Below are 56,708 nucleotides of genomic sequence, written 5' to 3' on the forward strand. Positions count from 1 at the left end.
AGGGGGTCGGGACGAGGCGCTGCTGGACATCTACCGGCGGCTGCGCCCCGGCGAGCCGCCGACGCTCGACAACGCCCGGACCGTGCTGAACAACATGTTCTTCAACCCGAAGCGGTACGACCTCGCCAAAGTGGGCCGCCACAAGGTGAACAAGAAGCTCGGCGTCGCCGAGACGACCCTCGCCCTGACCGAGGCGGACATCGTCGCCACCGTCGAGTACCTGTGCCGCCTCGACGCGGGCCAGGCCGGCCACGAGACCGACGACATCGACCACTTCGGCAACCGGCGGGTGCGCACCGCGGGTGAGCTCATCCAGAACCAGCTGCGCGTCGGCCTGTCGCGGATGGAGCGGGTGGTCCGCGAGCGCATGACGACGCAGGACGTCGAGGCGATCACGCCGCAGACCCTGATCAACATCCGGCCCGTGGTGGCATCGATCAAGGAGTTCTTCGGCACGTCGCAGCTCTCCCAGTTCATGGATCAGACCAACCCCCTCGCCGGCCTGACCAACCGCCGGCGCCTGAGCGCGCTCGGCCCGGGCGGCCTCACCCGGGAACGCGCCGGCCTCGACGTGCGCGACGTGCACCCGTCGCACTACGGCCGGATGTGTCCGATCGAGACCCCGGAGGGTCCGACCATCGGCCTCCTCGGCACCATGTCGATCTTCGCCCGGGTCAACCCGTTCGGGTTCATCGAGACGCCGTACCGCAAGGTGATCGACGGGAAGGCGACCGACCGGATCGACTACCTGACCGCCGACGAGGAGGACCGGTACGTCATCGCGCAGGCCGCCGAACCGGTGCGGAGCGACGGCCGGCTCGTCAACGACCGGATGATGGCCCGCCGCAACGGCGGCGAGATGGACCTCGTTCCCCGTCAGGCGGTGGAGTACCTGGACATCTCGCCGCGCCAGATGGTGTCGGTGGCCACCGCGATGATCCCGTTCCTGGAGCACAACGACGCCAAGCGGGCGCTCATGGGCGCGAACATGCAGCGTCAGGCGGTGCCGCTGGTGAAGACCGAGGCGCCGCTGGTCGGTACCGGCATGGAGTACCGGGCCGCGGTCGACGGTGGAGACGTGGTGCTGGCCGAGGCCGGCGGCGTGATCGAGGACGTCACCGCCGACTACATCACCGTGCACCAGGACGACGGCCACCGCCGCACGTACCTGCTGCACCGGTTCGACATGTCCAACCAGGGTTCGTGCATCAACCAGAAGCCGGTCGTCGTCGAGGGCGACCGGGTCGAGGCCGGCCAGGTCGTCGCGGACGGCCCGGCCACCGACGGCGGCGAGATGGCACTCGGACGCAACCTGCTCGCGGCGTTCATGCCGTGGGAGGGCCACAACTACGAGGACGCGATCATCCTGTCCGAGCGGCTGGTGCGCGACGACGTCCTCACCTCGATCCACATCAAGGAGTACGAGGTCGACGCCCGCGACACCAAGCTCGGCCCGGAGGAGATCAGCCGCGACCTCCCGAACGTCAACGAACAGTTGCTCGCCGACCTCGACGAGCGCGGCATCGTCCGCATCGGCGCGGAGGTGGTGCAGGGCGACATCCTGGTCGGCAAGGTCACCCCGAAGGGCGAGACGGAGCTGACGCCGGAGGAACGCCTGCTGCGGGCCATCTTCGGCGAGAAGGCGCGCGAGGTCCGCGACACCAGCCTCAAGATGGCCTACGGCGAGAAGGGCACGATCATCAAGGTCCGCGTGTTCTCGCGGGACGACGGCGACGACCTGCCGCCGGGGGTCAACGAGATCGTCCGGGTGTACGTCGCACAGAAGCGGAAGATCCAGGACGGCGACAAGCTCGCCGGCCGGCACGGCAACAAGGGCGTCATCTCGAAGATCCTGCCCGTGGAGGACATGCCGTTCCTCGAGGACGGGACCCCGGTCGACATCGTGCTCAACCCGCTCGGCGTGCCGAACCGGATGAACATCGGCCAGGTCTTCGAGACGCATCTCGGGTGGGTGGCCAAGACCGGCTGCGCGGACTTCCCGCCGGACACGAGGGTGGCCACACCGGTCTTCGACGGCGCCACCGAGGAGCAGATCGTCGACCTGCTCGGTACCACCCTGCCGAACCGGGACGGTCGACAACTGGTCGGCGCGAGCGGCAAGGCCCGGCTGTTCGACGGTCGTTCCGGCGAGCCGTTCCCCGAGCCGGTCGGTGTCGGCTACATCTACATCCTGAAGTTGAACCACCTGGTCGACGACAAGATCCACGCGCGGTCGACCGGCCCGTACTCGATGATCACGCAGCAGCCGCTGGGTGGTAAGGCGCAGTTCGGTGGTCAGCGGTTCGGCGAGATGGAGTGCTGGGCCATGCAGGCCTACGGCGCGGCCTACGCGCTGCAGGAACTGCTGACGATCAAGTCCGACGACGTGCTCGGCCGCGTGAAGGTGTACGAGGCCATCGTCAAGGGCGAGAACATCCCCGAACCGGGCATCCCGGAGTCGTTCAAGGTCCTGCTGAAGGAACTGCAGAGCCTCTGCCTCAACGTGGAGGTTCTGAGCAGCGACGGTGTCGCGCTGGAGATGCGCGAGACCGACGACGAGGTGTTCCGCGCGGCGGAGGAACTTGGTATCGACCTCTCCCGCCGGGAGCCGAGCAGCGTCGAGGAGATCTGACGGTCAGAAGTTGCTGAGGACCGAGATGAAGGCGTCGTTGATGGTCGACGGGTCACGGGCGTCGTAGGCGCTGCCCTTGGCCGCCCGGGCGATCTGGCGCAGCGCGTCCAGGTCGGACCCGTCGCCGAACGCGATGGCGAACATCCGCACCGACAGTTCGAGCCGTTCGGCGTCGACGGCGCGCACCACGTCGGCGAGGTCTCCGCTGCCGGTGTTGTTCCCGTCGGTGAGCAGCACGACGGCGTTGATCCGGTCGACCGTCGTGCCCTCGTACACGAACTTGTGTGCGGCGCGTGTGGTCTTGTAGAGGTCGGTGCCACCACCGGTGTCGAGGTCGTTGATCTTCTTGGTCAACGTCGCCCGGATGTCACCGACCCGGCCGAACCCGACGCGTTGCCGGTACGACGGATCGCTGGAGAACGACCACAGCGCGACCTCGTCGTCGGGGTGCAGCAGCCCGATCCCTTCGATCGCGGCGCGTTTGGCGGCTTCGAGCTTGGTGCGCCCGCCGCCGGCCGACCCGTCCATCGAACCGGACACGTCAATGACGAGCAGGACCCTGGCCTTCTTGCGCAGGTCGTCCCAGCCCGACAGCATCGCGGCGAGCACCGACGGGGACGGCGGGGGCAGCAACGTGAGCTGCTGGTCGGCGCGCATGGGGAGGGTGTCGCTGAGCACCTTCGTGGGTTGGCCGTCGGAGTCGCGGAAGCCCACCTCGGCGAAGCGTTGCCGCTGCTCGGGCAGGCGGAGGTAGGCGAGGAAGTCGGCCGCCGCGGCCCGCTGGTCGGCGCTGGCGCCGGGCAGCACGACGTAGGGGTGGTCGAACATCAGCGTGCCGTCGGCCGGATGCACCGCGACCAGGGGCACGGTGGGCCGCCGGCCGGTGCCGATGCTCTTCGGGTCGGCGTCGGGCGCACCCGAGTTGTACAGGAAGGCGAGCTGCTCCTGCATCACGATCGCGCTCAGGTACGACAACGCCTGGCCGCGCTGGTCGGCGTCGGCGAGGTTGGACAGGTAGCGCACCGCGTCGTCGGAGTAGTGCGCGACGCTCGCCTCGACGCCGCGGACGAAGTCGACCGCCTTCGCCGACCGGACGTCGGCCTCGGACAGGTCGCTGGTCCGACCGGTCGCCGCGTAGTAGGTCGCGACCGTCGCGGCGAGCCCGGACGTGGACCGGTGCGGGTTGTCCCGGCCCAGGGTGAACCCGCCCCACTCGGGATGGCCGTGCGCCGCCCACCCACGCCGATCCGATGACAGGGCGAGAACGTCGGCCCAGCCCAGCGTCTTTTCCGGCCAGCCGAGTGCCTCGGCCATCGGCCGCGGCATCGCGATGGTCAGCGGGCTCGTGGCCAACGACCGTGGGCCGTCCGGCGCGAGGACCGTCCGGCCACCGGTGCGCTCCTCGACGAGGCCGAGCCACAGCGACGACGACGGCGTCCACACCTGCGGCACCGGGGCGCCGTGCCGCCGCGCGTTCCAACCCGCGGTCACCGCGTCGGTCGCCTTGCCGGACGTCGTCTTGTGCACCGACACCGCCGCGCACCGGCCCTCGAAGGTGCGGCCGGCGCGGTTGTACCGGTACGCCAGGTCGAGGAGCAGGTCGCCCTTCTCGGTCGAGGAGTTGACCTCCAGCGGGACGCAGCCGGTGCGGCCGGCGGCGGTGTCCGGCTCCGCGGGCCGGTCCGGCGACGACGGCGACGGCGCGCAGCCCGCGACGAGCAGCGCGAGCGTCACCGCGGCCGTCACCGCGAACGCGACCGCCGGGCGGACAGGTGTGGGAGCCATGCGCCAAACGGTAGGTACCGCCGTCAATGTCTCCGGCGCGCTACCCCAGAGTGTCGAGCCGGACGTCGTCGAACCGGACCTGCGCCGTCGACGCGTACAGGCCGACGCCGCCGCGGGTGAGCAACGGGTCCCGCGCGGTCAGCTGCGGCACGCCGTCGACGAGGAACGTCAGCGTGCCGCGGCGGGCGACCGCGGTGAACGTGTAGGACGTGCCGGTCGAGAACGCGAACGCCTTGTCGGCCAGCACCACGGGGGCGGCCTGCGTGATCAGGCCGCCCATCACCCGCTCGATCCGGAGCCGGCGTTCGCTGCCGGCGTTGTAGGCGACGAAGCGGTACGCGTCGTTGGTGCCGAGCGTCCGCACCGTCAGCCCGGCCCGGGAGCCGGAACCCCACGCGACGACCTTCACCCGCGCCGACGCGGCGACATCGAACAGGTCGTTCTGCCGCCGTGACAGCACGAGCGAGTCGGCGGCGGACGCGTCGTCGGCGAGGAGTTCGCTGTTGTTGATGAGGAAGTAGCCGCGCCCGACCGACCACGTGTCGCCGTCGGCGACCTCGGTCACCAGGAGGTCGTCGAAAGAGGCGTCGCGACGCTGCGTGCCGAGACCGGCCGAGCCGATGAGGATGTCGGTGTCGTACGCGGTCAGCTTCGCCGCGCCGTCGACGAACAGCCGCAACGTGTTGCCGGTCGCCACCGCCTTGAGGGTGTAGGTGGTGTTGTGGTTCATCGTGAACGCCGTCGACGCCAGCACCGTGCTGGTGGGTCCGTCCGGACCGACGAAGTTCTTCACGATCTGGAGCTGGTTCGAGCCGCCGCCGGTGTAGTAGCGGAACTGGTAGTGGTGGTTCGCGTCCTGGTACCGCGCGTACAGGCTCACGCCGGTGGAGCTTCCGTTCGCGGCGACCGTGGTCACCTTCGCCTGCACGAGCAGGTCGGTCCAATGGGACGCGGTGAGTGTGCGGGCGTCGGCCTGCGCCGAGTTGGTCTGGCGGTACGTGCCGCCCTGCACCGTCCAGGTGCCCGCCTCGGGCGCCAGGCCGTCGGACGAGGAGTCGAACGTCCACGTGCGACTGGTCAGCCCTCCGATGTCGAACGCGTCGGTGAGCACGGTGGTGCCGGTGCCGGGCGGCGCCGGCGCGGTGACCGTGACGTGGTCGCCGGTGCGCGTGAACGCGACCGGCGCGCCGTTCAGCGTCACCGCGGTCGCGGCCGGCGCGTAGAGGGTCACGGTGCCGGGCAGCAGGTCGTTCGCGGCCAGCGCGAGCGTCGTCCCCTGGAATGTCACGGACAGATCGGCGACCGGTGCCGACGCCCGGACGAGGTCGACTCCCCCGTCGGTGAGCAGCGATCCGCGCGCGACGTCGACCGAGACGAGCGCGCCCGCGGCGTCTCTCTCCACATAGGACACTTCGCCGTCGAAGCCGAACCCGCCGAACGACCGGGTCGCCGGCGTCGCCTCGTGCGACAGGTAGTAGGTGCCGGTGGTGCCGTCGCCGGGCGCGATCCGCAGCGCGGTCGCGGTGGTGGCCGCGACGCCGGTGGCGATCCGCGTGACGCTGACGTTCCGCGCGACGCCGGCCGGTTCCGGGTACAGCACGGTGTCGAACGACGTCGCGCCGACGGCCGACTTCGAATACGCCACGTACGGCGCCGGCGAGACCTGGTTCGGTTGGGGCGAGTAGTTCCCGTTGCGCACCTGCATCGTGACCGTCGACGGGTCGGCCGGAAGCACCGTCAGGTTCGCCTCGCCGGCGAAGTTGGTGCGGACCCGCTTGGTGGTGGCGTCGGTGGTGAGCGTCGTCGGCGGCACGTGCCAGAGCTGTTCGTAGGCGTTGGTGACGCCGCTGCTGCCACCGGTCATGAGGTCGGAGACGATCCAGAGGCCCGGCTTGACGAACATGACCTTCCGGTCGTGCTGGATCGGCGCGTAGTCGCGGTGCCGGCCGTGGTAGAAGTCGAAGCCGCTGTTGGAACGCCAGCTCACGTGCTTGCGCTCGATGTTCGCCTGCGGGTTGTTGTTCACCTCGACGGTGTTGTGCGCCTCGGTCGTCTCGCGCAGCCACACGCCGGGGCCGGTGGTGGCGTAGTCGTAGACGCCGGGATCGACCAGCAACCGCTTGCCGTAGGCGTACGCGACGAGGCTGAGGTCGTCGGGGTGGTTGTGCGAACCCGCGTACGACGTGTCGGAGTTCTCCACCAGCAGGTAGTTGTCCCCGGGCGACCAGCCGGTGCGCATCGCCGCGTAGCTGTTGGGATGCAGCACCGACGTGGTGGTCGGACGCGTGCCCGACGCGCCCTGCGACGCGATCCACGCGATGTCCGGCCGGTTGTAGTAGCCGGCGTAGTCGAGCAGCAGTTGCCGGTTGTTCGGCGTCACCGTGCTGCTGTCGCCGATCTGCGGCATCTCGAAGTTCGGCAGGCTCATGTAGGCGAGCGTCTCGGCGCCGCGCTCCAACTGCTGCGCGAGCGGCGCGAGCACCTGGTAGCCGTTCATCGCGCCCAGCTTCATCACGTTGTTCGCCAGCGCCAGCGCGTACGCGTGGTAGTTCTCGGTCGTCTCGCCGTTGAAGCCGTCGTTCTTGACGTTCCGGGACATGTACTTGTAGGTCGCGCCCTCGCCGCGCATCCGCCAGTTCGCGGCGTCCTTGAACTCGGGAAAGTAGACGCCCGCGGAGAAGATGGACCGGGCGATGCTCATGTACCAGTTGTTGCCGCTGGTGCCCTCGATCGTCGCGTAGAGCCGGTCGGCCATCTGCCACGCGTACTTCAGCAGCGCGATGTTCGCGTTCGCGTCGTACACCGGGTCGGTGCGGAACGCGGCGAACCCGCTGAGCCAGGCGGTGAGCCGCTTCGCCATGTCGAGCCGGTTGCTGCCGGCGTGGTCCGGCTCCGGGCCGAGTCCGTCGTTGGTGTTGCCCATGTCCCGGATGAACTCGAGGGCGAACTTCAGCCACGTGTCGGCGTACACCGACCGCTTCGGGTCGCCGGCCGGCAGCGCGGTGTACGCCGGCACCAGCGACGAGGTCATGATGAGGTCGATCACGTAGTAGTGCGGGCCGCCGAACTCCGCCGGGTTCGACGGGCTCCAGTGGTAGGACCAGTCGATGTCGCCGACCGGGAACGTGCGGCTCTGGCCGTCGTCCCACCGGAAGACGTAGTTGACGAGTTCGTCGGGTGTCGAGGTGAGCGGCGCGGTGATGGGCACGGTGCCGGACGGGAAGTAGACCGGGGTCGTCCGGGCCCGGTGGTACGCCAGCAGTTCGGTCTTCGCGCCGGCGTAGTCGCCCGCCTGCACCCGCGTGCGCACCGCGCCGAGGCCGGGGTGGTCGAGGTTCAGCTCCGCGAAGAAGGCCGCGTCGGTCATCGCGTTCGGGTCGGCGTAGGCCGCCGCGGGCGGGGACGCGACGGTCACCGCGACCAGCGTGGCCGCAGCGGTCGTCACCGCGGTGATTGCCGCGCGCAGCCGGGACACCGTGACGCGCATGAGAGCCTCCGCGACCACCCAGGGTCCTTTTCGGGCCGGACCGTTAACGCGTCACCTTAATCGACGTCCGTCACTCCCGGCCAGTCCAGATAATCGACGGCGGCGGCTTTTCGCGCGCCGTCGCGGAACCGGGTCTCCGCGCGCACCGCCAGGTCGAGCCATTCGACCAGCACGGACGGGCGGACCCGGACCAGGGCGCGACCGGCCGGCGGCCCGACGGCGACGGCGCGGCGCCCCGACCGGCGGAGGGTGGCCAGCATCTTGTGTGCCCGCTCGTCGAGGCCGCCGAACAGGAGGACGGTTTGGGTCCCGGCCGGAGCGTCGCGCCCGCGGACGAGCACGTCGAACCGGCGCTGGACGTCGTTGGCCAGCAGGCAGGCGCTCACGGCGCGGTCGGGGCACAGGACGTGCGCGGTCACCGGACGGATCGGCGGGTCCGCGCCGATCCGGCTGCGTTCGTCGACGAGGCCGGCGGGCAGCGAGCCGTGCACCTGCGGCCAGCGCAGCAGCATCGTCTCCCGGAAGTTCGGCGGGACGGCGCCGCCGCGGCCGACGGTGGCGGTCAGTTGCCCGAACGTGTACCGGAACAGGCCCTCGCCCAGCCACGCGGCCGCCCGTCGCACCTGGACGTCGGTGAGCCGCGACGCGTGGTCACGCGGTTCGAACACGAACTCCCGCCCGCAGCGGCCGCACCGGTGGCCGGACCGTTCGCGGTGCTTCACCGACGCCGCGCAGTGTGGACAGATCATCCGCCCACCGGCCAGGTGAGGAACCCGGTGCGGCCGGCGTCGAGGTGCCGGCAGCCGAACCGCAGCACGGCCGCCAGCAGGTCGGCGGGGGAATCGTCGGGGGTCCGGTCGGACAGGTCGAGGACCGGCGCGGCGCGCGGCACCTCGTCCCGGGTGGTGACGACCAGTCCGCCGAGCCGGTCGCCGACCTCGTTCGCCCACAGGCAGGCGGCGACGGCGGGGTCCGGGCAGAGCACCGCGAACCGCACCGGGTCCGGCGCCGGCGGCGGCGCCGTCCCGTGCTCGTCGACCAGATCGGTGGTGACGGTGTGGGCGACGGCAGTGAGCGCGGACCGCGTGAGGACGACCTTCCGCCGGTCCGGAACCACCGCCCGCGCCAGCCTCCTCGACAGCCGCAGCACGAACAGCGGAACGACGCGGAAGAGCAGGTACACGAGGAATCCCAGGAACGTGAAGACGGGGACGCAGAACAGCACCAACGCGACCACGCCGCCGATGATGAGTTCCACGGGCAGCGCGTCGCGCCAGACCGCCACGGCCCACCAGTAACCGAGGGCCGTGGCCCCGACCGCCACCACGACCGGCGGGGCGGGCGGATGGGCGAAGTCGAAGTCGTCGTCCCACAACCGGGGTGGACGCTCCAGCGGGTACGGCCGCTTCCGCAGCAGGTCGCGTTGCAGTTGCAGCGACGTCACCCGGAACCCGCCGTCCCGGCCCAGCGCCGCGATCCGCTGGCGCAGGAACTCGGCGGGGAACGCCGTGTAGGCGACGCGCCGGTCGGTGACGAACAACCGCCGGCACTCCGCGCACTGCCCGCCGTGGGGACCGCGCCGGTGCCGGGGACACTCCGCCCGGCAGTGGGGGCACCTCATCCGAAGTCGTCCAGAAGGTCGTCCCGGTGGTCGTCGCCGGCCCGCACCAGATCGTCGGGCGGCTCGCGGTCCTCCCGCTCGCGGTCCTCCGGACGGCGGCGCAGCCGCTCCTCCTCGGTGGGGCTGAGCCACAGCGGCGGCGGACGCCTGGCGCTCAGCAGGGCGTACGACCCCACCCGCACGAGCATCGCCGCCAACCCGGACGGCGAACCGGTGACGTTGAGGGTGCGCCGGCCGTCGTTCCACGCGGTCCACCCGAATCCGATGTCGCGGCCGTACACGACACGGCCGTCCAGGTGGCTCCGCTTCACCAGGCGCTCCCGCAGGGCCTCATCGGTGCCGTGATGCTGGCGGTTGTCGCGCCACCACACCACGCCGTCCGGGTCGCGCCACCGCCACTCCTTGACGCCGTCGGAGTACCGCCGGAACACCCCTCCGCCGGACAGCAGTTCGTCGACGAAGGTGACCTCCGCGTTCCGCGACATCGGCCTTCCCCGGGTGATCGACGCCTGTGCGGCCCATCCTCGCGGTCCATGTCAAGGTCCGCGAGTTCAATAAATTAATAATCTAATGTTGACACGTCGACGTCGGTGACTGCATGCTGGCCGCACGAGCACGCATTCGTCGCCGTCCATGCGTGCTCGAGCCCGCCCCCACCGGAGGTCCCCCGAATGAGAATCCCCCGCCCCGTCCTGGCCGCCGGCGCCGCACTGGTGCTCGTCGGCGCCGGACTGCTCCACACCGCGACGAGCGCGTCGGCGTTCCCCGCCACGCCGAAGTCCACGGTCATCAACTACCTGCGGTCGATCACCGGCACGTCGATCGTCTCGGGCCAGCACAACAAGGAACCGGCCAACCAGCCCGGCCAGTACACCGCGCAGGCGCACGCCGTCACCGGCCAGTGGCCGGGCCTGTGGGGTGGCGACATGATGTTCCGGGCCACCGACATCGCCAACCGGCAGAGCGTCATCAACCAGGCCCGGACGGAGTGGAACAACGGCTCGCTGGTCGCGCTCACCTGGCACGCCTGCTCGCCGACCGTCGGCGCCACGTGCGAGTTCGAGGGCGGCGTGAAGACCAGCATTTCGGACGCGCAGTTCCAGCAGATCGTCACCCCCGGCACCGCGCTGTACACCACCTGGCGCAGCCGGATGGCGGCGGTCGTGCCCTACCTGAGGCAGCTCAACGACGCGGGCGTCCCGGTGCTGTGGCGGCCCTTCCACGAGATGAACGAGACGTGGAACTGGTGGGGCCACCGACCCGGCGCGAACGGCACCGCCAAGCTGTACCAACAGATGCGCGACTACTTCACCGGCCAGGGCCTGAACAACCTGATCTGGGTGTGGAACGTGCAGGACAACCCCGCCGGCGGTTGGGGCGGCTACTACCCCGGCAGCGGCTACGTCGACGTCGTCTCGCTCGACGCCTGGTACAAGAGCTACCCGTCGGCCGCGGACTACCAGCAGCTCCAGTCGATCGCGGCGGGCAAGCCGATCGCCATCGCCGAGATGGGCAAGGTGCCGAACAACAGCCTGCTGACGAGCCAGCCGCGGTGGACGTACTTCATGATCTGGTCCGAGCAGTTGCGCGGCAACAACACGAACGCCGAGATCCAGGCCGCCTACTTCCATCCCCGCGTCCTGAACCAGGGCGAGGTCCACCTCTGATCCGTGCGGGTACGGTAACGGCCTGGGCGGAACCGCCGCTCAGGCCGTTCGGAATCCGGAGACGACACGCTCCATGGCACGTCGAGAAGCGCCCGCGGCCGGGCCGGGAAGCCGCGCCCTGATCGTCGACGTCATCCGGTCCGCCGTGACCATCAGCCGCACCGAACTCGCCGAGCTGACCGGCCTCACCCAGCCGTCGATCTCCAACATCGTCCGCGACCTCATCATCGACGGGATCATCCACGAGATCGGCTCGACCGACTCCGTGCTCGGCCGGCGCCGCAAGCTCATCGCCATCAACCCCGCCAACCGGTTCGGCGTCGGTTTCCACGTCGGGTCGGAGTCGGTCACCTGTGTGGCCGTCGACCTCGCCGGCGGAGTGGTCGGCCGCGAGGCCGTCCCGCGACGGCCGGACGAGGCGTGGGGGGCCGACCGATTGGCCGACCGGCTCGACGACTTCACGGCCGGCCTGGACCTGCCGCGCGACCGCATCGAGGGCCTCGCGATCGTGGCGCCGGCGCTCGTCCCCGGATCGCCGGGCACCGAGCTGATCGGGGTCCGCGCGGAGCTGGTGGACCGGATCGGCGTGCCGGTTCTGGTGGAGAACGACGCGGCGGCCGCGGCGCTCGGGGAGTTCTGGAGCCGCCGGGTGTCGCGCGAACAGGCATTCGGATGCATCTACCTGTCCACCGGGATCGGCGCCGGTTTCGTCTTCGGCGGGGCGTTGTTCCGGGGCGCGAGCTTCGGCGCCGGCGAACTCGGCCACGTGTCCATCGACCACGCCGGACGCCCGTGCGGGTGCGGCAACCGGGGCTGCGTGGAGCAGTACGCGTCGACGCGGGCGACGATCGCCGCGGCCCGGGAGCACCCGGCGCTGCGGGACCGGCTCCCGCTGACCGGCGGGGAGTCCAGCGCCTACGACGCGATCGCCCGGGCCGCGGTCAACGGCGACCCGGCCGCCCACGAGGTGCTCGACCGGGCGGCCGAATGGCTGAGCGTGGCCGCGACGTCGATGGTGAACCTGCTGGACCTCGGCCGCCTCGTGCTCACCGGGCCCGGCGTCGCGGTCGCGGGATCGATCTTCGCCCGCCGGCTGCGCGCCCACCTGGGTCGCACGGCGCACTCGCGGGAGCGGCACAGCGTCTCCGTCGAGCTGTCCGCCCAGCCCCGCGACGCGGCCGGCATCGGCGCCGCGGTGCTGGTGGTGCAGGCGGCCGTCGCACCCGGTCACACCCCGGGGCAGGTGACCCGATGACCCAGCGGGTCGGTCTCGTGCTGGCGCGGGCGTCCCAGGTGCTCGGCGAGGAGCCCTACTACCACGAGTTCATCGAGGGGCTCGAACGCATCCTGACGCCGGCCGGGATCTCCGTGCTGGTCAAGGTCGTCACCGACCGCGCCGCCGAGACCGCCACCTACGAGCGGTGGTCGGCGCAGCAGCGGGTCGGCGGCGTGATCCTGGTCGACCTCAGCCCGGGTGACGACCGGGTCGGGCTGGTGCGCCGGCTCGGCCTGCCGGCCGTGGTGATCGGTGACCCGTCCACCGCCGACGGGCTGCCCACCGTGTGGACCGACGACGCCGGGTTCGCCCGCGAGGCGGTGCGGTTCCTCGCCGGGCGGGGGCACACCGTTCTCGGTCACGTCAGCGGCCCGCTCGCGTTCGCGCACACGCAACTGCGCCGGGGCGGCTTCGACGCCGAGGCCGCCGACCTCGGCCTGACCGTCGTCAACGCCGAGGGCGACTACTCGCAGGAGTCCGGCCGGGCGGCCACCGCGCAGGTGCTCACGGGCCGGCCCACCGCGATCGTCTACGACAGCGACGTCATGGCGCTCGGCGGCCTGGAGACGATCCGGGACGCCGACCTGACGGTGCCCGGCGACGTCTCCGTGGTCGCCTGGGACGACTCCGCGCAGTGCCAGCTCGCGGTGCCGGCGCTGTCGGCGATGAGCCACGACGTCGGCCGGATCGGCGAGATCGCCGCCGACGCCCTCCTCGACGCGATGCGCGCGGACGCCGCCGACGCCGTCTACGAGGCGCCGAAGGCGCACCTGGTCGAGCGCGAGAGCACCCGGTGAATCACAGGAGTTCCGCGAGCAGGTTCGCGGCCCGCGTCGCGCCGTCGGCCGGCACCGGCCGGTAGTCCACCTCCCGGCCGATCTCGGCCGAGATCACCTCCGCCAGCCGGTCCGGGTCGAGGTCGTCGAAGTCCATGCGACGGCCGGCGCCGTGCCGGCGCAGGCGGTGCGCCACATGGAAGTTCTGCTCGAAGTGGTGTCGCAACGGCACGTAGATGAACGGCCGCCGGGTCGCCGTCAGCTCCATCGTCGTGGTGAGTCCACCTTGGACGATCGCCAGGTCGGACGCCGCGAGATGGCGCGGCAGCTGCGGCAGGTACCCGTGGATCGACAGTCCATCGTGGACGGTGAACCGGCCGGGGTCCAGGCGCGGGCCGGCCACCACGACCATGCGCAGGCCCGGAACCCGGCGCGCCGCCGCGGGGAAGGCGTCGACGACCCGGCGGAGCAGGTCGCCGCCGACACCGGAGCCGCCGACCGTCACCACGCACACCCGCTCGTCCTCGCGGTAGCCGAGTTCGCTCCGCAGCGCCGCCCGGTCGGCGTAGGCGGCCGGGTCGAACCCGGTGACGTAGCCGGAGAACGCGTAGTTGGCCTCGGTCCAGTCGCGGATGAACGGCAGGTCGACGCCGAAGCGCTCGTCGACGATGTCGTCGGGATCGCCGACGAACACGGCCCGGTCGCGCAACCGCGGGAACCGGGCGACCTGCGCGATCATCTCGGCGTTGTGGTCGGCGGCCACGAGCGCCTCGCGTTCGCCGCCGTCGGCGAACGGCAGGAAGCCGACGAAGTCGGTGAGCCAGGCGTACGCGAAGCGCTTGAGTTCCGGGTTCTCGAACAGGAAATGGTCGACGTCCCACGCCTCGTCGCCGATCACGAGGTCGTACCGCTGTTCGCTCACGACGTCCCGGAAGACCATGAAGTTGTTGACGAGGATCTCGTCCATGTTCCGCAACGCCTGGAAGCAGTGCAGGTCGTGCTCGCCGGACTCGCTCTCCACGTGCGCCGACTCGTTCGCCAACCAGGCGCAGGCGGGGTGCACCCGCTCCCCCGCGTCCCGCAGCATGCGCGTCACCGGATGCTGGGTGAGCCAGTCGATCTCCACGTCCGGATGCCGCTCGCGCAGTTCCCGCGCGATGGCGAGGTCGCGCCGGGCGTGGCCGAGACCGATCGGCGAGGAGAGGTACAGGACGCGCTTGCGCCGCCGGTCCCATCGCGTCCAGGTGCGGCGCGGGGGGTCCGGGCGGAACCGGGCGGCGAACTCGGCGATGAGCCCGTTCACCTGGACCGGGTCGCGGGCCAGCGGGATGTGCCCGCCGCCGTCGACGACGGCCAGCGCGCCGCGGGTCAGTTCGACCAGCCGCTCGCTGCGGGCCAGCGGCGCGATCGGGTCGTCGGTGCCGTGGATGGCCAGCAACGGGCTCTCCAGGCGCCGGCACCAGTCCTCGATCGTCGCCTGATCCGGCCGCGGCGCCCGGCTCTCCGCGACCAGCACCGCGCCGTTGGTCTCCAGCGCCCAGCCGACACCGTCCTCGATCGCCTTGGTGGAATACGGTTCGGTGAAGCACTGCCCGAGGAAGAACCAGGCGAAGTCCTCCCAGTCGGTGAGCCAGTACTCCCAGTTGTACTTGGCCCAGTGCCGCTGCGGGTCCCGACCGAGCCGGGGCACCGCCGACGGCGGCAGGTCGGGCCGGGGCGCGGCGACGTCGAGGTTGGTGGCGCGGGCGGCGTGCGGCGGCAGGGCGATCGAGGGTCCGATCACGACGGTGCCGTGGACCCGGTCGGCGTGCTCGACGGCGAGTTCGAGGGCCCAGTTCGCCGCCCGGGACAGCCCGACGACGACAGCCTTCTCGGTGTCGGTCGCGTCGAGCACGGCGAGGGCGTAGGCGACCTGTGCTGCCTGGGAGTACGGGTCGCTCGACAGTGGACGGTCGGACCGGCCGTTGCCCGGACCGTCGTAGACGACGACGCGGAAGTGCCGGGCGAGGTAGCCGATCTGCATCTTCCAGACCCGCTTGTGCACGATCGTCCAGGTCGGCAGCAGCAGGATCGTCGGGCCGCCATCCCCGTTGATCTCGCCGTAGACCTCGTAGTGGACCTTCACGCCGCCGCGTTCGGCGAAACCGTCACGGTCGGGCTGTCGTGCTCGCACCGGTCACCTTTCCCTTGAGTCCGGGCACGAACCGCGGCGTGCGGTCGAGGTACCGCTCGTACGGTTCGCCGAGTTCCCGCTTGAGATCGTGCTCCTCCAGCCGGACTCCCACCAGGATGTAGGCGCTCGCGGCGCCGGCGAAGAGGAGACGCCCGACGCTCATGTCCGGCACGGCCCAGAACGCGATGAGGAAGCCGACCATGATCGGGTGCCGGATCACCTTGTACAGCACGGGTTCGCGGAACCGCTGCTCGCCACGGCGGAGGCCGAAGAGGTCGAAGTGCCCGAGGCCGAACGTGCTGAGGACCAGGAACGCCCACCCGAACAGGTACAGCGCCCAGAGTGTCGCGCGGGCCCACTGGGGATCGACGGACCAGACCGGGTCGGGCAGCGGCTTCCACTGCCAGAGCAGCAGGGCGACGGCGGCGCTGGCGGCCAGGACGTAGGTGCTGCGTTCGACGGACGCCGGAACGTAGCGCGTCCACCAGCGCTTGAACGCCGGGCGGGCCATGACGCTGTGCTGGACGGCGAAGAGGCCGAGGAGGGCGACGTCGATCAGGATCGCCTGCCAGGCCGGGAGGACGGTGCCGTCGTCGACGCCCTTCGGGACGACGCTGTTGGCAAGAAAGCCGATGGTGTAGAGGAAGACGCCGAGGAATGCGACGTAGGCGACGATGCTGTAGGCCCTGCGAACCATGGTGGTCCTCCTTGCCGTGCCAGTCGGTCGACCGACCGAACACCCGCAAGCTATCATTCGGTCGACCGACCGACAAGGAGCAGCCGTGAACCCGACATCACTGCGGATCGTCGAGGCCGCCCGCACCTGCCTCCTGACCGACGGCTACGCCGCCCTGTCGACCAGACGCGTGGCCGAGGCCGCCGGCGTTCCCCTGAGCCAGATCCACTACCACTTCCGCAGCAAGCAGGGCGTCATCCTGGCCCTGCTCGATCACGAGAACCGCCAACTCGTGGCCCGCCAGCGCACGATGTACGGTTCCGACACGCCGTTGTGGAAGCGGTACGAACAGGCCTGCGACTTCCTCGACGACGACCTGGACTCCGGCTACGTGCGGGTGCTGCAGGAGATGATCGCCGCCGGCTGGTCCGACCGCGACGTGGCCAGGCGCGTGCTCGAGTTGCTGCAGGCCTGGTTCGAGGTCCTCCGCGAGGTGTCCCGCGAGGCCGAACAGCGGTTCGGCAGCCTGGGCCCCCTGCGGGCCGACGACGTGGCGATGCTGATCGGCCTGTCCTTCCTCGGCGGCGAGGCCGTGATCCTGCTGGGCGGCGAGGACTGGGCGGCCCAGGTCCGGTCGGGGCTGCGCAGTGTGGGGTCACTCATCCGGCGCTTCGAGGAGCCATCCGCCGACCGATGAACGGCCGTGTCTAGGCTCGACCCGGCAGTCGAGCATGGAAGGGCCGCGGATGCCAGGGCACGTCTTCGTGAGCCACAGTCATCGCGACAAGGACTACGTCCGACGGCTCGTCGAGCACCTTCGGGCCGCTGGCCTGCTCGTCTGGGACGACGACGACATCGTCGCCGGCGAGCGGTGGGACCGGCGGGTGCGCGAACGGATAGCGAGCTGCGCCGCGCTCGTCCTCGTCATGACCCACGAAGCGGACGAGTCGGAATGGGTCGCCGAGGAGATCGACCACGCGAGACGCCTTGGCAAACCGATCCTGGCGCTGCTGCTGGCCGGCGACGTCTTCTTCGGGTTGAGCCGGACGCACTACGAGGACGTGACCGGCGGCTCCATGCCGGGCAGCCGGTTCCTGGAACGCCTGCTCGCCGTCACCGATACGCCGCAACCCGCCGCGACGACGCCGCCGCGATCAGCGCACGTCGACGCATTCGCCGGCAGGTCGCGCCTTCTCCCGTTCTACCTGGTGTACGAGACCTCCGCCGCGCTGGCCGGCGCCCCGCTCAGAGCCGTGGCCGAGTCCCTGGCGACCATGGTGGTCGCCGTCGGCAGCAATCCGGTCGTCGCCGACAGCACCGGCGTCTGCGTGATCGGGTTCGCTCACCGCGCGGACGTGCTGCTGCCGCTGTCCGACCTGAGCACGATGCCGACCATTCCTCCCCTGACGGCGGCGGGCAACGCGCTCTACGCACCGGTTTTCACGTTGCTGAGGGACACGATCAGCAGCGATGTCCGCGCCCTCCAGAGCACGCTCGGCCTCAGGGTGCATCGCCCCGTCGTCATCTTCGTCACCGGTTCACGACCCGAGGATTCCGGCCGTTGGCCGCATGCCTATCAACGACTCGTCGACCCCCGTTGGCCTCATCGTCCGAACATCGTGTCCTTCGGCTTCGGCGATGCCGACCCGGTCGACGTGAGATCCATCGGCACGGTCCGGGGATTCATGTCCGACGACCGTCGCCTCGATTCGACCGGGCCGGTTCAAGCCTTCCAGGAGTACATCGGGTCCCTGGTCAGCTCGGTCGTACAGTCCGGTGCGCAAATCGGCGAACACTCGGCGAGGCTGGTGATGCCCGAAGCCGTGCCGGGTTTCAACAGCGCGACGAACCTGTCGTTCGATGAACTCTGAGTCGCACCTACCGCCGGCCGTCGGCCGCGACGAGCTCGCGGTGGACCGGCGTCTCGGTAGCGGTGGCCAGGGAACCGTGTGGTCGCTGTCGGGACGCCACACCGACTTCGTCCTCAAGGAGTACCGCACGCCGCGGACCGACACCGCGTTGGCCGAGGTCGTCGCCTTCCCGGCGATGCTCGCCCCGGAACCGCGATCATGGCTCCTCGATCGCACCGTCTGGCCCTTGTCGCGGGTGATCCGCGACGGCACCACCTGTGGCGTGATCCTTCCGCCGATACCCGAACGATTCTTCGGTACGACCCGAGCCGGACGCCAGGAGCGCCAACTCCAGTACCTCCTCTACCCGCCGAACCCGCTCTGGGGCGACATCGCACCGCTCGATGTCGACGGCCGGATCAGGGTCGCGCAGGAGGCGGCGGCGGTCCTCGCGCTGTTGCACGCCAACGGTCTCGTCGTCGGCGACCTCTCGCAACTGAACGTGCTGTGGACGCCGGCGCCCGTCGGTCTCCTCGTCATGGATTGCGACGACATCCGCCCGCTGGCCCACGCCCGACAGGCCGCGCGCGTCGAGACGCTCGACTGGAACGACCCCGCGATGTCACCGACCGGCGTCGACCCCGACTCCGACAACTACAAGCTCGCATTGCTCGTCGGGCGGGTCCTTGCCCGCTCGCACCGGGTCCGGCCGGGTGACCCGCTGGACCTGTTGCCGGGTGTCGAGCCGCGCTTCGCGGCACAGATCACGGCGACGTTCGCGATGGCCGCCGGCCCGTCGGGCACCCGCCCCACCGCCGCGCGTTGGCTGACCGCCCTCGGCGCCGCACGGCCCTGAGGACCGGGCCGGCGCCGTCCGCCGGCCTCAGCCCGTCGCCCGGGCCCGCGCTCCCCCGGCCACCCTCAGGACGAGCAGGCCCAGTACCCCGCCGGCCGTGTTGGCGATCAGGTCGTTGACGTCGACCGTGCGGTAGTTGCCCAGCGTCACCCACAGCGCCAGTTGTGTCAGCTCGATCGCCGCGCTGGCCGCCAAACACAGCGCCGCTATCGTGCCGATGCGGCCCGCCCGTGGCCAGAGCAGGGGCACCAGCACGCCCACCGGCATGAACATGACGACGTTCAGCGCGAAGCTGACCGGCGGCACCTGGAACGGGACCGCCTCGACGACCCACCACCAGCGTCCATGGTGCCGGCGGTGGGCGCCGGCCGGCACGACCGTGACCACGGCGACAGCGGCGGCGTAGACCCAGGACAGCGCCAGTGTCCAGGCCCGGGCGCGGGTCAACGCGCCTCGATGGTCGAGTCGTAGACCTTGAGCAGCAGGCGGTGCAGGGTGGTGCGCTGGTTCCCGGTGAGGCCGGCGAGCAGGTCGTCGTCGAGGGCGGCGCCGGTGCGGCGGAGTTCGTCGACGGTGGCCCGGCCGGCGGCGGTGATGGTGACGGCGCGACGGCGGCGGTCGGCCCGGTCGCTGGTGCGGGCGATCAGCCGCTGCGCCTCCAGGGTGTCGAAGATCGGCACGGCGTTGCGGGGGTCGACCCCGATCGCCGCGGTGAGCCGCTGCTGGTGGGTCTCGCCGAGCCGGTCGAGGGCCATGAGCACACCGAAATGGTGCGGGCTCAGGCCGCGCTCGGCCAGCAGCCGGGCCCACTGACGGCGCGACTCGGCGCCGAGGCGGGCGAGCAGAAAGCCCGTGCTGGAGGTGAACTCGGCTTGCGCCATCGCGCCATCGTAGCCCACCATCTTCATGGGACATGATGTTCATGATTCATGACTATTGGGAGACGCGTGTGAGCGTTCTGATGGACGGCATCGTGTTCGGCGAGTCGCCGCGCTGGCACGACGGCCGGTTGTGGTTCTCCGACTGGGGTGCGAACCAGGTCATCGTGCTCGACGCCGACGGCGGGCACGAGGTGGTGGCGACCGTCGACTCGTTCCCGATGTGCATCGACTTCCTGCCCGACGGGCGGCTGCTCGTCGTCGACTCGGGGCGGCAACGGCTGCTGCGGCGGGAGCCGGACGGGTCGCTGGTCGAGCATGCCGACCTGTCCCCCACGTCGCGGAAGCCGTGGAACGACATCGTGGTCGACGAGCGCGGCAACGCGTACGTCAACAGCATCGGCTTCGACTTTCCCGGCGGTGAGTTCGCCCCCGGGCTGATCGTCAAGGTGACGCCGGACGGCTCCGTCACCCGGGTCGCCGACGACCTCGCGTTCCCCAACGGCATGGCGATCAGCCCCGACGGCGGCACCCTGGTCGTCGCCGAGTCGTACGCGAACCGGCTCACGGCGTACGACATCGGCACGGGCAACCGGCGCGTCTGGGCGGACACGCCCGGCGACCACCCCGACGGCATCTGCTTCGACGCCGAGGGCGCGATCTGGTACGCCGACGTCGGCAACAAGCACTGCGTCCGGGTCCGCGCGGGCGGCGAGGTGCTGGCCACCGTCGGCCTCGACCGGGGTGCGTTCGCCTGTGCGCTCAGCCGCGGCGACGACCCGCGCCTGTTCGTCGTCGGCCAGAACTGGGGCGGAACCGAATCGGCATCACCCAGCGGTCAGGTCGTGGCCTTCCCGGCCCCCGCGCCCGGAGCCGGAAGGCCCTGAACCGGAAGGCCCTGAACCGGAAGGCCCTGAGCCCGGCGGCCCTGATGCGGGGCGGACCAGGCCGGCCTCGTAGGCGGCGATCACGAGCTGCGCGCGGTCACGGGCGCCGAGCTTCGCCATGGCACGGTTGACGTGGGTCTTGGCCGTGTGCGGGCTGACCACGAGGTGGCCGGCGATGTCGTCGTTGGACATGCCGGTGGCCACCAGCGCGACGACCTCGCGTTCGCGGGCGGTCAGGGCGGCGAGGTCGGTCGTCGGGCGGCGGTGGTCGGGTTGGCTGAGGAAGCGGCCGATCAGGGCGCGGGTGGCGGCCGGCGACAGGAGCTGCTCGCCGCGGTGGACGAGCCGGATCGCGTCGATGAGTTCGTCGGGTTCGGCGTTCTTGCCGAGGAAGCCGCTGGCGCCGGCGCGCAGGGCCTGGAACACGTACTCGTCGACCTCGAACGTGGTGAGGATGAGCACCCGGACGTCGGGCAGCTCGGCGGTCAGGCGGCGGGTGGCCGCCAGGCCGTCCAGGTTCGGCATGCGGATGTCCATGACCACGACGTCCGCGGCCCCCGTGCGGGCCTGTTCGACCGCCTGGAGGCCGTCGGCGGCCTCGCCCACGACGGACATGTCGGCCGCCGCGTTGACGAACACCGCGAACCCGCCCCGCACGAGGGGCTGGTCGTCGGCGAGCACCACCCGGATCACGGTGCGGCGTACGGGAGTCGGGCGGAGATGCGGTACCGGCCGTGCGGCGCCGGACCGGCGGTGAAGGTGCCGCCGAGGGCGCCGATGCGTTCGCGCATCCCGACGTGGCCGTGTCCGGTGCGGCGCGCGGGCTGGCCGGTGGTGTCGTTCTCGACGGACAGCTCCAGCGCGTCGGCGCGGTAGGCCAGATCGACGGTGACCGTGGTCGGCCCGGCGTGCTTGCACACGTTCGTCAGCGACTCCTGCAGGACGCGGTAGGCGGTCAGGTCGACCGGTCCCGGGAGCGGGCGGACCGGCCCCGCCACGGCGACCGCGATGTCGAGCCCGGACCGGCGGTAGGTGGCGAGCAGGTCGTGGACCCGGTCGAGTCCGCACAACGGCGCCGTGGGCGGCGCGGCCGGGTCGTCGGCCTGCCGCAGGAGACCGATGGTGTCGCCGAGGTCGGTCAGCGCGGCCTTGCTCGCGGCGCACACGTGGTCGAGCGCCTGGCCGGCCGGGCCGTCGGCGCCGTCGAGGGCGTGCGCCGCGACGCGGGCCTGGATGTGGATGAGCGCGAGGTGGTGGCCGATGACGTCGTGCAGGTCCCGCGCGATGCGCAGCCGTTCCTCGGTGACCCGGCGCCGGGCCTCGGCGTCGCGGTCGGCCTCGGCCTGGTCGGCCCGCTTCCGGGCCTCGGCCAGGTAGGCGTGACGGTGCCGGGACGCGGTGCCGGCCGCCACGGCGAGCCCGCCGAACGCCGCGAGGGCGAGGTTCTCCGGCCCGAGGATGGCCGGTTTCAACCAGACGTGCGTGACGCCGATCGAGAGCACGACCACCCCGCCGACGAGCACGGCGCGCATCCGGGTCGCCCGCTCGGCCACGGTCGACAGGGCGACCAGCGGGGCGGCGAGGATCACCAGCCCGTTCCGGGCGTGGTTGTGGGCCAGGAACACCTCCGCCGCGAGCGCGGCGACCAGCAGCGTCGCGAACGGGTATCGCCGCCGGAACACCAGCGAGCCGGCGGCCACGCAGGCGCAGGCCGCCCCGAGGCCGGTGAGCGGACGGGCCTGCGGACCGGCGGTCGCCGTCACCAGCGTCACCGCGAGAACGACCACCGCGATGGCCGCGTCGGCCCGGACCGGCCGGGCCACGAACCGGTGCGCCCGGGCCTGTACCCCGGCATGCAGCGTCATCCCTTCACGGTACGGACGGTGCGGACCCCCTGGCGTCCCGCCGCGGCGGTACGGCGCGTACCGCGCCCGCGGTACGCCGAAGATGACGCCGCCGCGTGACGACAGCACCCCGTCGGCTGCGGAATCGTCGGTCGGCGTGCGATACGACGACGAGCCCGGAACCGGCATATCGGTCCGCGGGCTGACCAAGCGCTTCGGTTCCGTCACCGCGGTCCGCGACCTGACGTTCGACGTCCCGGCCGGGCAGGTCACCGGGTTCCTCGGCCCGAACGGCGCCGGCAAGTCCACGACGTTGCGGATGATCCTCGGACTGGTGCGCCCGACGAGCGGCGAGGCCCTGGTCGGCGGTCGCCGCTTCGCCGACCTGCCGCAGCCGCGACGCGCCGTCGGGGCCGTCCTGGAGGCGACCGGGTTCCACCCGGGCCGGCGTGGCCGGGACCATCTCCGGGTCGCCGCCCGCGCCGCCGGGCTGCCCGCCGGGCGGGTCGACGAGGTCCTCGACCGGGTCGGGCTCGCCGACGCCGCCGGCCGGCGGGTCCGCGGCTACTCGCTCGGCATGCGCCAGCGCCTCGGGCTGGCCGCCGCGCTGCTCGGCGACCCGGCGGCGCTGATCCTCGACGAGCCGGCCAACGGTCTCGACCCGGCCGGCATGGCCTGGCTGCGCGGCCTGATCCGGGGGCTCGCCGCGGAGGGACGCACGGTGCTGTTCTCCAGCCACGTCCTGTCCGAGGTCGCGCAGACCGTCGACCACCTCGTCATCGTGCACGAGGGCGCGCTGCGCTACGCCGGCCCGCTCGCCGACCTCGACGGACCCCTGGAGAAAGCGTTTCTGGACCTCGTGGGAGGGGACCGCTGATGCCCGCCGAGATCCTCAGACTGCGGACGATCCGCACGCCGTGGGTGCTGCTCGCCGTCGCCCAGCTCGTCATCGTCGCCGGCGCCACCGGCCCGTTCGCCAACGGCGACCGCACCGACCCGGCCATCGCCCGCGCCGGCGCCGCGCACCTCGGCCTGGCCGCCCTGTTCACGCTGGTGCTCGGCATCATGGCCGTCGCGGGCGAGCACCGGCACCGCACCATCACCGACACCTACCTCACCCAGCCGCACCGCGGCCGGGTCCTCGCCGACAAGCTGATCGTGCACACCGGTGCCGGCGCCCTGTTCGGACTCGTCGGCGCCGTCACCGCGATCGCCGCCACGGCCGTGGCGGCCGCGGCCACCGACGTGACCGTCGACTGGTCCGACTCCCTGCTGTGGCGCACCGTCGCCGGCGGCGTCGCGTGGAACATCGCGTTCGCCGCGCTCGGCGTCGGCATCGGCGCGCTGGTCCCGAACGTCACCGCGGCCGTCACCGGAGCGCTGGCCTGGCTCGCCCTGGTCGAGGGCGTCGTGGCCAGTCTCGTCGGAAGCACCGTCAGCCAGTGGCTGCCGTTCGCGGCCGGCAGCGCGCTCGGCAACCTGCCGACCGGCGCCGACGGCCTCCCGCAGTGGGGCGCCGCCGCGCTGCTCGTCGGCTACGTCGCGCTCGCCGGCGCGGCGGCCACGATCGTCACCGACCGCCGGGACATCACCTGACGTCACCCGCCGACGTGGATGCGGGGGCGCAGGTTCGGGTCGGGCTCGACCTGGCGGATGATCTCGCGGACGACCGGCGCGGTGTCGCCGCGGCCGAAGAGCAGGTAGCGCAGCAGGTGGACGACCGGGTTGCCCTCGGCCCACTCGAAGTGGCAGCGCGGGATGACCGCGGTCGCGTCGCGAAGCGCCAGCAGGATCGCGGCGATGGCGTTCGGCGCAGCCGGGCTCTCCGCCCGCAGGACGCGGTGACCGTCGACCGAGACGCCGCGCACCTGGAGCACCTCGCTGAAGCCGGACGGGTCGATGACGTCGACCTCCAGGAAGAGGACGTCGGCGTTGCCCGGTAACGGGTTCAGGTCGCGCTGTTCGCGTTCCTTGGCGGCGTAGTCGTCGACGGCCTCGGTCGGGTCCTCGCCGGTGTGGCGCCGTTTGGCGATGATGTTGAGCCGGCCGTCGAGGGCGATGGACTCGGTGATGAGCAGCCGCGCGGTGTCGTCGAACTCGATGTGGTCGGCGCGCAGTTCGGTGGTGCGGGCCACGCGCGAGATCAGCGAGACGACGATGACGCCGACGATGAACATGGCCGAGATCGCGATGCCGTCCGGTTTCTCGCGGATGTTCTCGCCGAGGGCGTACAGGAGGACGAGGGTGAGCACCGCGAACCCGACGGTCGCGACCCGTTGCCGGTGCCGGACGGCCGACACCGTCACGGCGAAGGCGCCGGAGACCATCATGGCGAGGATGCCGGTGGCGTAGGCGCCGGCCTGCGCGTTCACGTCGGCTCCGAACGCGATGGTGAGGACGATGCTGATGACGGTGTAGACGAGCACCACCGGCCGCACCGCGCGTCCCCACTCCGGGGCCATGCCGTAGCGGGGCAGGTACCGCGGGACGATGTTGATCAGGCCGGCCATCGCCGAGGCGCCGGCGAACCACAGGATGAGGATCGTCGAGATGTCGTAGCCGGTGCCGAAGATCTCGCCGACCTTCTCGTGCGCCAGGAACGCCAGCGCCCGCCCGTTCGCGTCGCCGCCCTTCTCGAACTCCTCGTGCGGGATCAGCACCGTGGTGACGAAGCTGGTGGCGATCAGGTACACGCTCATGATCAGCGCCGCGGTGGTGAGCAGGCGACGGGTGTTGCGCACCCGGTTGCGCAGGCGCTCCTCGGGGTCGGACCCGTCGGCGGCCACCAGCGGCATCATGCTCACGCCCGTCTCGAAGCCGGAGAGCCCGAGCACGAGCAGCGGGAACGCGAGGACGGCCGGGCCGACGATGTCGCCGAACCCGCTGCCGTCGGCGGTGAGCGCGTCCGTCCACGCCGACAGCGCGCCGGCGGTGCCGAACACGTCGACCAGGCCGACCACCACGACGACCGCGTTCAACGCCAGGAAGACCGCGACCAGCGGGATCGCCACGCTCACGGCCTCGTTGAAGCCCATCAGGAACACGCCGCCGAGCACGAGCAGCAGCACGACGGTGACGGGCACCGCCCAGCCGGCCATCGCGTCCGGCGCGAGCGGGTTCTCCAGGATGTGCACGGTGGCGTCGGCCGCCGACAGGGTGATCGTGACGATCCAGGACGTGGCGACGAAGCCCAGCAGCGCGAGGACGAACAGCTTGCCCCACCAGAACGGCAGCAGGTCCTCCAGCATCGCCACCGACCCCTGCCCGTGCGGGCTCTCCTTGGCCACCCGCCGGTACATCGGCAGCATGCCGAGCAGCGTCAGCGCCACGATGAGCAGCGTCGCCAGCGGTGACAGGGCACCGGCGGCCAGGGCCGCGATCGCCGGCAGGTAGGCCAGGGTCGAGAAGTAGTCGACGCCGGTGAGGCACATGACCTTCCACCACGGGTGGGTGTCGGTGTGGCCCTCACCGCTCGCCGGCCCGACCGGCTGCACCCGGTGCGCCAGCAGCCAGCGGGGCAGCCCGCCGGCGGGCGGCTTCATCCGCGCCCGTTCCGGGTTGTCCACCCGCGAGGGCATCGTCACCTGCGGCGTCTCGGCCATTCCGCGACCCTACGAGAAGCGCGCATGTTTCACGGTCTCGGGCTCGATGTTCATGATTTATAAGATCGACATTGAAAATCTTAATGTCTCTCCCTTGTCGGCTTCAGGAACTCAAGGTAGAAAGGATGCAGACCGAATGTAGGGAGACCCGGGTGGACTGGCAGGAACTCACCGACCTCACGCAGGGTCAGCCGTTCGTCGTCGAGCGGGTGCGCCTGTCCGGGAACGGCGTGGCGATCGAGGGCCAGTTCGAGCCGCCGCAGCTGGCTCAGCTCGGCGTCGACGATCAGGTCTTCGTGGCCGCGTTCGTCCGGGCGCACGGTTCGATCAAGGAGATGGAGCGGATCTTCGGGGTGAGCTACCCGACGATCAAGGCCCGGCTGAACCGGATCGCCGAGCGGCTCGACTTCGCCGAGCATCTCGACGTCGCCGACACCGGCCCGGCACCCGCCGGCGCCGACGTCATCGACCGTCTCCAGCGCGGCGAGATCACCGTCCAGGAGGCACTGGCGGAGCTGGGGAGATCCCGATGATCCCGCAGGTGGTCACCTACTGCCAGCGCCGCGGCGACGGCACCTGGCTGCGGTTGTACGTCCCCGTCGTGCCGGTCCTGCTGATCCTGTCGCCGCTGCTGGTGCTCGGCGTGGTGGCCGGAATCGTCGCCTGCGTCATCTTCGGGATCCGGGTGGTCGACGCGCTGCTCGGCACCGGCCGGCTGCTGTGGTCGCTGCCCGGCACCCAGTTCCACCTCGACGACGGCCAGTTCGCCGTCCACATCGACGTCAGCTGAAGGAGTTTCCATGAACGAGCAGCGCCGCCAGATCCTCGAGATGCTGGCCGAGGGCAAGATCACCGCGGACGAGGCCGAACGTCTCATCGACGCCCTCCCGCCCGAGCGGCCCGAGCCGGCACCGCTGGCCATGTCCGGCACCAAGTCCGCGCCCAGGTACCTGCGCGTGGTGGTGCACGCGGAGGATGCCGGCACCGACGGGCCGAGCCGGATCAACGTCCGGGTACCGCTCCAGTTGCTGCGCGCCGGGGTACGGCTCACGAGCCTCATCCCCCCGCAGGCACTCGTCAAGGTCAACAACGAGCTCGACAAGGCCGGCGTGCCGATCGACCTCACCCAGCTCAAGCCGCAGCAGCTCGAAGAGCTCATCGACCACCTCCACGACCTCACCGTCGACGTCGACGACCCCAACGCCAAGGTCCAGGTGTTCTGCGAGTAGTCCGGCTCGACGGTTGCCACGGTGACCCGCGGAGGTTCGACGGGCTCAGGAAACGACGGACGCGGCGTCGCCGGCGCAACCGGCGGCGGATCGCGGTCGCCGCTCGCCAGGCATCGCGGGAGTCACCGTCGTCCGATCCGGGCGGGCCGAAGAGGCTGAGCTCGGCGATCCGGCACAGGCGCACGGTCGGACCGGTCAGGTCGGGGCAGCGGGCGCGGATCAGGTCGCGGGTCGAGGCGGGCGTGGCGGTCAGCAGGTCGGTCGGCGTCGCGTGACCGGCCGGGCGGTAGGCGAGTTCGTCGAGGACGTCGTGCCAGGCACCGACGCGTCGGCTCCGGACGGTGCCGGTGTGGCGTCGGCGGGCCCGTCGCAGCGCGGGCGTGAGACCGACGGCGAGGACGTAGCCGCCGATCGGTACGGCCAATAGCGTGAACCACCACGGATCCGGCGGTGCGGCGACCGGCCCGGGTCCGGGTGTCCCGGTCGGCGTCGGTCCGCTGTCGACCGGGGGCGGCGGAGGCTGCGCCGGCAGCGCGACGGGATCCGGCCGCCGCAGGTCCTCGGCGGCCGGCGGCACCGGGTGGTAGGCCGTCCAGCCGCGGTCCCGCAGCCGGACGTCGACCCAGACCCGGACGTCGCGGCCGAGGATCCGTTGCACCTCCCCCGCGGCGACCGCGGCCGGTTCGAAGCCGACGACGAGCCGGCTGGGCAGGTGCGCCACCCGGGCGGCGAGGGCGAACGCGGCGGCGAACTCGACCGCGGTGCCGGTCCGGTCGCCGTCGAGGAACCGCAGCATCGCGCCGATGCTCGTCCCAGTCGCCGGGCTGCGCGCCATGGTGCGGCGCCCGTCCCGGAGGCGGGCCGCGACGCCGTCGGCGAAGCCGGTGAACGAGGCGCCGCACTCGACCGGCCCGAGGAGCGTCCGGAGCGGTTCGGCGAGGTCCCCCGGAACCTGGCGGGTGGCGGCGTCGGCCCGCACGTCGGTGGCCGGCACGCACGGTGCGTCCGGCGGGTCGCGCCGGTCGTTCGACCGGACCGTGTAGGCGAGGCCGGTCCGCACCGGTGACCGGGCGAGCAGGACCCCGCTGTCGGGGTCGACGGCGTGGACCGGTGCTCCGATCCGGTCCGGGCGGTCGACGGCCGGCAGGAACGGCCCGTCCAGGCCGTCGACGGTGACGGTCTGGTGAATGGTGCCGGCGCCGGACGGTGGCGACGGCACGCCGCGTCCGGCCCACAGGTAACGCGACGGCGGCTGCCACTGCTCGCCGTCGAAGGAGTCGAGAACGGCGAGCCGCCAGTACCGCACCGGCCGGTCGGTCACCGCCGAGAACAGGACCCGGTCGGGGTCGGTCAGCCAGCCGTCGACCAGGTCGAGCGGGTTGACCGCGGCCCGGGGCAGCAGTGCCCGCGGAACAGCGGCGCGCACGTCGACCGGGGTCTGCCGGGCGTACGGCGCGACGACCGGTGACACCCCGACGGCGACGGCGACGAGCGCGGCGAGCGCCATTCCCGCGCGGATGCGTCGGCCCGACGAGCTCAGCAGACGCATCGCCCCGCACAGCCCCACGACCGCGGCGAACGCGGCGTCGAGCCGGGTGCCCGGCCCCACGAGCGCCGCGCCGGTGAGAGCGAACGCGGCCGGCAGCAGGGCCACCGGGCCGCCGCGCCGCCACCGCAGCAGCGCGATCCCGGTACCGACAGCCGCGCCGAGCCAGGTGACGGCCGCCGGTACGACGAGCAGCTCCGGCCGTGGCGGCGCCGGCAGCGTGACCGCCAGCAGCGCCAACGCGCCACCCCGGACCAGCACGAACAGCGCCGCGGCCGACCCGAGGTGCACCACGGCTCGCACCGCGAACCGGACCCGCTTCCACCGGTCCGCGAGCACCAGCAGGAGGGCGGGCACCGCCGCCGCCGCCGCCACGACCGGGAGGAGCACCGGCAGGTCGAACGCGCGGTCGAAGGAGAGCCCCGCGGCCACCGTCGCGACGACGACCAGGACGACGTCGACACGTGTCATCGGATCACCGTCGTGGCCCAGATCCGGGCGGCGGTGGCGGCGTCCGGTGCCGCCAGGACGACGGTGGCGCCGAACCTGCCGATCCGCTCCGGCGCACCGAGCCGGAGGTGGACGGTCGCGCCGGTGGACGCGGTCGGTGCGGCGGTCGTCACCAGGACCGTGGTCGTCCGGTCGACGCGGGACCGGGCCGCGATCCGGTGCAACGCCGCCCGGCACCGGCCCGGCGCGGACCCGTGGCCGCGGCACCGGCGGACCTCGAGGAGGAGCCGCTCGACGGCGGCGGGCGCGTCCCGTCGGGCGACGACGTCGTTCATCACGGTGCACAGCTCGGTGCGGTGGGCGTCGACGGTGGCGAGGGCGAGCATGAGGGAGTAGGCGACGTCCACGCACGACTCGAAGTGCGCGTCGGCGGCGTCGGGGTCGAGCAGAACGCGGAACGCGGGGCAGCGCGCGGTCAACTGCTGGCGGACCAGCAGCGTGCCGTCCGGCGTTCCGGCGCTCGCCGGCCAGTGGACGAGTCGCACGTCGTCGCCCGGCACGTACTCGCGCAGACCCGCCAGCGCCGCCCCACCGCGCGTCCGGCCGGTGCGGTCCTGGTCGTCGACCCGGGCGGCGAGGTTCGCCGTGGCGAACGGGTGGCGCCGCGGCAGCACGACGGTCCCGGTCGCTGGGCGGCTCCGTTGCCGGAGCCGCGCGAGCCGGAACGGGCCGACGTGTTCGCTCCGGATGACCGCCGACGGGACGACGCCGCGGTGTTCGGCGACGACCCGCCACCGCGCCGGATCGCCGGTGGTGACCGGGATCGTCAAATCGCGTTCGGCGCCGAGAACGACGGCCGCCGCCCGGATCCGGCCGCTGCCCCGCGACGTCGGGCGGGCGGCGGCGCGGACCTCCACCTCGTCCCCGCGCTGGACCCGACCGGGCGTGACGGTGAGTTCGAGGGTGCAGTGACGCGCGCCGACCAGCCGCCACAGCACCGCCACCGCCAGCAACAGAACGGCTGTCACCGCGACCGGGAGGGCGGCCCGGAACCCGAGCCACCACAGCGTCGCGGCACCCGACCCGACCACGAGGACCGTGACGGCGTCAGGCGTCATGACGGTGCTTCGGGGTCGGCACCGAGGCGACCACCTCGGCGACGTAGTCGAGCTGGGCGCGGGTCACGCCGACGACCGGGGCGTCGGCGAGGACGATGCGGTGGGCCAGCACGGGTCCGGCCAGGGCCTGGACATGGTCCGGGTGGACGGACCCGGCTCCCCGGGCCGCGGCGTAGACCCGCGCGGCACGGAGCAACGCGAGCCCGGCACGGGGGCTCGCCCCGAGCAGGACACGCTGCTGGTCCCGGGTCGCCTCGACGATCGCGGCGAGGTAGTCGCGGACCTCGGTGGTGACGGGAACCGTCCGCGCGTGGTCGATCATCTCCAGCAGCCCGGCCGGATCGATGCCGGTGGCGGCGGTCTGCGCGGTCCGCTGGACGGGGACCGGGCGGTCGGCGCCGATCCGGTCGAGGATCGCACGGAACGCGTCGGTGTCCGGGTAACCGAGCTCCAGTCGCATCAGGAAGCGGTCGAGTTGCGCCTCCGGGAGAGAGTACGTTCCGTCCATGTCGATCGGATTCTGAGTCGCGATCACAAAAAACGGATCCGGCAGGCGGGGAGTCTCGTCGAAAATGGTCGCCTGACGTTCCTCCATCGCTTCCAGTAATGCCGACTGGGTGCGTGGCGGAGTGCGATTCACTTCGTCGAACAACAACACGTGGGAGAACACCGGGCCGTATCGGATACGGAATCCGTCCGATCGTCCATTGGTGTTCGCCGCATCGGCGCTGCGGTCGAGAATGAGCGATCCGGTAATGTCCGACGGCAGCAGGTCGGGCGTTCCCTGCACCCGGCGGTAGGTGCCGCCGAATGCCTCGGCAAACGCGCGGGCGAATCGCGTTTTCCCAAGCCCCGGGCGGTCTTCCAGCAGCAGATGGCCGTCGGCGAGCAGGCAGACCACGGCGAGGTCGACCTGCTCGTCCTTGCCGAGAATAGCCGTTCCGACATGCGAACACAGGACTTCGAATCGCCGGATGAACTCGGCGCGATCGATGCGGCTGGGCGCGAAGATAGTGATCTGGCACCACCAAAGATTGAGAACAACGAGGCGTCACCTATTTGGGTGAATGCGATAGGACTAACGCATGGGAAGCTCCACTCCCGCAGTTCCCGATCCTATTACCGGAGAAACCTCAGGGTCATCCACCGATCGGCGACACCGCGTGTTGGCGGCCGGTGTCGCGGCCGCTCTCGTGATCGGCATCGCGGTGGTGTTCCTCCGCCCCGCCGACCATCCCGGTGTCGACGCCGAATCGGCCGTCACCTGGCTGCTGAGCACCGAACGCGGGTCCATCGGTCGCACGAACGCACTGGCCCGCGGTCCGGTCGCCACCACGAGCGTCGTGCCGCTCTCGGCCACCGGCACCGCCACCACGGTCCGGCGCGGTTCGCACGTCGTGGTCGACGACGCCGGGTCGGACCGGGCGACGGTGCTCGACGTCCGCACGCTGCGGGCGGTCCCGATCACGCTCGCGCAGCGACACCTGGACACCGTCGACGGCCAGGCCGTCCTCATCGACCGGGAGCGGAAACTGGTGAGCTGGCTGGACGCGACGGGCGTGCCGACATCCACCGTCCAGCTCCCGGACGCGCCGGCGGAGCGGTGGGTGGTCGCCCGATCGGCGCTGTGGTTGCCGCTGCCGCGCACCGGTGCGGTCGCGCGGGTCGACCGGTCGGGGGTGACCACGATCGGGCGGGCGTTCACGCCCGGCGGCGCGCCGGTGCTCGCGGCACTGCCCGACGGCATCGCCCTGACCGACCCGGCCGCCGGCACCGTCGTGACCCTGCGCGGGGCGGGACCCGACCGGCGGGCCGTTCCGGCCCGGACCTCGGCCGAGGTCTCGTCGCTGCTGGTGCCGCCGGCGGGCGGGTACGCCGTCCTGGTGCACGGCGGCTCGTACACGGTCGTCGGGCTCGACTCCGGACGCCCGGCCGAGGAGCGGCCGCTCGGCCCCGCCGGTCACCGGTTCGGTGCCGCGGTCGTCGCCGGCGACCGGCTGTTCGTCGCCGACGACACCGCCGGCACGGTCGTCGTCGCCCCGGTCGCGTCCGGGGCGCCGGCCGTCGTCGACGTCGCGGGTCGGGGTGCCGCCCTGGAGGTCTTCGCCGTCGGGTCCCGGGTCTGGGTCAACGATCCGGCCGGGCCGGACGCCGTCGTGTTCCACGAGGGTGCCACGCGGCATCTGGTGAAGTACCTGCGGCAGACGTCCGCGCCGCCGCCGTCCCCTCCGCCGTCGACCTCGCCGCCACCGTCGCCGCCACGCTCGGCCTCGCCGCCCACCTCGCCCCCACCGTCGCGGGGACCGACATCGTCGAGGTCGTCGACCACCAGGACGTCCGAGGGCGGAGGCGGCGGCGGCAGGAGAACCCCGCCGCCGCCTACGGCCAGCCCGAAGCGGCGCGAGACCGCGCAGATCACCAGCCCGCGTGCGGGTGCCGGGGTGTCCCGCTGCCAGCCGGCCGGCGGAACGGCCGACATCGCGCCGACCAGCACGCTCCTGCTCGCCCACCGCCGCACCAGCCCGAAGGACAACACCTACTACCTCCACTACGTGGACGGCACGAGAAAGGGCGGGGTGAAGCGGACGTGGAACACCGTCAAGTTCCTCGGCACCGCCGAGGACCAGTACTACGACCTGATCCTGATCATCATCGACGTCGACGTCGCGCGGTCCCTGTTCCGCGGTCGCGAGTGGATCACCGCGACCAGCCTGCCCGGCATCCGCGCGGACACCGTGAAGGTCCATCAGACCTCGATCGACTGTTGACCCGAGGGGAGCACCCATGACCGGTGAGCTGTATGTCTGCTGTGCCAGGGACGGCGCCGCGTACGTCCGCAAGGTGGTGGCGCACCTGCGCCGGTCGCGGGTCGCCGCCACCTACGACCCGAAGCCGCCCGAGGTGGTGGAGATGGACGCGCTGCGTCGACGGATGAGCCGGACGTCGGCCCTGCTGATCGTCATGACCGACGGCTCGGCCGCGTCGGCGCCGGTCCTCGAAACGATCGACCAGGCGGAACAGGCCGGGATGCCGATCTTCGGACTGCTGCGTCAAGGACGGCGCCCGTTCCGGCTCAACCAGTACCCGTACGAGGACGTGACCGGCGGACAGCTGCCCACCCGTGACTTCGTCGAGGCCCTGCACGCGGTCGCGCCGGCGACCGGGTCCCCGACGACCGACGTGATCGGACCGGGCCCGGATCGGAAGTGGCTGCCGGTCGTGGTCGGCTCGGCCCTCGTGATCCTCCTGCTCGTCGCCGCCGGGCTGTGGTTCACCCGGGGTCCGGAACCACCGCGGCCGCCGATCAGCGAGCCGTCGGCCACCGGCATCGCCGGCGGAACGCCGTCCGGCACCGCCGGCGAATCGCCGTCCGGTTCGGCTCGCGGCGCGGTGGTGATCACCAGCCACCACGACGGCGACGCGGTCGGCCGCTGCGCGCGGATCGAGGGCACCGCCGACCTCGACACCGGCAAGACGATCCTCTTCGCGAAGATGCGGACCAACCCACCGGACGCGACCTGGTACTTCGGCTACGTCGGCAGCTACCGCAACGGTTTCGTCCCGCCCCGGTGGGCCGGATCCATGTACTTCGGCACCGACACCGGACAACGGTACGACCTGTTCGTCATCGTCATGGACGTGTCGGCGGCCGAAGGGTTCTGGGCCGAGCACAAGAGCACCGACGGCTCCTTCGCGTTCGCGACCGCCATTCCGCCGGGGGCCGAGCGGGCCGCGGTCGTCCGCCTGTTGCAGGGGTCGATGGACGAATGCAGGTGACGCAATCGGCGCCGTTCGCCTTCATCTGTTACCCGCGGACGGTCGCCGGCTACGTGCGGTTCCTGGCCGACGGTCTGGCCGAGGCCGGCATCGACACCTGGTACGACGTCGACATCCCGAACGGCCGGCGATGGGACGACGAGATAGCCGGGAAGCTCGCGACCGCGGGCGCGGTCATCGTCGTCATGGCCGACGACGCGGGCGACCACAAGTGGATCCGTCACGAGATCGACGAGGCGAAGGCGCTCGGCAAGGACATCCTCACCGTCCTGCTGTCCGGAACCCGGTATCCGGACCTGAGCCACCTCCAGGACTGCCAGGTCTCCGCCGGCGTACTGCCGCCGCCGGCGTGGGTCGAGGACCTTCGTGCCGCGCTACGGCCGTCACCACCACCGCCACCATGGTTGCGGCGGCTCGCGATCGGCGGCACCGCCGCACTGGCGGTCGCGGCCGTGCCGTTCACCGCGGCGCGGCTGTTCGACACCCCGGCCGACGACGCCTGCGGCGGCCGGCCGGCCCGGATCGTACGGGTGTCCGAGGAGCGGCCGGGACACACCGGACGCAACCCGTACATCACGGTGACGGTCTGCCGGGCCGCCGCGACCGGGCACTCCTACTGGCTGATGGACTACCAGGAGACCGACGACGGACGGCGCTTCTGGGCCAAGACCAGAATCGGCGGTGACGTCGCGACGGAGAAGCCCTATCCGGTCGTCCACAGCAACCTGACGGAGGACGGCAGCCGCCGCACGTACGTGGTGGTCGACGTCCCACCCGCGAGCGTGGAGGCGGTGGAGAGCATGGCTCCGGGGAACTCCCGGTTCGCCAGGCCGGGCGAGGACTCGCTCGAGGGCATGCCGAACGTCTCGAACGGCGTCGAGGGCGTGCTGTGAAAACCGCTGTCCGGCCGGCGGCGCGGGTGGTAGACAACCGGGGTGCGCGAAACCCTGGAGTTCCCCGACCTGCTGCGTCTGATCGACGAACGGGCGGCCGCGTTCCGGGCCGCCGTCGCCGCGGCGCCCGACCTCGACGCGCAGGTACCGACCTGCCCCGGGTGGACGCTGTTCGACCTGGTGCGGCACCTCGGCGAGGGACGCCGGAAGTGGGCCGCCATCGTCGCCGCCGGTCCGGCGTCCGCTCCGCCCGACCGGTCGGTCTGGGGCAGCCCGGCCGCGCCGCGCGACCGCGAGGCCCTGCTGGACTGGTGGACCGCGTCGGCACAACAACTGCTCGACGCCCTGCGGGAGGTCGGTCCTGATCGAAACTGCTGGACGTGGTGGGACACCTCGCAGTCGCCGCAGACGTCCGGTGCGGGTGCCCGGCACCAGCTCCAGGAGATCGCGGTGCACACGTACGACGTCCAGGTGACCCTGGGCGCACCGCAGCCGCTGCCCGACGAGGTCGCCCTCGACGGCGTCGACGAGTTCCAGCACACCTGCTGCGCGACGACCAGCGCCTGGCCGCACGAGCCCGCCGTCGTCCACTACCACGCCACCGAGGGCCGCTCCTGGCGCCTCGACCTCTCCGCCGCGGGCGCACAGGTCGCCCGCCTGCCCGCCACCATGCCCGGCGAGGACCCGGAGGACCCGGACGCGGCCCTGTGGGGCACGGCCAGCGAGTTGGTCCTCGTCTTCTACGGCCGCATCCCGGCCGACGCGTTGAAAGTCGGCGGCGACCCCCGCATCTTCGACCAGCTCCTCGCCTGGGACCCCGACGCGTAGCCCGAAAGGTCAGCCGAGGGTGACCTCGCTGCGGAAGATCCGGTGGTCCGAGCACGCGTGGCTGTCGCAGTTGCCGGCGTCGATCATCTGGACGTTCTGGTAGCCGAACGTGAAATGCCCCCGGCTGACGAACGCGTAGTCGATCTTTCCCTCGCCGTGCGACGGGGCGCCGCCCTGCACCGGGCCGGCGCAGGATTCCGCCGTGCAGTTCCGGTACTGGTCGACCTCCCAGAACTCACCCGTGGTGCCGGCCGGCGCCGCGTAGAGGGTGCCGAGTGCCGGGTTGCCCGGCAGCAGGTTGAGGTCGCCCAGCAGGATGAACGGGCCGGCGGCCGCCTCCGGGCCGAACACCCGGGCCAGTTCGCGCACCTCGGCCTCGGGGGCCGCGTACGGGTTGGCCTGGCCGGAGTCCTTCGGTGCCAGGTGGGTCGAGCAGGCCTTCACCGGCGGCCCGCCGGTCGCGAACACCGCGGTGACGCAGGCGACGCTGCGCGATTCGCTGACGGTCGGCTGTTCGCGGGCCTGCAGCACGTGGTTGGTGGTGAACATGTAGCCCTGGTCGCCGGTGAGCGTGCCGCGCACCAGGATCGCGTTGCCGGCTTCGTGGCGGGTGTCGGGCAGCCGGAGACACGTGCCGACGAACGTCCGCGACTTCTGGAAGTACCCGGCCATCGGGTAGCCGATCGCCTGGAGCTGGATCAGCAGGTGCGCGTACTGCCGGTCGCAGACCTCGTTGAGCGAGATGACGTCGGGCCTGCGCTCCTGCACCTCCCGGATGATCCGGCCGATGATCGGGTACTGGCCCTTGTTCAGCGTCGCGCCGGCCATGTTGAAGTGCAGCAGCTTCAACGGTTGCGCCTGCGCCACGGCCCGCGGCGGGTTGGCGCCGGTCGCGCTGGCCGGTCCGATGACCAGGGACGCCAGCGCGACCACGGCGCCCAGGACTGCCATTTTCCTCATCGTTCCCCCGTGAACGTAGATGGAGATCTATGTTCTGGGGGAACGACCGGGTTGTCAACGAACAGCCGGGAACTCCAGCGCGTAGGGCTTCGCGTCGGCGGTCAGGCCGCGGCAGGCGAGCAGCAACGCACCGTCGGCGGCCTGGCCCTCGGGCTCGGACAGGCGGGCGTCGGGGACGCGCCGGACCAGTTCGGCACGGAAGGACTCCAGCAGCAGCGAGCCGGCGTCGAACAACCGGCCGCCCCACGAGAAGTTCGGCGGCAGGCCGCGGGCGGCGGCGTGCGCCGCCGTGGCCAGGTGGACCCCGGCGCGGTGCCAGATGTCCCGCGCGACCGGGTCGCCGGCGTGGGCGGCGTGGGCGACGTTCGGGGCGAACGCCGCGAGTTCGTGCGCCGGCGACGGGGACCCGTAGATCGCCCGCAGGGCCGGGTCGACGTCGCCGAAGCGGCCCCGCAGCTCGGCGTCCAACAGGGCGGAGCCCCCGTCGCGGCCGTCGGCGTGACGCAGCGCGGCCCGCAGCCCCTGCGCGCCGATCCACGACCCGCTGCCCTCGTCGCCGAGCAGGTGTCCCCAGCCGTCGACGCGGTTCCAGGTGGTGGCGTGGTCGGTGCCGAGCACGATGACGCCGGTGCCGGCGGCCACGACACACCCCGGCCGGCCGCCCAGCGCGCCGACGTGCGTGGTGAGACAGTCGCTCGCGATGATCACGGTGCGGGTCGCCAGGTGCCGGTGCAGGTGGCCGGCGAGTTCGGCGGGCTCCTCCAGCAGGCCGGGCATCCCGGTGAGGCCGACCGCGACCCGCTCGGCCGTCACGTCGCCGTGGATGCTGGCCACCAGGCCGCCGATGCGGGCGCCGAGGGCGGGCGCGTCGATGTGACCGACCGCGCGGGGCACGGGTCCGCGGTCCTCGGCGCGCTGCCGCCGACCGTCCACGATGGCCCGGACGCGGACGCCGCTGCCGCCGACGTCGATCCCGATGTAGGTCTCCAGGGTCATGAAGAACCCAGCAGCGCAAGGGCCGCGCGGACGCTGCCGCTGTCGGTCAGGGCGCGCCGGCTCTCCGCGACGGTGCGACCGGACAGCGCGTGGGTCAGCGCGAGCGGCACGTCGCCGTCGCACCGGCCGAGCACCGCGGCGCTCTCCCCCGGGCCGAGCCCGGCCACCGTGCCGACGATGCCGACGGCGCGGTCGTGCAGCTTGTCGTTGGTGGCGACCAGATTGACCATCAGGTTCGAGTACGTGCGGCCGGCCCGCACCATCAGCGCGGTGGAGAACGCGTTCAGGAGCACCTTCGTCGCGGTGCCGGCCTTCAACCGCGTCGAGCCGGCGATCGCCTCGGGGCCGGTGTCGGCGACGACGGTGACGTCGGCGAGCATCGCCAGCGGCGGATCGGCGTTGCAGGCGACCAGAACCGTCAACGCGCCGGCCGCGCCGGCCCGCCGGAGCGCACCGGCGACGTACGGGGTCGTGCCGGACGCGGTGAGCCCGACCGCCACGTCCCCCGGGCCGACCGGCGCGGCGTCGTCGTACCCGGCCGGTTCCGCGTCCTCGAAGTCGAGGGACGAGTCGGCGAACGCCGCCGCGCCACCGGGGAAGTGCGGCGTGAAGAACCCCGGCGGGGTGCCGAACGTGGGCGTCGCCTCGGTGGCGTCGAGCACCGCCAGCCGTCCGGACGCACCGGCGCCGAAGTAGTGCACCCGCCCGCCGTCCGCGATGCGTGCGGACGCGCGGTCGACGGCGTCCGCGAGCGCGGGTGCCGCCACCATCGCTGCCGCGATCGCCGTGGCGTCCTCGGCGAGGAGCGCCTCGACGACTCGGACGCTCGGCCACTGGTCGATGTGGACGGTGCGCGGGTTGCGCTGTTCGGTCGGTCGGATCACCGGGGGGCCCTTTCGATTGCGCTGAACTCCTCGCCGTAGCGGTCGAGGACGAGTGCTGCGGTGGTACGGACATCGGCGCCGTCGGAACGGTAAGCGGATCCGTCGGTGATGAAGGCCTGTGTCACCCGGTCGAGTTCGGCGTCGAGCGCCTCCTGGGCCGCCGGGCGCCCGTCGGGGTCGAGAGCGCGCGGCAGGTAGGTGAGCCACAGCTCCCAGCGCCGCCGGTGGTAGCCGCCGACGAGCCCGCCCCAGATCCGCGCGGAGTAGTCGTCGAGCGATCGGCTCGCGACCGTGTTCCACACCGTCACGAGCCGCCGCGCGTTGTCGACGAGCACCTGCCGGCCGGCCGCGTCCTCGGCCCAGCGCTCCGCGTCACCGACCCAGGTCGACAGCCGGGTGGACGGACGGGTCGACGCCACCGCGTCGAGGTCGTCGAACGCGTCCAGGAACCGTTGCGCCGCAACCGGATCCACCGTCCCGGTGCGCTGCGACTCAGCGACGAGCGCGCTCAGCCGGTGGTCGATGACGCGGACCAGGATAGCGACGCAGAAGAACGCACGGTCCGCGTCGGGCAGTGCCCGGCAGGCGTGGAGCAGCTCCTTCGGCTCGTAGAACAGGGCGGCGCGCACGTCGTCGTGCAGCGTCGAGTCGGCGGCGAGCGTGCGCGTGTACTCCGGCCGGGAGACCGCGACCGAGATGAACCGCTCGGGGAAGATCGACCGGCTCTCCCCGTTCAGCACCGACGCCCGCAGCGCGCTCCACGCGTCCGCGACCGCCGGATCGCGCACGCCGTACCGTTCCTGGCCGAACGCGCGGATCCAGGTGTCCACATCGGACGGTCCGGGGTCCCACGCCCGGTCGGCGATGAGTTCGTAGAACACCGGGTTGATGTGGATGGCCTCCATGGAGAGGCCGAGACCGGTCGGCGGCCGGTCGGCGGCGAGTGCCGCTTCGAGGTTGCGGGCGGTCGATTCCAGGTCGGCGACGGGTTCGCTCCGTCCGCCGAAGTTCAGCAGACCGGTCCAGATCCACGGCCGGCCGAAGAAGCCGTCGAGCCGCTCCGCCTGCGGTGCGGCCTCGGCCCACAGGTCGAGGACGACGACCGCGCCGGCGGGAATGCCGTCGAGGAACCGCTTGACGCGGTCGGGCGTCCAGTAGTCGCCCTGGTACGAGAACGGCCACGACTGCAGCACCCAGACCGCGTCGGCGTCGGCGGCCCACAGTCCCTCGACGATCGCCGTGGCGACGGCGGCCGGGTGGTCGTCGCTCGGGCGCATCTCGATGAACGGGTCGGCCGCGTAAAGATGGTCGGTGCCGAACAGTTCCCGTTGTGCCGTAACGATTTCGGCGGTCAGCGTGCGGAACAGCGGGTCGTCCGGGTCGACGACGCGCGTCTCCATGCCCTGCCATTCGCGGGTGCGGGCGCCGGCCGGTGCCAGCTCCCGGGGCACGTGGCCGGTGAACGCGGGCAGCACCGGCGTCATGCCGAACGCCCGGGCGCGGTCGAGGATCCGGCGGCCGAGGTCGAGATGACGCGGGATCCAGCCGACCGGCAGCGGGCCGGCGAAGCTGTCGAGGCACCCCATGTAGAGCCACGGCAGGTAGGCCGGACCGCCGAGGAACGACCGGATCTCGTCGTCGGTCATGCCCATCCGCGAGTACGCCAGCGCGAGCGTCGCCTCGTGCCCGACGAGGTTCAACGGCATCGTGACGCCTTGCAGCGCCATCCAGTCGAGTTCGCGTTCCCACCGCGGCCAGTCCCACCACGCCGTCGAGTAACCGAAGGTGCAGAAGTTGAGGTAGTAGAACGACTCCACCCGGGCCCGGCCGCGGATCGGCGCGATCGGTGAAAAATCCATGGGACCGAGGGGAAGCGCGGTATCCCAGGTGACCCGGACGCCGCACGCGTCCCGCAGGTACCGGTGGATGCCGACGCACGCGCTCACGCCGTCGGTGGCCGCGACGCGCACCCCGGCCCCCTCGTCCCGCACCTCGAACGCGCGGGAGCCGGTGGCCGCGGTGGTGAGCGCGGCCAGGTGCAATGGCCGGTGGCCCCCGGTCACGCGGTCCCACAGGCCCTGCACGGCGGCGGCCCACGGCGGTGTCGGTGACATGCGAGTTCCCCTTACTTCCGTACGGTACGTATGTATGTTAGCTTCGCCCAACGAAAGAAGGGAGGGGGTCCCATGACACAGGTCGTCGCGATCGGCACGAACTTCATGCTGGAGGTCAACGCGTCGGCGATCCTCACGCGGCTCCGATCGGTGGGTCGCACGAGCGTCTCGTCGCTGGCGAAGGAGACCGGGCTCTCGCGCCAGGCGGTCACCCGTTCCCTCGCCGTCCTCGAATCCATGGGCCTGGTGGAGATCTCGGCGCCCGATCGCGCCGCCACCACGTCCGGCCGTCCCCCGCAGATGGTCCGCTTCCGGGCCGAGGCCGGCCACGTCGTCGGCGTCGCCGTCGAGCCCGGACGCACCCGGATCGTCGTGGCCGACCTCGCCGGCGAGTTCGTGGCGGAGTCCACGGCGGCGCCGCGCCGGTCGGGCCCGGCCGCGTTCTCCCGGTCGTTGAGCGCCGCGATCCGCAAGGTGCTCACGCGCGCCGGCGTCGAACCCGCCGACGTGTGGCACGTCTCGGCCGCCGCGTCCGGCATCGTCGACCCGGCCACCGGGCACGTCACGCTCAGCCCCGGCATGCCCGAGATCGCCGGCGACGCGATCCTCGCGGGCATCCGCGCCGCGGTCGACGCGCCGGTCTACGTCGACAACGACGTCAAGCTCGCCACCCGGGGCGAGCGCTGGCGCGGCGCTCCGCACGCCGAGGACTCGCTGGTGTTCATCGACTGGGGCGAGCGGATCGGTGCCGGCATCGTGCTGCACGGCGACCTCTACCGCGGCGCGTCCAACGACGCCGGCGACATCGGATACCTCGACCTCCTCGCGGCCGGAACAGCCGCCGATGCCGATCCCGACCTCGGCCCGTTCGAACGGTGGGTCGGCATCCGCGAACTGCTGCGGCTCGCCGGGAAGGCCGACCTGACAGATCTGGCCGAGGCGGCGGGGCGCGGCGACGAGCGCGCGCTCGCCGCGGTGCGCACCGTGGCGGGGCGCTTCGCCAAGGGCATCGCCGCGATCCGCTCGCTGCTCGACCCCGAGGTGGTCGTCATCGGCGGCGACATGGCGGCACTCGGCCCGATCCTGCTCGAGCCGCTGGTCGAGGCCCTCGAGTCCGAACCGCTGAACCAACCACGGCTGGAGATCTCGACGCTCGGCGCCGACGCGATCATCCACGGCGCCGTCCACCACTCGTTGTCCTGCGTGGAGCAGGACCGCTTCCACGCACCTGTCAGCCGCAACCGCTGATCCCCGTCACCGGTACAGCAAGGAGAAACACATGCCCACGTCAGCACACCGGCGCAGGGCCGGGCTGGCGATCGTCGGCGCGGTCACCGCGTTGATGGTTGCCGCGTGCTCCGGAACGAGCGACGGCCCGGCCAAGCCGACCGACGTCTCGAAGGATCTCACCACCGACAAGGTGACGCTGACGCTGGCGTACACCGACGACCCGCCGACACAGGCGCTCATCGACGCGTTCGAGGCCGAGCACCCGAACATCACCATCACCGGCCAGCAGACGCCGTTCTCCGACTACGTCAAGTCCATCAAGCTGTCGATGGCGTCGTCGTCGCCGCCCGACATCGCCGAGTACAACCCCGGCGCCATGCGCTCGCTGGTGCCCGCCGGCCTCATCTACGACCTCACCCCGTACGAGAAGCTGTACGGCTGGAGCGACGGGTTCCCCGCGTCGAGCCTCGAGGTGCTGCGGTCGAACGCGGAGGCCAAGGAGTACGGCACCGGCGGCCTCTACGCCGTACCGGGCGCGCTGTCGGTGCTCGGCGTCTACTACAACAAGTCGCTCACGCGCGGAGCCGGCGTCACCGCGCCGCCGGCCACGTTCGCCGACTTCGAGAAGCAGCTCGGTCAGGTCAAGGCGTCGACAACACCGTTCAGCGTCGGCGGCCTGCAGGTGGGCGGCTTCCACGTCTGGAACGCGCTCATCGACGTGCTCGGCGACGAACAGGCCTACCGCAACTGGGTCTACGGCAAGCCCGGCGCGACCATCAAGACCGACGCCGCCCGCAACGCGTCCCAGAAGATCATCGACTGGGTGACCGCCGGTTACCTGCCGGCGGCGGCCAACGCGACCGCGGACAGCGACGCGCAGGCGAACTTCACGGCCGGCAAGAGCGCGTACCTGGTCACCGGAAACTGGGCGGCGTCGGCCATCGAGAAGGCGATGGGTGACAACGTCGGCTTCTTCCTGATGCCGAAGGCGGCGGCGGGCGACTCGACGGTGGCGTCCGGCGCGAGCGTCGCCTACTCCATCTCGTCGAAGACCAAGCACCCCAACGAGGCCGCGGCGTTCCTGGACTTCATGCGCTCGTCCAAGGCCGCGACCGTCCAGTTCGACTCGGGCTTCATGCCCGTCGACGCCAAGGCACAGGTGAACGCGACCGGCGTGAAGGCCGACATCGCCACCGCGTTCAAGGCCGTGGTCGCCGACAACGGCATCGTCCCGTTCCCCGACTTCGCGTCGCCCAACATGATCGACCGGTTGACGACCGGCGTGCAGGGCCTGCTGAGCAAGCAGATGACGCCCGACCAGTTCCTCACCTCCCTCCAGGAATCGTGGACCCAGCACCATGCTTGATCGCGCGGTGGCCGTCCGGCCGGTACGGGCCCGTGCCCGTGCCGGCCGGCGGCTGGTCGCCCTCGCCTACGTCGCGCCGGCCGCGCTCGTGTACGTCGCGTTCGCGATCTGGCCGGCGGTGCACACGGTCGGGCTGTCGTTCGTGCACTGGGACGGCATCCTGCCGGCCACCTGGGCGGGCCTCGAGAACTACGTCGACGTCTTCCGGGACCCGACCCTCGGTCCCGCGCTCTGGCACGCGATCATCCTGATCCTCTTCTTCGCGGTCATCCCCTGCGCGCTCGGCCTGCTGATGACGGGCCTGCTGCACGGCGGGCTCCGCGGCATGACCGCGTTCCGGGTCATCTTCTTCCTCCCCCAGGTGCTGCCGCTCGTCGCGGTCGGCATCACCTGGCGGTGGCTCTACAACGAGGACGGTCTGGTCAACGAGGGCCTGCGCTGGATCGGCCTCGGCGGCATCACGCGCGCATGGCTCGGTGACTACGACTTCGCCCTCGTCGCGCTCGGACTGGTGGGAACGTGGGCGATGAGCGGGCTGTGCATGGTGCTGTTCCTGGCCGGCGCGCAGAAGATCGACACCTCGCTGTACGAGGCGGTCGCGATCGACGGCGGCGGGCCGGTGCGGAGGTTCTTCACGGTGACGCTGCCCGCGCTGCGCGGCGAGATCACCATCGCCAGCGTCATCACGACGATCGCCGCGCTCGCCAGCTTCGACCTCGTGTTCGTGACGACGAACGGCGGCCCGGTCAACCGCACCACCGTGCCCGGCCTGCTCGTGTACCGGCTCGCCTTCAACGAGGGCGACATCGGACGGGCGAGCGCGCTGGCCGTCGTGCTGACGCTCGTCGTCATCGTGTTCGTCACCGCGATCCGCGCACTCACCCGGGAGAAGGCGTGAAGTCCGCCCTCATCGCTCGCTATCTGGTGCTCACGCTCATGGCCGTGGCGGTGCTGCTGCCGTTCGTCAGCATCGTGCTCGCCGCGCTGCACCCCGCCGGCGCGCAGATCTCCGGCCTTCGCATCCCGGAGACGTGGTCGTGGTCGAACTTCGCCGAAGCGTGGGACAAGGCGAACTTCAGCCACCTCGTGCTCTCCAGCCTCATCATCGCCGCCGGCGTGGTGCCGCTCGCGCTGGTGCTCGCCACGCTGGCCGGCTACTCGCTGGCGACGCTCGACCCGCTCGGTGGCCGGCCGATCTCCGTCGCGTTCGTGCTCGGCCTGACGCTGCCGATCGAGCTGGTCGTGGTCGCCCTGTACTTCGACCTCAACCAGGTCGGGCTCACCAACTCCTACACCGGCGTCATCCTCGCCGAGACCGCGTTGTTCATGCCGTTCGGCGTCTACTGGATGCAGACCCACTTCGCCGCGGTCCCCCGGGAACTGCTGGAGGCGGCCCGGGTCGACGGTGCGCGCAGCTTCGCGATCCTCGTCCGGATCCTCCTGCCGATCTCCTGGCCGGCGGTGACGACGCTCGGCGTCCTGTACTTCATGTGGTCGTGGAACCAGTTCCTGCTCGTGATCGTGCTGATGCAGGACCCGAACCGGCGCACCGCACCGGCCGGGCTGGGCTTCTTCGTGGGCCAGTACTCCACCGACATCCCGTTGCTGTCGGCGGCGAGCCTGATCGTCATCGGGCCGATCGTGGTGCTGTACCTGTTGTTCCAGCGCAACTTCGTCAGTGGTCTGACTCAGGGCGCGGTGAAGGGCTGACGGTGTCGCATGATGAGGGTCATGCGAGATCCCGACATCAAAGCGGTGTCGGCGGCCACCTACGCGGCCACCGCCGACCACTTCGACGACCCCGCGCTGTCGTTCTGGGACCGGTTCGGCCAGGAGACCGTCGCCCGGATCGGACTGCGTCCGGGCGACCGGGTCCTCGACGCGTGCTGCGGCACCGGCGCCTCCGCGCTGCCCGCCGCGCAGATCGTGGGCGGCACCGGGTACGTGCTCGGTATCGACCTCGCCGAGCCGGCGCTCGCCCTGGCCCGGGGCAAGGCACTGCGTCGGGGTCTCACGTCCGTCGACTTCCGGGCGGCCGACGTCGAGCGCACCGGGCTGCCGTCGGAGTCGTTCGACGCGGTGATCTGCGTCTTCGGAATCTTCTTCCTGCCCGACATGGCCGCCGCGATCGCCGAACTGTGGCGGCTCGTGCGACCCGGCGGCACGCTGGCGATCACGGTGTGGGGGCCGGGTTTCATGGAGCCGGCGACGAGCGCGTTCTGGGCCGCGGTCGGTGCCGAGCGGGCCGACCTGGTCGGCGGCTTCCACCCGTGGACGCGGGTCACCGACGCCGCCGCGCTGTCCCGACTGTTCCCGGCTGCTCCGGTTGCTCCGGTGGTCGAGGCGGAGCCGGGTACGCATCCCCTCGCCGGTCCCGAAGACTGGTGGACCATCGTGCTCGGCACCGGTTACCGCGCGACCGTCGAGCAACTGGACCCCGCGGCGGCGCACCGGGTCCGGGCCGCCAGCACCGCCCGGCTCGTCGCCGACGGCGTGCGCGAGCTGACGGCGAACGTCGTCTACGCGCGGGCTACGCGGTGACCGCCAGCGGACGCACGCGGGTGAGCAGTTCGGCGAGGAACTGGTCCGGGTCGGCGAGCATCGACAGGTGTCCGGTCCCGGGCAGCCGCACGAACGCCTTCACCGGCGCGTCGATCGCTTCGAGGTACTCCTCGGCGAGCGACGGCAGGGTGTGCGCGTCGGTGTCGCCGTGGATGACGAGGACCGGCACCTCGAACCGGGTGCCGAGCGTCTCGGGCGTGCAGGCCATGGTTCCGGTGAACAGTTGCGGCGGCAGGAAGAGGGCGCCGAGGGCGCAGCGGTAGGCGTCGGCGAGCGAGTATCCCGGCCAGAACAGGATTGCCGCGGGAGCCCTGCGTTGCCAGGCGCGCATCTCCGGGTCCGTCGCCATGCTCCAGCGTTGCTTGGTGATCCAGGTCCGGGCGTCGCGGTAGGGCGGCGCGTGCCGTTCGAGGGCCCTGACCGCCCGGCGGTTGCCGGCCGCGCGCGCCCGGTCGAGCGCCAGTTGCCGGGTCAGGTCCTCGTTGCGGGCCATGTCGGCGATCTGCCCGGTGCCGACGTAGGCGTGGAACAGGTCGGGCCGGCGCCGCGCCATGGTGACGCCGACGATGCTGCCCTGCGAGTGACCGACGAGGATCACCTTGTCCTGGCCCAGGTGTCGCCGGACCCACTCGACGACCTCGATGCCGTCGTCGGCGAGCCGGTCGAACGTCCACGTGTCGTTTCCCGCCCTGCCGTTGCGCCCGCGCGTGCGGCCGACGTCGCGGCGATCCCACAGGACGACGGTGAAGTGCCGCTCCCACGCCCGCAGCGTCGGGGTGAACGGCTCCATCGGCAGCCCCGAACCGGCGAGGATCAGCAGGATCGGGTTGCTCCGGTCCGCACCCCGGAGCTGGATCCACTGGTCGACCCCGCCGGCCGTGACGTAGCGGCCCTCGGCGATGCCGGCGGGTCCGCCTTCTCCGAGTGCACGGGCCACGCGGCGCTGTCGCAGCTTGCGGTATGCCAGCGGGACCCCTATCACCACGATGCCGATCATGAGCACTACTCCGCTCGTCTCCATATTCAGAAATTGACATGTACGTTTCAACATGTCAATGCCAACATGTACGCTGAGCCGATGTCGTTGCGGTACGCCCTGCTGGGTCTGCTGGCCGAGGAGCCGGCCAGCGGATACGACCTGACCAGGAAGTTCGAACGCGCACTGCGGCGCTACGCCTGGCACGCCCAGCACAGCCAGATCTACCCGGAGCTCAACCGCCTGGCCACCGACGGCCTGGTGATGGTCGCCGCCGAAGGCCCCCGCGGCCGGCGCGCCTACGCGATCACCGACAAGGGCCGCTCCGAACTGCGCAGCTGGATGCTCAACCCGCCGGACGTGTTCGTCGTCCGCCACGAGTTCGTCCTGCGTCTGTTCCTGCTGTCCACATTGGACGCCGACGACGCCCGCGCCGTGCTCCGCCCGATCGTCGAGGAAAGCGCCCGCGAACTGGCCACCCTCCAGGATTCGATCGCCACGAATGACGCCACGACCCCACCCGGCGCGCTGCCCGCGTTCGGTCGCCTGGTCGCCGAGTACGGCCTACGCTCCTTCCAGACCATGCACGATTGGGCGGTGTGGGCGATGGATCAGATCGATCGGGCCAGCCCGACGGCCCCTCCCGACAGACCGCTCGGATGACCGGCATCTGCCGTGGCGGGCGTCACACTGTGTGCCGTGAACCCGTACCCTCCGCCTCCGCAGGAGCCCTACAAGGAGACGCCCTACCCCGGGCAGCCCAGCGGCCCGCCGTACCCGGGCCTGCCGCCGGCTCAACCGGTGGCGCAGTTCTACGGGCCGCCGCCGTACATGCCCCCGCCGCAGCCGCCCCGGCCGACGATGTCGACGGCCGCGATTCTCGCGATCGTGTTCGGCGCGCTGGCGGTGCTGTGCGTCGGCGGCGGGATCGTGTCGGCGCTGGCGGGAGACCCCACGCCGGAGCCGGCCGCGACGGCGACAGCCACCCGTCCGGCCGCGGTGCCGACGGCGGCGACCTCGGCGGCGCCCACGATGGCGACGATGCCGAACCTCGTCGGCAAGAACGCGGCCGTCGCGAGCGACGAACTGGAGCGGCTCGGCTTCACGAACATCAAGCTCGGATCGGTCGACAAGAACGACACGATCGTGATCCTGCCGGAGAACTGGAAGGTGGCCGAGCAGTCCCACGCCGCCGGGCAGACGCTCCCGACCGACACCCTGCTCGTGCTCGGCTGCACCAAACAGCGCTGACCCTTGCGCCAACCGGCGGCCCGTCCCGACAATCCAGCAATGACTGAGCGCTCTCCGAAGATCGTCGAGATCTCCTGGGGTCACATGGAGGTCGACGGCCTCGGATCGGGCAAGGACTTCACGCTCTACCCGGGCGGCGGCCACGAGTGGGACTGGTCCGAGACCGGGACGCGCCACAGTCCGGGCATCCAGCCGGAGGACGTCGAGGAACTGCTGCGACACGGAGCGGCCACGATCGTGCTGTCGCGCGGGATGGAATCGCGGCTCGAGGTCGACCCGCGCACGCTGAAGCTCCTCGAGGAACGGGGCATCGCGGTGCACGTCGCCGAGACGCTCCAGGCGGTGGAACTTTACAACGAACTCGCGGACACGCACCCGGTCGGCGGCCTGTTCCACTCCACCTGCTGACAGAATCGCCGGATGTTCACCGATGAGGACCTCGACACGTCGACGCTGACCGAGCGGCAGCGCCGGATCCTCACCGTGATCCAGGAGTGGGCGCTCCGGTACGGCTACTCGCCCACCACCCGCGACATCGCCGACGCGGTCGGGCTCGCCTCCACCTCGTCGGTCGGGCGGCACCTGCGCGTCCTGGAGGAGCTCGGGTACCTGCGCCGCGGCCGGTCGACGCGGCCGGTGGACATCCGCGCGTTCCTGCGGACGACCGAACGGCCGCACACCGATCCGGCGACGGTCGGCGTGCCGCTGCTCGGCGACATCGCGGCCGGCACGCCCATTCTGGCCGAACAGAACTCCGACGACGTGCTCCCGCTGCCGCGCGACCTGGTCGGCCGGGGCACCCTGTTCGGCCTGCGCGTGCGGGGCGACTCGATGATCGACGCCGCGATCTGCGACGGGGACATCGTCGTCGTGAAGAAGCAGCACGAGGCCTACAACGGCGACATCGTCGCCGCGATGATCGACGACGAGGCGACCGTGAAGGTCTACCGACGCCGCGGCGGCCACGTGGTCCTCGAGCCGCGCAACCCCGCGTACGAAGACATCGACGGCGACCACGCGGTCATCCTGGGAAAGGTCGTCACCGTCCTGCGCCGGACCTGAGCGGCGTGGGCAGAATGGGCGGATGACCGAGACGATCGGCATCGCGCCCGACGACTACGACGCCGCCCACACCGCCGTCCACGGCAGCGACCTGATGCGGCGGCTCTACGCCGACGGCATGGGCGACCAGTATCCGGCCGAGGTCGATCCGTTCAGTTCCTGCTCGTGGTGGCTGCTCGGGCAGCTGGTGTCGGCGCTGCGCCTGCGTCCCGACGATCTTCTGGTGGACCTGGGATGTGGACGCGGCGGCCCCGGCCTCTGGTTGGCGCGGGCGCTGTCGGCCCGGCTGATCGGCGTGGACTTCAGCCCGGCGGCGGTCGAACGGGCGACCGGGCGGGCGGCGGCGTTCGTCGCGCCGGGGCGGGCGGAGTTCCGGGTGGCGACGTTCGACCGCACCGGCCTGCCCGACGGCGGGGCGGCGGCGGTGATCAGCGTCGACGCGCTGCCGTTCGCGCCGGACCGGCCGGCCGCGCTCCGCGAGGTCCACCGGATCCTGGCACCGGGCGGGCAATGCGCGATGACCGCACGCAGCTGGCCGGGCGTCGCCGACAAGGACTGGCCCGCGATGGCCGAGGCGGCCGGCTTCACGGTCGAGGCGACGCTGCCGAACCCGTACCACGACGGGCACTGGCAGCGGCTCCACGCGGCATGGCTGGCCAACGCCGACGGTCTGCGCGCCGAACTGGGCGACCGGGCCACCGACAACCTCCTCACCGAGGCCCGCGACAGCCAGGCCCGGCAGTGGGACGAGCTCCCACCGCCGGTGCTGCTGGTCCTCCGCCGCCCGGAAGCTTCAGACGCGTAACGCCAACGGATCGCGTCGTTGACGAACGGTGAGCGCATCTACTAACTTCGATCCCTCTACGACCGCACGGGGGATCTTTCCAATGCGCCTGCCCACATTATTCAACGCCCTGGCCCTACTAGCGATCGCCGCGGCGTCGGCCTGGGTGCTGCCGGGTGCCGCCAACGCGGCGACGCCGTTCGCCCGCATCGATCCGGCGCCGTTCATGCTCGACCCGGCCGACAGCTTCCAGCGGTACGGCTCCGTGATCGACGAGCTGGAGTCGAGCGGGAAGGTGCGCAAGGCGCCCACGCTGAGCTCGGCGCTCGACGGGCCACAGGACTTCAAACCGACCTGGGGACTGTGCCACGGTACCGGAATCACCGCCGGCCTCGACCCGACCGGGTTCTGCTGGGACGCCAGGGACGACGGCTGGGACACCGCCAACTGGCGCCCGCAGGGCATCAGCGGTTCCTGGGACGCGCAGCCGAGCGGCCTGTGGGAGAACCGGCGCATCACCGTCGCGAGTTGGCACGGCATCAAGGATTCCGACGCGTTCGGCCGGCTCACGTTCGTCGACTTCACCAGCACCGGCACGCTGAAGTTCCGCGACGTCCTGCTCGTCGTTCCGGTCCGCACCGCGACCGGCGTCACCTTCACCACGTTCAACTGGAACCACGCCGACGGCGTCGTCTGGTACGGCAACACGTTGCTGGTGGCCAACGGCGGGCGGCTGCACGCGTTCCGGCTCACCCACCTGTGGGCGATGGACCGGTCGGCCGAGGACATCGGGCTCGGGCCCAACGGTGACCAGCCGGCCAGCGCGCGGTGGCACCGGTACGCGCTGCCGATGGTCGGCGAGTACTACCCCGAGTACACCCCCGCGCCCGGCAGCCCGTACGTCGGCTGCTCGTCCATCACCGGCGTGCGGCCCTGCATGAACTCGATCTCGCTCGACCGCCGCGGCTCCGCCCGCGACTCGATGGTCTCCGCCGAGTTCGTCGGCCCCAACCAGGCGGGCGGACGGGCGTTCCGGTGGCCGATGGACTACACGACCGCGTTGCCGGCGCTGTCCGCCGACGGAAAGGTGCACGCGGAGGAGGCCTTCACCTCGCCCATCTGGCACATGCAGGGGGTGGCGAGCGACGGCACCAACTGGTTCCTGTCCGGCACCTGCGCGGGCGGCACGGGCACGTGCGTCCACAAGGCGGCCGCGAACCAGGCGCCCAGCCAGAAGACGCGCGTGTACGGCGGGCTGGAGAACCTGTCGTACCAACCCGTCGCGACCGGCCAGGCCGCCCGCCTGTGGGGCATCAACGAGGGCAACGAACGCTTCGTCTTCTCGATAAAGGTGCCCTGACCGGGAAGCATGCAATCGTATGCGGGCATCGGGGTGCTACCCTCCCCGGATGTCGCCCCGTGCCCGCCGCCCCATCGTCACCATGCGGGACATCGCCGTCGAGGCGGCGGTGTCACAGAGCACGGTGTCGCGGGTCCTCAACGACGCGCCGACCACGGTTCCGATCGCCCCCGACACCCGCGAGCGGGTCATGGAGGCGGCGCAACGGCTCGGGTACCGGCCGAACCCGTTGGCGCGCGGCCTGCGCGGCGCACCCACCAACCTCATCGGCGCCGTGGTCCGCGACTTCAGCGACCCCTTCTACGCCGGCGCGGTCGAGGCCCTCGTGGTCGAGTCGATGGCGCACGGCTACAACGTGGTCTTCGGTCACGTCCATGGCCGCCACGACGAGGTCGCCGCGCTCACCACCGTGCTGGAGACGCGGCACACCGACGCCATCGTCGTGCTCGGGGACATGCAGGCACACCCGCAGTTCCAGGAGGACCTGCGGCACGCGCACGTTCCGGTGGTGGCGCTGTGGCCGGGCACGAGCCCGATCGAGTACCCGACCGTCGACGCCGACGACCGGGCCGGCATCCGGGCCGGCCTCGACCACCTCGTGTCGCTCGGCCACAAGAGGATCGCGTTCGTGGGCGCCGAACTGCCCGGCGACTACCGGGTACGCGACGAGGCGTACGTGGAGTTCATGCGGGAGCGCTTCGGCGGCACGCCGGCCGGATACCTGCAACGGTGCCCGAACACGCTGGCCGGCGGCGACGCCGTGCTGCGCGCCCTGCTGGGCCTGCCGGAACCGCCCACGGCGGTGGCGACGTCGACCGACCTGGTCGCGATCGGCGCGCTGCACGCCGCGTACACCCTCGGGGTGACCGTGCCCGACAAGCTCTCCGTGGTCGGCTTCGACGACATCCTGATCGCGACGCACACCGTCCCCGCGCTCACGACGCTGCGGATGCCGATATCGGCCATCGTCAAGCACGCCATCGCCCGCGCGGTCGCCCTGGTGCGCGATCCCACCACGGCCGAGCCGGGCGTCGACCGGTTCGAGCCGACGCTCATCGTGCGCGACTCGACAGCGGCCGCGCCAGAACCTATTTCACCGCCCCGCTCATCAGGCCGGACACGTAGTACCGCTGCAGCAACAGGTAGACGAGCACGCAAGGGATGACCGAGATGGTGATGCCGGCCTGCAGCATCCCCCAGTCCGTCCCGCCCAGACTGGTCTCCGTCCGCGACACGGCCAGGATCACCGGCAGCGTGAAGCTCTCGCTCGTGCTCATCATCACCAGCGCGCCGAGGAACTCGTTCCACGACGTGATGAACGCGAACAACGCGACGGTGACGATCGCCGGCACGGCCGACGGAATGAAGACCCGCACGAGAATCTGACCGGACGACGCGCCGTCCATCACCGCCGCCTCCTCCAGTTCGGCCGGGACGGCGCTGAAGCTGTTGCGCAGGATGTAGAGGCTGAACGGCAGCTGGATGGCGGTGTGCACGATCGCCAGGCCCACCAACGAGTTGGTGAGGCCGAGCTTGGCGAACATCAGGAACATCGGCGTCAGCAGCGCCTGGTATGGGACGATCAACGCCAGCAGCAGAATGACGAAGATGAACTCCTTCAGGGGGACGGGAAAGCGGGCGAGCGCGTACCCGGCGGGAACGGTGAGCACGAGCGTGAACGCGATCGCCATCAACGCGGTCCCCAGGCTGTTGAACAGGTAGGTGGGCAACCCCTCCTGGTAGATCCAGAGCCGTTGGTAGCTGTCGAGGCTGAGACCGTGCGGCACGTAGGTGGGCGGGGTGGCCGCCGCCTCCGCCGTCGGCTTCACCGACGCCAGCACCGACATCACCAACGGCATGAGCATCACCGTGCAGATGACGACGCACACCGCGCCGATCAGGTAGCCGCGCCGCCTCACGCGGAACTCCGGCGGGTGAGCAGCAACTGGACGACCGTGAAGGCCAGGATCGTCAACGCGAGCACCATCGACAGGGCGGCACCGTAGCCGAGCTTCAGGTACGGGAACGAGTTGAGGTACACGTAGAAGACCGACGTGGCGGTCTCGTTCTGCGGCTGCCCGGCGGTCATGATGTAGAACTGGTCGAACGCGAGCAGCGAGCCGATCACGCTCACGAGCGTCACCAGAAGAATCGTCCGCATGGTGAGCGGCAGGATCACGTGGAACACCCGCTGACCGAACCGTGCCCCGTCCACCATGCTCGCCTCGGTGACCTCCCGGGGAATCGCCTGGATCGCGCCGACGAACAGCAGCATCCCGAACCCGATCACCTTCCACGTCACCGACGCGATGATGGCCCAGTTCGACGTGTCGGCGTCGACGCCGAGCCACAGCACGGGTCCGTCGATCAGGCCGAGGTCGAGCAGGATCCGGTTGATGATGCCGAAGTCGGTGCTGAACAGCCAGTACCACAGCAGGCTCGACACGCCCAGGCCGATCACCACGGGAACGAACACCACCGTGCGCGTCACCTTGCGCAGGGCCGTGTTCGCCGAGACCAGCAACGCGAGCAGGTAGCCGCCGACGATCAGGATCGGCGTGATGATCGCCGTGTACTTCAGCGTGAACAGGAACGAGGTCCAGAACTGCTTGTCGGCGAACGCCCGCTCGTAGTTGTCCAGGCCCACGTAGGTCGGCGGGGTGATCAGCGACCAGTTGTGCAGCGACATCCAGACCATCTGACCCAACGGGTAGACGGTGAACGCGAGCACGAAGAGCAGCGCCGGCGTCAGGTAGGCGAGGCCGACGAATCGACCCCGCCTCCTCATGTGACTAGCCACCATTGGCGACGGTCTTCATCGCCTTCTTCGCGTCGGCGATGACGGTGTCGAGGTTGTCGTCGGTGTAGTAGGCCCGTTGGAGCATCTTCAGCCACGGGCCCTGCGGTGAGTTGATCTGCTCGAAGAACGTGAGCGTGTACGGCGTCCGGCCGACCGTGAGCGCCTTCGCGACGTCCTGGACGAGCGGTTCGGCCTTGAAGTACTTGTTGTCGACCATGTCGCCGCGCGTGGTCAGGTTGAGCGCCTTGGCGTACACCTCGACCTGGACCTCGTCGGAGAGCAGGAACTTCATGACGTTCACCGCGTCGTCGACCCGCTTGCTGCCCTTCGGGATCACCACGAGGTCTCCCCCGATGAACGACGCCGACGAGCCGGCGCTCATCCCGGGCAGCAGCGCGATCCCGAACTTCATCGACGGGTTCTGCTCGCGGGCCAGCGAGATGTTGAAGTTGCCGGTGCCCATCATGCCGACCTTGCCGGACCCGAACTGCAGGTGGAACGTCTCGCCGTTCTCGGTGCGGGCACCACCCGGAACGTTGCCGGACTTCACCATGTCGCGGGTGAACTGGAGCACCTGCTTCACGCCGTCACCGACAAGCGGTTCGTCGCCCGGGCCGGCCGCCTCGATCTTCGCGCCGGAGGCCCACATGAGCGGACCCACGGTGAAGATGTTGCACCCGGCGCAGTTGCCGGGCAGGTAGTACCCCTTGACGTCGCCGCCCAGCGCGGAGATCTTGTCGGCGTAGGCGCGCAGTTCGGCCAGGCTCGTGGGTGGCTTGTCCGGGTCGAGGCCGGCCCGGGCGAACAGGTCCTTGTTGTAGAACAGCGCCGACACGTCGGCGTACAGGGGGACGCCGTAGAGCTTCTCCTCGAACGTCGCCACCGTCATGTGGCCCTTGCTCGCGGTCTTCAGTTCCGGCCAGTCCTTGATGCGGCCGGTGAGGTCGACCAGTTGCTTGGCCTTCTCGAACTGCGGGGCGTAGATGAGGTCCATGCCCATCAGGTCGGGCACCTGGCCGGTCGCGATGCCCTGGGCGATCTTCCCGACCATCTCGGTGTGCGGGATGTACGTCAGCTTGATCTTGCAGTCCGGGTTCTTGGTGTTCCACGCCTCCACGAGCATGTCCACCATTGCCTTGTTGCCGCCCGAGCGCTCCCACATCGTCAGCTCGCCCTTGCTGGCGCACGACGTGGTCGCGGCGGCCGCCGGCCCGGCCGAGGACGACGAATCGTCGCCCTCCCCGCAGGCCGCGACGACCAGCGTCGTCACGGCCGCCGCCACGACGGCCCACCTGAGTCGGTTGCTCATCCCACCCTCCTCCGTGTCGAGGTAGTCGGACCGTACCCGTCTATGAATACGATTGCATCCAATCGTTTTCATTTCGAAACAGATGGCGGACCGAGGTCGCCGGAACGGCTGAGTGTCATAGGCTCGCGCGCATGATCTCGCCCGCTGACGGCGCCGCGGCCGCGCTGAGGCTGTTCCGGGACGCCGCGCGCACCGTCCCCGCCTACCGCGACTTCCTCGCGGCGCACGACGTCGACCCGGCGGGTGTCACGGATCTCGCCACCGTCCCGCTGTGCACCAAGGTCAACTACGTGCAGCGGTACGCCCTACCCGAGCGGACCCGCGGCGGCGACCTGAGCGCGGCGGCGCACGCCGTCGCCGTGTCGTCGGGCTCGTCCGGCGAACCGACGGTCTGGCCCCGGTCCATTGTGGACGAAATGGTCGTCACGCGGCGGTTCGAGCACGTCCTCGTCGACGGATTCCGCGCCGGCGAGCGGCGCACGCTCGTGGTGGTCTGCTTCGCCCTGGGCAACTGGGTCGGCGGCATGTACACCGCCGCCGCCTGCCGGCACCTGGCGGCCAACGGCCATCCGATCACCGTCGCCACGCCGGGCAACAACGTCGACGAGATCCTGCGCGTCGTGGAGACGCTCGGCGGGTACTTCGACCAGACGGTTCTGGCCGGATATCCCCCGTTCGTGAAGAACGTCGTCGACGCGGGTGCGGCCCGCGGGGTGGACTGGCCGGCGTACCGCGTCAAGCTGATCCTCGCCGGGGAGGTCTTCAGCGAGCAGTGGCGCGACCTCATGGGCACCCGGGCCGCGATGACGGTCCCGGTCGCCGATTCCGCCTCGCTGTACGGCACCGCCGACGCCGGCGTCCTCGGCAACGAGACCCCGTTGAGCGTCACGATCCGCCGGTTCCTGGCCGACGCCCCCGCCGCCGCCCGGGAGCTGTTCGGCGACAGCCGCCTGCCCACGCTCGTGCAGTACGACCCGGCCGACCGCTACTTCGAGACCCACGACGGCACGCTGCTGTTCACCAGCGACGGCGGCGTCCCCCTCGTGCGCTACCACCTCGCCGACGAGGGTGGCCTGACGTCCTACCAGGACATGCTGGCGTTCTGCCGCGACCACGGGTTCGATCCCGTGGCCGGGCTGCCCGCCCCGCACGCGCCGGTCGAACTGCCGTTCGTCCATGTCTTCGGCCGGTCGCTGTTCACCG

The 56,708-nt window shown here is 71.3% G+C and carries 52 protein-coding genes and 1 pseudogene (1 of these 53 running past the window's edge); 30 read left to right on the plus strand and 23 right to left on the minus strand.

Features of this window, described 5'->3' with window-relative positions:
* Positions 1–2,632, plus strand: a 2,632-nt coding sequence (rpoB, locus tag Vau01_RS58520; RefSeq protein WP_204012310.1) for a DNA-directed RNA polymerase subunit beta, incomplete at its 5' end; no start/stop codon positions are given.
* A gap of 3 nt (positions 2,633–2,635) precedes the next feature.
* On the opposite strand, the gene Vau01_RS58525 is transcribed toward rpoB, so the two are convergent.
* The 5 genes from Vau01_RS58525 to Vau01_RS58545 form a co-directional block, all read right to left on the minus strand.
* A complete protein-coding gene (locus tag Vau01_RS58525; RefSeq protein ID WP_204012313.1) occupies positions 2,636–4,417 on the minus strand; it encodes a substrate-binding domain-containing protein in 1,782 nt (593 codons plus the stop codon).
* A gap of 40 nt (positions 4,418–4,457) precedes the next feature.
* Positions 4,458–7,904, minus strand: a complete 3,447-nt coding sequence (locus tag Vau01_RS58530) for a heparinase II/III family protein (protein ID WP_204012319.1) — start codon at positions 7,902–7,904, stop codon at positions 4,458–4,460.
* Positions 7,905–7,960: 56 nt separating this feature from the next.
* A complete protein-coding gene (locus Vau01_RS58535; protein WP_204012321.1) occupies positions 7,961–8,653 on the minus strand; it encodes a hypothetical protein in 693 nt (230 codons plus the stop codon).
* Complete coding sequence (locus Vau01_RS58540) at positions 8,650–9,444, minus strand: hypothetical protein (protein WP_204012323.1); 795 nt, start codon at positions 9,442–9,444, stop codon at positions 8,650–8,652. Before Vau01_RS58540 ends, Vau01_RS58535 begins: the two co-directional genes overlap by 4 nt.
* A gap of 77 nt (positions 9,445–9,521) precedes the next feature.
* Entirely contained in the window at positions 9,522–10,010 is a 489-nt protein-coding gene (locus tag Vau01_RS58545) for a hypothetical protein (RefSeq protein WP_204012326.1), read from the minus strand.
* A 186-nt stretch (positions 10,011–10,196) separates the two neighbouring features.
* On the opposite strand from Vau01_RS58545, the gene Vau01_RS58550 reads away from it, so the two are divergent.
* From Vau01_RS58550 to Vau01_RS58560, 3 genes are all read left to right on the plus strand, one after another.
* The gene (locus Vau01_RS58550) at positions 10,197–11,192 is read left to right on the plus strand and encodes a glycoside hydrolase family 26 protein (RefSeq protein ID WP_204012329.1); all 996 of its coding nucleotides are present in this window, start codon (positions 10,197–10,199) and stop codon (positions 11,190–11,192) included.
* A gap of 73 nt (positions 11,193–11,265) precedes the next feature.
* A complete protein-coding gene (locus Vau01_RS58555; protein WP_204012332.1) occupies positions 11,266–12,447 on the plus strand; it encodes an ROK family transcriptional regulator in 1,182 nt (393 codons plus the stop codon).
* On the plus strand, positions 12,444–13,265 hold the full coding sequence (locus Vau01_RS58560) for a LacI family DNA-binding transcriptional regulator (protein WP_204012335.1): 822 nt from the start codon (positions 12,444–12,446) through the stop codon (positions 13,263–13,265). The genes Vau01_RS58555 and Vau01_RS58560 overlap by 4 nt, the downstream gene beginning before the upstream one ends.
* A gap of 1 nt (position 13,266) precedes the next feature.
* On the opposite strand, the gene Vau01_RS58565 is transcribed toward Vau01_RS58560, so the two are convergent.
* Both Vau01_RS58565 and mddA read right to left on the minus strand, forming a co-directional pair.
* Positions 13,267–15,417 carry an alpha/beta hydrolase gene (locus Vau01_RS58565; protein WP_204012338.1) on the minus strand — a complete coding sequence of 717 codons (2,151 nt, stop codon included), beginning with the start codon at positions 15,415–15,417 and terminating at the stop codon, positions 13,267–13,269.
* Entirely contained in the window at positions 15,392–16,114 is a 723-nt protein-coding gene (mddA, locus tag Vau01_RS58570; RefSeq protein ID WP_204012341.1) for a methanethiol S-methyltransferase, read from the minus strand. The genes Vau01_RS58565 and mddA overlap by 26 nt, the downstream gene beginning before the upstream one ends.
* A gap of 85 nt (positions 16,115–16,199) precedes the next feature.
* Here mddA and Vau01_RS58575 point away from each other — a divergent pair, with 85 nt between their 5' ends.
* From Vau01_RS58575 to Vau01_RS58585, 3 genes are read left to right on the plus strand one after another with little or no spacing between them, the layout of a single operon-like run.
* Positions 16,200–16,790: a TetR/AcrR family transcriptional regulator gene (locus Vau01_RS58575; RefSeq protein ID WP_239152956.1), complete on the plus strand. Its 591-nt coding sequence runs from the start codon at positions 16,200–16,202 to the stop codon at positions 16,788–16,790.
* 49 nt (positions 16,791–16,839) lie between these two features.
* Positions 16,840–17,964 carry a TIR domain-containing protein gene (locus Vau01_RS58580; protein ID WP_239152958.1) on the plus strand — a complete coding sequence of 375 codons (1,125 nt, stop codon included), beginning with the start codon at positions 16,840–16,842 and terminating at the stop codon, positions 17,962–17,964.
* Positions 17,954–18,799, plus strand: coding sequence for a hypothetical protein (locus Vau01_RS58585; RefSeq protein WP_204012351.1), 846 nt, complete (start codon positions 17,954–17,956; stop codon positions 18,797–18,799). Before Vau01_RS58580 ends, Vau01_RS58585 begins: the two co-directional genes overlap by 11 nt.
* Before the next feature lie 27 nt (positions 18,800–18,826).
* Here the strand turns inward: Vau01_RS58585 and Vau01_RS58590 are convergent, their stop codons facing one another.
* Entirely contained in the window at positions 18,827–19,246 is a 420-nt protein-coding gene (locus Vau01_RS58590) for a VanZ family protein (protein WP_204012354.1), read from the minus strand.
* Complete coding sequence (locus Vau01_RS58595; RefSeq protein ID WP_204012357.1) at positions 19,243–19,680, minus strand: MarR family winged helix-turn-helix transcriptional regulator; 438 nt, start codon at positions 19,678–19,680, stop codon at positions 19,243–19,245. The genes Vau01_RS58590 and Vau01_RS58595 overlap by 4 nt, the downstream gene beginning before the upstream one ends.
* 68 nt (positions 19,681–19,748) lie before the next feature.
* Here Vau01_RS58595 and Vau01_RS58600 point away from each other — a divergent pair, with 68 nt between their 5' ends.
* Positions 19,749–20,564, plus strand: coding sequence for an SMP-30/gluconolactonase/LRE family protein (locus tag Vau01_RS58600; RefSeq protein WP_239152960.1), 816 nt, complete (start codon positions 19,749–19,751; stop codon positions 20,562–20,564).
* Here Vau01_RS58600 and Vau01_RS58605 read toward each other — a convergent pair.
* The gene (locus Vau01_RS58605; protein WP_204012361.1) at positions 20,505–21,257 is read right to left on the minus strand and encodes a response regulator transcription factor; all 753 of its coding nucleotides are present in this window, start codon (positions 21,255–21,257) and stop codon (positions 20,505–20,507) included. The two genes, Vau01_RS58600 and Vau01_RS58605, sit on opposite strands and share 60 nt — an antisense overlap.
* On the minus strand, positions 21,254–22,429 hold the full coding sequence (locus Vau01_RS58610) for a sensor histidine kinase (protein ID WP_204012364.1): 1,176 nt from the start codon (positions 22,427–22,429) through the stop codon (positions 21,254–21,256). The genes Vau01_RS58605 and Vau01_RS58610 overlap by 4 nt, the downstream gene beginning before the upstream one ends.
* Before the next feature lie 136 nt (positions 22,430–22,565).
* Here Vau01_RS58610 and Vau01_RS58615 point away from each other — a divergent pair.
* Positions 22,566–23,246 (plus strand): annotated as a pseudogene (locus tag Vau01_RS58615) (ABC transporter ATP-binding protein); the annotation flags it as partial.
* A gap of 38 nt (positions 23,247–23,284) precedes the next feature.
* Positions 23,285–24,004 (plus strand): hypothetical protein, encoded by a 720-nt coding sequence (locus Vau01_RS58620; protein WP_204012368.1) that lies wholly within the window; start codon positions 23,285–23,287, stop codon positions 24,002–24,004.
* Between the two features lie 2 nt (positions 24,005–24,006).
* Here the strand turns inward: Vau01_RS58620 and Vau01_RS58625 are convergent, their stop codons facing one another.
* A complete protein-coding gene (locus tag Vau01_RS58625; protein ID WP_373320496.1) occupies positions 24,007–26,010 on the minus strand; it encodes an APC family permease in 2,004 nt (667 codons plus the stop codon).
* Between the two features lie 152 nt (positions 26,011–26,162).
* On the opposite strand from Vau01_RS58625, the gene Vau01_RS58630 reads away from it, so the two are divergent.
* Genes Vau01_RS58630 through Vau01_RS58640 form a run of 3 tightly spaced genes read left to right on the plus strand, consistent with a single transcriptional unit; the run spans position 26,163 to position 27,239 of the window.
* Positions 26,163–26,543 carry a DUF2089 domain-containing protein gene (locus Vau01_RS58630; RefSeq protein WP_204012371.1) on the plus strand — a complete coding sequence of 127 codons (381 nt, stop codon included), beginning with the start codon at positions 26,163–26,165 and terminating at the stop codon, positions 26,541–26,543.
* On the plus strand, positions 26,540–26,800 hold the full coding sequence (locus tag Vau01_RS58635) for a hypothetical protein (protein ID WP_204012374.1): 261 nt from the start codon (positions 26,540–26,542) through the stop codon (positions 26,798–26,800). Before Vau01_RS58630 ends, Vau01_RS58635 begins: the two co-directional genes overlap by 4 nt.
* Before the next feature lie 10 nt (positions 26,801–26,810).
* Complete coding sequence (locus Vau01_RS58640) at positions 26,811–27,239, plus strand: SHOCT-like domain-containing protein (protein ID WP_204012377.1); 429 nt, start codon at positions 26,811–26,813, stop codon at positions 27,237–27,239.
* Here Vau01_RS58640 and Vau01_RS58645 read toward each other — a convergent pair.
* From Vau01_RS58645 to Vau01_RS58655, 3 genes are read right to left on the minus strand one after another with little or no spacing between them, the layout of a single operon-like run.
* A complete protein-coding gene (locus tag Vau01_RS58645) occupies positions 27,187–29,256 on the minus strand; it encodes a TgpA N-terminal domain-containing protein (protein WP_204012379.1) in 2,070 nt (689 codons plus the stop codon). The genes Vau01_RS58640 and Vau01_RS58645 overlap by 53 nt on opposite strands.
* Positions 29,253–30,353 (minus strand): DUF58 domain-containing protein, encoded by a 1,101-nt coding sequence (locus Vau01_RS58650; protein ID WP_204012382.1) that lies wholly within the window; start codon positions 30,351–30,353, stop codon positions 29,253–29,255. Before Vau01_RS58650 ends, Vau01_RS58645 begins: the two co-directional genes overlap by 4 nt.
* Entirely contained in the window at positions 30,343–31,371 is a 1,029-nt protein-coding gene (locus Vau01_RS58655; protein WP_308440537.1) for an AAA family ATPase, read from the minus strand. Before Vau01_RS58655 ends, Vau01_RS58650 begins: the two co-directional genes overlap by 11 nt.
* 145 nt (positions 31,372–31,516) lie before the next feature.
* Here Vau01_RS58655 and Vau01_RS58660 point away from each other — a divergent pair, with 145 nt between their 5' ends.
* The 4 genes from Vau01_RS58660 to Vau01_RS58675 are packed head-to-tail and all read left to right on the plus strand — an operon-like array spanning position 31,517 to position 35,851.
* Entirely contained in the window at positions 31,517–33,121 is a 1,605-nt protein-coding gene (locus Vau01_RS58660) for a hypothetical protein (RefSeq protein WP_204012389.1), read from the plus strand.
* Positions 33,122–33,137: 16 nt separating this feature from the next.
* Complete coding sequence (locus Vau01_RS58665; RefSeq protein ID WP_204012391.1) at positions 33,138–34,130, plus strand: hypothetical protein; 993 nt, start codon at positions 33,138–33,140, stop codon at positions 34,128–34,130.
* Positions 34,127–35,023, plus strand: a complete 897-nt coding sequence (locus tag Vau01_RS58670; RefSeq protein WP_204012393.1) for a toll/interleukin-1 receptor domain-containing protein — start codon at positions 34,127–34,129, stop codon at positions 35,021–35,023. Before Vau01_RS58665 ends, Vau01_RS58670 begins: the two co-directional genes overlap by 4 nt.
* Before the next feature lie 42 nt (positions 35,024–35,065).
* Positions 35,066–35,851 carry a maleylpyruvate isomerase family mycothiol-dependent enzyme gene (locus Vau01_RS58675; protein ID WP_204012395.1) on the plus strand — a complete coding sequence of 262 codons (786 nt, stop codon included), beginning with the start codon at positions 35,066–35,068 and terminating at the stop codon, positions 35,849–35,851.
* Positions 35,852–35,860: 9 nt separating this feature from the next.
* Here Vau01_RS58675 and Vau01_RS58680 read toward each other — a convergent pair whose 3' ends face one another.
* The 4 genes from Vau01_RS58680 to Vau01_RS58695 form a co-directional block, all read right to left on the minus strand.
* Complete coding sequence (locus Vau01_RS58680; protein WP_204012397.1) at positions 35,861–36,802, minus strand: endonuclease/exonuclease/phosphatase family protein; 942 nt, start codon at positions 36,800–36,802, stop codon at positions 35,861–35,863.
* Positions 36,803–36,865: 63 nt separating this feature from the next.
* Positions 36,866–37,807 carry an N-acetylglucosamine kinase gene (locus tag Vau01_RS58685; RefSeq protein ID WP_204012399.1) on the minus strand — a complete coding sequence of 314 codons (942 nt, stop codon included), beginning with the start codon at positions 37,805–37,807 and terminating at the stop codon, positions 36,866–36,868.
* Positions 37,804–38,691 carry an N-acetylmuramic acid 6-phosphate etherase gene (locus Vau01_RS58690; RefSeq protein WP_204012403.1) on the minus strand — a complete coding sequence of 296 codons (888 nt, stop codon included), beginning with the start codon at positions 38,689–38,691 and terminating at the stop codon, positions 37,804–37,806. Before Vau01_RS58690 ends, Vau01_RS58685 begins: the two co-directional genes overlap by 4 nt.
* Entirely contained in the window at positions 38,688–40,805 is a 2,118-nt protein-coding gene (locus Vau01_RS58695; protein ID WP_204012408.1) for an alpha-N-acetylglucosaminidase, read from the minus strand. The genes Vau01_RS58690 and Vau01_RS58695 overlap by 4 nt, the downstream gene beginning before the upstream one ends.
* 72 nt (positions 40,806–40,877) lie before the next feature.
* On the opposite strand from Vau01_RS58695, the gene Vau01_RS58700 reads away from it, so the two are divergent.
* From Vau01_RS58700 to Vau01_RS58720, 5 genes are read left to right on the plus strand one after another with little or no spacing between them, the layout of a single operon-like run.
* Complete coding sequence (locus Vau01_RS58700) at positions 40,878–42,053, plus strand: ROK family transcriptional regulator (RefSeq protein ID WP_204012411.1); 1,176 nt, start codon at positions 40,878–40,880, stop codon at positions 42,051–42,053.
* Between the two features lie 31 nt (positions 42,054–42,084).
* Positions 42,085–43,401, plus strand: a complete 1,317-nt coding sequence (locus Vau01_RS58705) for an ABC transporter substrate-binding protein (RefSeq protein WP_239152963.1) — start codon at positions 42,085–42,087, stop codon at positions 43,399–43,401.
* Positions 43,394–44,299, plus strand: a complete 906-nt coding sequence (locus tag Vau01_RS58710; protein ID WP_204012414.1) for a carbohydrate ABC transporter permease — start codon at positions 43,394–43,396, stop codon at positions 44,297–44,299. Before Vau01_RS58705 ends, Vau01_RS58710 begins: the two co-directional genes overlap by 8 nt.
* Entirely contained in the window at positions 44,296–45,111 is an 816-nt protein-coding gene (locus Vau01_RS58715; RefSeq protein ID WP_239152965.1) for a carbohydrate ABC transporter permease, read from the plus strand. Before Vau01_RS58710 ends, Vau01_RS58715 begins: the two co-directional genes overlap by 4 nt.
* A gap of 21 nt (positions 45,112–45,132) precedes the next feature.
* Entirely contained in the window at positions 45,133–45,942 is an 810-nt protein-coding gene (locus Vau01_RS58720) for a class I SAM-dependent methyltransferase (RefSeq protein WP_204012417.1), read from the plus strand.
* Here the strand turns inward: Vau01_RS58720 and Vau01_RS58725 are convergent.
* Entirely contained in the window at positions 45,932–46,948 is a 1,017-nt protein-coding gene (locus Vau01_RS58725; protein WP_204012420.1) for an alpha/beta fold hydrolase, read from the minus strand. The two genes, Vau01_RS58720 and Vau01_RS58725, sit on opposite strands and share 11 nt — an antisense overlap.
* 93 nt (positions 46,949–47,041) lie before the next feature.
* Between Vau01_RS58725 and Vau01_RS58730 the strand changes: the two genes are divergently transcribed.
* The 7 genes from Vau01_RS58730 (at position 47,042) to Vau01_RS58760 (ending at position 52,561) form a co-directional block, all read left to right on the plus strand.
* On the plus strand, positions 47,042–47,602 hold the full coding sequence (locus tag Vau01_RS58730; RefSeq protein WP_204012423.1) for a PadR family transcriptional regulator: 561 nt from the start codon (positions 47,042–47,044) through the stop codon (positions 47,600–47,602).
* A 36-nt stretch (positions 47,603–47,638) separates the two neighbouring features.
* Positions 47,639–48,190 (plus strand): PASTA domain-containing protein, encoded by a 552-nt coding sequence (locus Vau01_RS58735; RefSeq protein WP_204012424.1) that lies wholly within the window; start codon positions 47,639–47,641, stop codon positions 48,188–48,190.
* Positions 48,191–48,229: 39 nt separating this feature from the next.
* Positions 48,230–48,598 (plus strand): Mth938-like domain-containing protein, encoded by a 369-nt coding sequence (locus tag Vau01_RS58740; protein ID WP_204012426.1) that lies wholly within the window; start codon positions 48,230–48,232, stop codon positions 48,596–48,598.
* Between the two features lie 12 nt (positions 48,599–48,610).
* Complete coding sequence (gene lexA / locus Vau01_RS58745; RefSeq protein ID WP_204012427.1) at positions 48,611–49,252, plus strand: transcriptional repressor LexA; 642 nt, start codon at positions 48,611–48,613, stop codon at positions 49,250–49,252.
* 22 nt (positions 49,253–49,274) lie between these two features.
* Positions 49,275–50,057, plus strand: a complete 783-nt coding sequence (locus Vau01_RS58750; RefSeq protein WP_204012428.1) for a class I SAM-dependent methyltransferase — start codon at positions 49,275–49,277, stop codon at positions 50,055–50,057.
* Positions 50,058–50,139: 82 nt separating this feature from the next.
* Positions 50,140–51,396 carry a hypothetical protein gene (locus tag Vau01_RS58755; protein WP_204012429.1) on the plus strand — a complete coding sequence of 419 codons (1,257 nt, stop codon included), beginning with the start codon at positions 50,140–50,142 and terminating at the stop codon, positions 51,394–51,396.
* A 49-nt stretch (positions 51,397–51,445) separates the two neighbouring features.
* Positions 51,446–52,561, plus strand: a complete 1,116-nt coding sequence (locus Vau01_RS58760; protein ID WP_204012430.1) for a LacI family DNA-binding transcriptional regulator — start codon at positions 51,446–51,448, stop codon at positions 52,559–52,561.
* On the opposite strand, the gene Vau01_RS58765 is transcribed toward Vau01_RS58760, so the two are convergent.
* The 3 genes from Vau01_RS58765 to Vau01_RS58775 are packed head-to-tail and all read right to left on the minus strand — an operon-like array spanning position 52,485 to position 55,505.
* Positions 52,485–53,315: a carbohydrate ABC transporter permease gene (locus Vau01_RS58765; protein WP_239152967.1), complete on the minus strand. Its 831-nt coding sequence runs from the start codon at positions 53,313–53,315 to the stop codon at positions 52,485–52,487. The genes Vau01_RS58760 and Vau01_RS58765 overlap by 77 nt on opposite strands.
* Positions 53,312–54,184: a carbohydrate ABC transporter permease gene (locus Vau01_RS58770; protein WP_204012431.1), complete on the minus strand. Its 873-nt coding sequence runs from the start codon at positions 54,182–54,184 to the stop codon at positions 53,312–53,314. The genes Vau01_RS58765 and Vau01_RS58770 overlap by 4 nt, the downstream gene beginning before the upstream one ends.
* Positions 54,185–54,188: 4 nt before the next feature.
* Positions 54,189–55,505: an ABC transporter substrate-binding protein gene (locus tag Vau01_RS58775; protein WP_204012433.1), complete on the minus strand. Its 1,317-nt coding sequence runs from the start codon at positions 55,503–55,505 to the stop codon at positions 54,189–54,191.
* A gap of 131 nt (positions 55,506–55,636) precedes the next feature.
* Here Vau01_RS58775 and Vau01_RS58780 point away from each other — a divergent pair, with 131 nt between their 5' ends.
* On the plus strand, positions 55,637–56,708 hold the 5' portion of the coding sequence (locus tag Vau01_RS58780; protein WP_204012435.1) for a phenylacetate--CoA ligase family protein. 347 nt of this gene lie beyond the right edge of the window; only the first 1,072 of its 1,419 coding nucleotides appear in the window; its start codon is at positions 55,637–55,639; its stop codon lies off the right edge, out of view.

Source organism: Virgisporangium aurantiacum (genome assembly GCF_016863635.1).
Taxonomy (GTDB): Bacteria; Actinomycetota; Actinomycetes; order Mycobacteriales; family Micromonosporaceae; genus Virgisporangium; species Virgisporangium aurantiacum.

What these genes read in the sequence shown, in the direction of transcription:
- mddA (WP_204012341.1), bottom strand. Translation starts at nt 16,114, where the DNA reads ATGGTTCGCAGGGCCTACAGCATCGTCGCCTACGTCGCATTCCTCGGC.
- Vau01_RS58775 (WP_204012433.1), bottom strand. Translation starts at nt 55,505, where the DNA reads ATGAGCAACCGACTCAGGTGGGCCGTCGTGGCGGCGGCCGTGACGACG.
- Vau01_RS58645 (WP_204012379.1), bottom strand. Translation starts at nt 29,256, where the DNA reads ATGACACGTGTCGACGTCGTCCTGGTCGTCGTCGCGACGGTGGCCGCG.
- Vau01_RS58620 (WP_204012368.1), top strand. Translation starts at nt 23,285, where the DNA reads ATGCCCGCCGAGATCCTCAGACTGCGGACGATCCGCACGCCGTGGGTG.
- Vau01_RS58530 (WP_204012319.1), bottom strand. Translation starts at nt 7,904, where the DNA reads ATGCGCGTCACGGTGTCCCGGCTGCGCGCGGCAATCACCGCGGTGACG.
- Vau01_RS58550 (WP_204012329.1), top strand. Translation starts at nt 10,197, where the DNA reads ATGAGAATCCCCCGCCCCGTCCTGGCCGCCGGCGCCGCACTGGTGCTC.
- Vau01_RS58770 (WP_204012431.1), bottom strand. Translation starts at nt 54,184, where the DNA reads ATGAGGAGGCGGGGTCGATTCGTCGGCCTCGCCTACCTGACGCCGGCG.
- Vau01_RS58585 (WP_204012351.1), top strand. Translation starts at nt 17,954, where the DNA reads ATGAACTCTGAGTCGCACCTACCGCCGGCCGTCGGCCGCGACGAGCTC.
- Vau01_RS58635 (WP_204012374.1), top strand. Translation starts at nt 26,540, where the DNA reads ATGATCCCGCAGGTGGTCACCTACTGCCAGCGCCGCGGCGACGGCACC.
- Vau01_RS58555 (WP_204012332.1), top strand. Translation starts at nt 11,266, where the DNA reads ATGGCACGTCGAGAAGCGCCCGCGGCCGGGCCGGGAAGCCGCGCCCTG.
- lexA (WP_204012427.1), top strand. Translation starts at nt 48,611, where the DNA reads ATGTTCACCGATGAGGACCTCGACACGTCGACGCTGACCGAGCGGCAG.
- Vau01_RS58625 (WP_373320496.1), bottom strand. Translation starts at nt 26,010, where the DNA reads ATGGCCGAGACGCCGCAGGTGACGATGCCCTCGCGGGTGGACAACCCG.
- Vau01_RS58525 (WP_204012313.1), bottom strand. Translation starts at nt 4,417, where the DNA reads ATGGCTCCCACACCTGTCCGCCCGGCGGTCGCGTTCGCGGTGACGGCC.
- Vau01_RS58680 (WP_204012397.1), bottom strand. Translation starts at nt 36,802, where the DNA reads ATGGCAGTCCTGGGCGCCGTGGTCGCGCTGGCGTCCCTGGTCATCGGA.
- Vau01_RS58695 (WP_204012408.1), bottom strand. Translation starts at nt 40,805, where the DNA reads ATGTCACCGACACCGCCGTGGGCCGCCGCCGTGCAGGGCCTGTGGGAC.
- Vau01_RS58705 (WP_239152963.1), top strand. Translation starts at nt 42,085, where the DNA reads ATGCCCACGTCAGCACACCGGCGCAGGGCCGGGCTGGCGATCGTCGGC.
- Vau01_RS58685 (WP_204012399.1), bottom strand. Translation starts at nt 37,807, where the DNA reads ATGACCCTGGAGACCTACATCGGGATCGACGTCGGCGGCAGCGGCGTC.
- Vau01_RS58545 (WP_204012326.1), bottom strand. Translation starts at nt 10,010, where the DNA reads ATGTCGCGGAACGCGGAGGTCACCTTCGTCGACGAACTGCTGTCCGGC.
- Vau01_RS58595 (WP_204012357.1), bottom strand. Translation starts at nt 19,680, where the DNA reads ATGGCGCAAGCCGAGTTCACCTCCAGCACGGGCTTTCTGCTCGCCCGC.
- Vau01_RS58720 (WP_204012417.1), top strand. Translation starts at nt 45,133, where the DNA reads ATGCGAGATCCCGACATCAAAGCGGTGTCGGCGGCCACCTACGCGGCC.
- Vau01_RS58760 (WP_204012430.1), top strand. Translation starts at nt 51,446, where the DNA reads ATGTCGCCCCGTGCCCGCCGCCCCATCGTCACCATGCGGGACATCGCC.
- Vau01_RS58650 (WP_204012382.1), bottom strand. Translation starts at nt 30,353, where the DNA reads ATGACGCCTGACGCCGTCACGGTCCTCGTGGTCGGGTCGGGTGCCGCG.
- Vau01_RS58560 (WP_204012335.1), top strand. Translation starts at nt 12,444, where the DNA reads ATGACCCAGCGGGTCGGTCTCGTGCTGGCGCGGGCGTCCCAGGTGCTC.
- Vau01_RS58740 (WP_204012426.1), top strand. Translation starts at nt 48,230, where the DNA reads ATGACTGAGCGCTCTCCGAAGATCGTCGAGATCTCCTGGGGTCACATG.
- Vau01_RS58755 (WP_204012429.1), top strand. Translation starts at nt 50,140, where the DNA reads ATGCGCCTGCCCACATTATTCAACGCCCTGGCCCTACTAGCGATCGCC.
- Vau01_RS58610 (WP_204012364.1), bottom strand. Translation starts at nt 22,429, where the DNA reads ATGACGCTGCATGCCGGGGTACAGGCCCGGGCGCACCGGTTCGTGGCC.
- Vau01_RS58730 (WP_204012423.1), top strand. Translation starts at nt 47,042, where the DNA reads ATGTCGTTGCGGTACGCCCTGCTGGGTCTGCTGGCCGAGGAGCCGGCC.
- Vau01_RS58750 (WP_204012428.1), top strand. Translation starts at nt 49,275, where the DNA reads ATGACCGAGACGATCGGCATCGCGCCCGACGACTACGACGCCGCCCAC.
- Vau01_RS58580 (WP_239152958.1), top strand. Translation starts at nt 16,840, where the DNA reads ATGCCAGGGCACGTCTTCGTGAGCCACAGTCATCGCGACAAGGACTAC.
- Vau01_RS58665 (WP_204012391.1), top strand. Translation starts at nt 33,138, where the DNA reads ATGACCGGTGAGCTGTATGTCTGCTGTGCCAGGGACGGCGCCGCGTAC.
- Vau01_RS58535 (WP_204012321.1), bottom strand. Translation starts at nt 8,653, where the DNA reads ATGATCTGTCCACACTGCGCGGCGTCGGTGAAGCACCGCGAACGGTCC.
- Vau01_RS58710 (WP_204012414.1), top strand. Translation starts at nt 43,394, where the DNA reads ATGCTTGATCGCGCGGTGGCCGTCCGGCCGGTACGGGCCCGTGCCCGT.
- Vau01_RS58700 (WP_204012411.1), top strand. Translation starts at nt 40,878, where the DNA reads ATGACACAGGTCGTCGCGATCGGCACGAACTTCATGCTGGAGGTCAAC.
- Vau01_RS58640 (WP_204012377.1), top strand. Translation starts at nt 26,811, where the DNA reads ATGAACGAGCAGCGCCGCCAGATCCTCGAGATGCTGGCCGAGGGCAAG.